Genomic DNA, 57671 nt, shown 5'->3' with positions numbered 1-57671 from the left:
GCGCTCGGCTCGCGGCGGGCCAGCGGCACGAGGTCGTCGCCGTAGCGCTTGCCGCCGCCCGGGCCGCCGCGGCGCGCGTTCAGCGCACGCGACTGCGTGCCGCCGCGCGAGTTGACGTCGCCCGGCGATTGCCGCCAGTCCACCAGCTCGGCCGGGATCTCCTGCAGGAACCGGCTCGGCATCGCCACCGAGATCTCGCCGAACTGCGCGCGGGTCATGGCCAGCGACAGATACAGGCGCTTGCGCGCGCGTGTGAGTCCCACGTAGAACAGACGCCGCTCCTCCTGCGGACCGCCCGGCTCCCCCGCCGAGATGCGATGCGGGATGAGGTCCTCCTCGACGCCGGTGACGAACACCGAGTCGTACTCGAGGCCCTTGGCGGTGTGCATCGTCATGAGCGACACCGTGCCCGACGCGTCGTCGAGGTCGTCGGCATCCGACACCAGCGCGACCTCGGCGAGGAAGTCGACGAGCGTCCCCTCGGGGTTGTTGCGTGCGAACTCGCGCGTCACGGCGACGAGCTCGTCGAGGTTCTCGAGCCGCGCCTCGTCCTGCGGATCCCTGCTGGCACGCAGCGCGTCGTTGTAGCCGGACTTGTTCAAGAGCAGATGCAACCCCTCGGCGACGGCCGTCGGCGGGACCAGTTCGCCCGAGGCCGGGAGCATCAGCTCGCTCGCCTCGGCCAGCACGGCGTCCAGGTGCGCGATGGCCTTCTGGATCTTGGGGCCGACGCCCAGCGCTGAGGAGTTCGCCAGCGCATCGCGGAACGTGATCTGCTCCTGCTCGGCGTACCGCGAGATCGTCTCGATCGTGACGTCGCCGATGCCGCGGCGCGGGCGGTTGATGATGCGGCGCATCGCCATCTCGTCGGCCGGATTCGACACCGCGATGAGGTAGGCGAGGGCGTCCTTGATCTCGGCGCGCTCGTAGAACTTCGTGCCGCCCATGATCTTGTACGGCACCGCCGAGCGGATGAAGATCTCCTCCAGCGCACGCGACTGCGAGTTCGTGCGGTAGAACACGGCCATCTGGCTGTAGTCGACGCCCGCCTTGCGAAGCGTCTCGACCTCGTCCGCGACGAACTGGGCCTCGTCGTGCTGCGAGTAGCCGGTGAAGCCGACGATCTTCTCGCCCGCGCCCACGTCGGTCCACAGCTTCTTGTCCTTGCGGTCGAAGTTGTTGCCGATGACGGCGTTGGCAGCCGACAGGATGTTCTGCGTGGACCGGTAGTTCTGCTCGAGGAGCACGACCTTCGCGCCGGGGAAGTCGCGCTCGAACTCGGTGATGTTGCGGATGTCGGCGCCGCGGAAGGCGTAGATCGACTGGTCCGAATCGCCCACGACGGTCAGTGACGCCGCATCGCCGGCATCCGGCTCGGGCTCGGGCTCGAAGATCATCATTCCGCCGCCGCCCGAGATCGGCTCGGCATCCGCCCCGACCGGCTTGGTGAGCTCGCGGATCAGCGCGTACTGGGCGTGGTTGGTGTCCTGGTACTCGTCGACGAGGATGTGGCGGAATCGGCGCCGGTAGACGTCGGCGACCTTCGGGAACGCCCGGAACAGGTACACCGTCTGAGCGATGAGGTCGTCGAAGTCGAACGCGTTCGCCCGCTGCAGCTCGCGCTGGTAGTCGGCGAAGACGCCCGCGAACACGCGCTCGGCGGGGTCGTTCATGTTCGCGTCCCGCGCGTAGGACTCGGCATCCGTCAACTCGTTCTTGAGCTTCGAGATGCGGCTCTGCGTCGCGGCGGGCGTGAGGCCGAAGGCATCCGCCTCGTGCTCCTTCACGAGCCGCTTGATGAGCGCGCGCGAGTCGCCGGAGTCGTAGATGGTGAACGACTTCGTGAAGCCGAACTGCTCGGCCTCGCGCCGCAGGATCCGCACGCACGCGGAGTGGAAGGTCGAGATCCACATGCCCTGCGCCCGGTCGCCGATGAGCTGCGCGACGCGCTCGCGCATCTCGCCGGCGGCCTTGTTCGTGAAGGTGATCGCGAGGATCTGGCTGGGCCAGGCGTCCTTCGTCCGCAGCAGCGACGCGACGCGGCGCGTGAGGACGCTGGTCTTGCCGGAGCCTGCGCCCGCGACGATCAGCAGCGCCTGGCCGCGATAGGTCACGGCCTCGCGCTGCGGAGGGTTGAGGCCGGCGAGGAGGTCTTCGTCGGGTCGCACGGCACCCGGCTGGGGCCCGCGGTCGCCGCCGACGATGAGGGGCGAAGAAGCGTCGGTCATGGCCCGTCAAGTCTAGGTCGGGATGCCGACACCCGCGCGGAGCGCCCACGCCCACGCGCGAACGTCGGAATTCGCGGCGAATGTCGGAGCCTCCGGACCGGATCCCTCCGACATTGGCGTGATTCTCCGACGTTCGGAGCCACGCCCGTCCCAGCTTGCGCACGGCATCCGGCTGAGAGAATCGTCCCGTGCGCATCCTCCTCAACATCATCTGGTTCGTGCTGGCGGGCTTCTGGATGTTCCTCGGCTACATGCTCGCGGGCGTCCTGCTGCTGATCCCGATCATCACGATCCCGTGGGCGATCGCGTCCTTCCGCAACGGCGTCTACGCGCTGTGGCCGTTCGGCCGCACGATCATCGACAAGCCGGGCGCGGGTGTCGGCTCGTTCCTCGGCAACGTCATCTGGGTGATCCTGGCCGGCTGGTGGCTCGCGCTCGAGCACATCCTCACCGGCATCCTGCTGTGCATCACGATCATCGGCATCCCGCTCGGCATCGCCAGCTTCAAGATGGTGCCGATCTCGCTCATGCCCCTCGGCAAGGAGATCGTCCCGACCGACGACCCCCGCGCCGTCATGGCCTGATCCCGCGGGGTCGCCGCGCGTACGCTCGGAGCATGTCCGTGACGACGCGCCGCATGCAGGACCTCACCGTCCACGACCACACGCTCACCGTCCCGCTGGTGTGGGGCGACCCCGCCGACACCCGCACGATCGACATCCACGCCGCGGTCGTCAGCCGCGACGGCGGCGAGAGCCTGCCCCTCCTGGTGTTCCTGCAGGGCGGACCCGGGCACGAGGCGCCGCGCCCGTTCCACTCCCCCGTCGGCCCCTCGTGGCTCGACGCGGCGCTGGAGCACTACCGCGTCGTCATGCTCGATCAGCGCGGCACCGGCCTGTCGACACCCGTGGGCGACGCCGACCTCGAGCGCGGCACCGACGCGCTCGTCGAATACCTCACGCACCTGCGCGCCGACGCGATCGTGCGCGACTGCGAGGCGGTGCGCGAGCACCTGGGCGCCGCCACCTGGAGCGTGCTGGGCCAGTCGTTCGGCGGCTTCACGACGCTTGCGTACCTGACGACGGATGCCGCCTCGCTCGAGCACGTCTTCATCACGGGGGGCCTCAGCGCTGTGGGCCGGCACCCCGACGACGTCTACGCCCTCACCTACGACAAGATGCGCGACGCCTCGGAGCGCTACTACCGCCGGTTCCCCGGCCACCGCGACGCGATGCGCCGCGTCATCGACCTCGCCGTCGACGGCGAGCTGATCCTGCCCACCGGCGAGGTCGCGTCGGTGTCGCGCGTGCGGTCGCTCGGCTTCCTGCTGGGGTCGAACGACGGCTGGCAGACGCTGTGGGGGCTGCTCGAGCGCGATCCGTCGTCGAACGCCTTCCGCCATGACTTCGCCGCCGCGATGGGCTACGACGTGCGCAATCCGCTCTACTACGTGCTCCACGAGTCCAGTTACGCCGACGGCCATGCGACGGGCTGGTCGGCCGAGCGCACCGAGCCCGCCGACTTCGTCGACGACCTCACGCTCCTGACCGGCGAGCACGTGCGGCGGGAATGGCTCGAGACGGTTCCCGGCCTCCGCCGCTGGCGCGACGTCGCGCTGGCACTCGCCGACCACGAGTGGCCGATGCTCTACGACGCCGGCGCGATCGCGGCCTCGGGGGCGCGCGGCGCCGCCGCGGTGTACGTCCACGACGTCTACGTGCCGCTGGAGTTCTCGCTCGAGACGGCGCGGCTGCTCCCCGGCGTCACGCCGTGGATCACGAGCGAGCACGAGCACAACGGCCTCCGCGCCGGCAGCGTGCTGCCGCACCTCATCGACCTCGCGCACGGCCGCCGCGTGCGCTGACGCCCTACGGCAGCCGGTGCGCGGCGTGCCGGACCGCGGCGAGCGCCGGGTCGAGCGACTCCAGCTTGGCGCCGGCGCGCGCGTGCGCGTCGGCCAGCAGCTCGTCGTACACCAGCACGGGCTCGCCGGCGCGTCCGGCCAGCGCCCGCGCCTGCTCGAGCGTGTGCGCGAACACGAGCGCGTCGCGGTGGTCGCCGAGCGAGCCGTGGATGTCGTCGCCGGCCTCGGCGAGCTCGTCGACCTCGGCGCCGAACAGCTCGGGCGCAGCGTCCCGCACCGCCTCGGCGAGGTAGCGAAGGCGCCGGCCCGCCTTGCGCACGGCGTGGTACGAGGCGATCGTGCCGTCGACCCGACCGGCGGCGTCACGCACGCGCCGGGCTTCGCGGCGCAGAGCCTCGGCGAGCGCATCGCGAGCTCGGGCGGCGGGGTCGACGAGGAGCGGATGCCGTGCGAACTCGGCGAGCAGACGCGTTCGCTCGACGGCGCGAGGCGTCTCCGCGAGCTCGACCAGCCGCGCGTGATCGCGCCGGTACTCCTCGCGCCGGGCGTCGACGAGGCGCCGCCAGACCTGGGGATCTTCGACGCCGAGATCGGTCAGAGCCTCCTCCGCGACGTCGGCGAGCACTTCGATGTCGCGCACCAGCCCGAGCTGCCCGCCCCACGCGCCGTATTCGACGCGCAGCCGCTGCGCGGCGACCTCGTCGATCAGCGGGCGCAGTCCCGCGAGGATGCTGCGCAGGCGCCGCACCCGCACCCGGTGCTGGTGAACGCCGTCGGGCTCGTCGGCGATCGCGGCGGCTTCGGTCTCGGCGACCGCGCCGGCGGCCTGACGCACCATCGTCGTCAGCACCTCGCCCGCGGTCGGACCGTGACCCATGGACCTCAGCATAGGAGGCCGGGAACGCGCGCCTCAGAGCACAAGGACCCGTGGGACGCCGACCCGCGGGATCAGCCGGCGTCGACCGGCAGCCACGCCTCGATCGCGTCGATCACCTCGGGGGCGTCGGGCTTGACCTGCGGCGAGAACCGCTTGACCTCGCCACCCGGGCTCACCAGGAACTTCTCGAAGTTCCACGTGATGCGACCGGACTTCCCGGCGACGTCAGGGGTGCCGGTGAGCTCCTTGTAGAGCGGGTGCGCGTGGCGTCCGTTCAGCTTGACCTTCTCGGTCATGGGGAAGGTCACACCCCACGTCGTCGAGCAGTAGTCCGCGACGGCGTCCTCGGTGGACAGCTCCTGGAGGAACTGGTTGCTCGGGAAGCCGATGACGGTGAAGCCCCGCTCGCCGTACATCTTCTGCAGCTCCTCGAGCTGCTCGTACTGCGGGCTCAGGCCGCACCGCGAGGCGACGTTGACGACGAGGGCGAGGCGGCCGTCGGCGATCTCGCCGAACGTGGTCTCCTCGCCGCGGATGGTGGTGACGGCGATGTCGGTGAGCTGGGTCATGTCAGTCCTCGGTCGTGTCGGGGGCGGAGGGGATGGGCCGCGACGCGAGCGCCTCGGCGGTGGCACCGCGGGCGTCGTACGCCCGCACGGTCGTGCGGAGGGAGTGGAGGGATGCGACGAGCGTCTCGGCATCCGCCCGCGTGATCTGCATGGCGTCGGTGACGCAGCGCTCCAGGTGTCCGAGCTCGGCGCGGATGTCGAGGCTGCGCTCGGTCGGGGTGACCCGCACCGCGCGCCGGTCCGCGGCGTCGTGCTCGCGGCGGACGAGGCCCGCGCGCTCCATGCGGCCCAGCAGCCCCGAGACGCTGCTCGGGTCGAGACACAGCTCGTCGGCGAGGACGCCGGGAGCCACCTCGCCGCGCTCCCACACGATCGCGAGCACGAGCAGCTGCTGGTAGGTCAGCCCCCACGGCGCCAGCAGCTCACGGTAGAGCCCCAGCGTGGTCTGCAGCGACGAATAGAGGGCGAAGCAGACCGAGGACTCGAGCGTGGCACTCTGCGTCGTCGGCATGTGGCTATATTTGCATGCCAATCATTGGGATGCAAGGTATCTGCCGGACATCGAAGCCGCGCGGGAGCGCGCGCCCCTACTTGCTCCGCGGCCGCACGAGCGCGACGATCGCACCGACCGCGAAGAGCAGCACTCCGACGGTCGCCGCCACCCACGGCGTCGGCTGGGGGATGGCGAACGGCGACGCGGGGCCGAAGCCTGCTCCCGCCACCAGCGCGGCCGTCACCGCCAGGCCCGCGCCGGCTCCGGCCGCCACGGTCGCCCACGCGCGGCGAAGGCCGAGCTGCTCGACGAGCGACCACGCGCCGGCCACGAGGATCCAGCCGAACGCGCCCAGCGAGACCGCCGACGCCAGGATGCGCAGCGTCGTAGACGCGGCGAGCGCGCCCCACATCGCGGCGGGACCGGCGATCGACAGGGCGATGAGCACGAGGGTGCTGTGCAGCACGATGCCGCCGCCGAGCGCGACGATGACCGGCCACGGCGACTCCCTGCCGACCAGCAGCCGCACCACGAGCGCGAACACGAGCCACCCGGCGACGACGGCCGCGAGTTCCGCCCAGGCCGTGAACGACGCCTGCAGCAGGCGCGTGCCGACCAGCAGGCCCACGGGAACCGTGAGCATGAGGACCCGATCGAACGGCAGCACGCCCAGCGCCGACTCGCGGGCCCGCCACGGGCGCGTCGCCGCGATCCACGTGGCGCGCGCCGCCGCGGCGCCGGGACGGCGCACGAGGCTCGTGCGCGCCGAGAGCATGCCGATCACGAGCCAGGCCAGCGCGAGAGCGAGCAGCCCGCGTGAGAGCCAGGTCAGCAGATCCTGGGGCCCGCCGATGTCCGACCGGAACCGCAGCAGACCCTCGAAGGCGATGGCGAGCGCCGCGCCGACCACGAGCAGCCCCACCGCGATGGCCACGGCGATCCAGCCCCGACGCTCCGGTTCCGTGCGCTCGGGGCTCGCCATGGGCTCAGCCTAGTGCGACCCGCGATCACGGCCGGAAGAAGGCCACCGCGAGGTCGGGGTGATCGACGAAGACGCCGTCGACCTCGGCGTCGCGGATCACCGCCCACTCCGCTTCGTAGTCGCCGTGCGCGGCCGGTCCCCCGGGCCCGCGCACGCTGCGCACGAGGAACCGGTTCTCGGGACGGCACGTCCACGTGAACACCAGCAGGCCGCGCTCGTGCGCATCGGCGACCACGCGTGAGGGTCCCGTGATGCGGCCCAGCTTGTCGGGGGCGAGGATCATCCGCTTGTTCACGCTGATACCGTCCACGCGACCGACCAGTCCGTCGAGCCCCGCGGGCCGCGCCGTCGCGCGATACGTGGGGGCGTCGGCGCCGTGCGCGGCGACCAGATCGGCGGGGCGCCCCGACGCCTCGAGCAGGTAGATGTAGACGGCGCTGATGCCGCGGGACTGCAGCTCGTCCAGCACAGTGCACTCGAAGGACTCGATCGTGAGCGGATGCCGCCCCGACGCCCACCCGGCCGCGCGCAGCTCCGCCGCGACGAGGGCGGCCATGTCGAAGCCCGCCGAGGCGAGGAATGTCGGATGCTTCAGTTCGAGCACGACGCCGATCTCGCGCTCGCGCGTCCTCGAGGCGCTCTCGACCATCGCGAGCAGATCGCGCAGTCGCAGCAGGGGCTCCTGGTCGTCCTGTTCGGCGCTGCGGGGGCGGATGCGGGGCAGGCGCTCCCGGCAGCGCAGGGTCGACAGCTCGTCCCACGTGAAGTCCTCGGCGAACCAGCCGGTGATCAGCTCGCCGTCCACCGCCTTGGCCGTCCGCCGGTCGGCGAACTCGGGACGGTCGGCGACATCCGTCGTGCCCGAGATCTCGTTCTCATGCCGCACGACGAGCACGCCGTCGCGCGAGACGACGACATCCGGCTCCACGGCGTCCACCCCCGACGCGAAGGCGAGAGCGTACGACGAGGGCGAGTGCTCGGGCCGATAGCCGGGTGCACCCCGGTGGCCGATCACGAGCGGGGTCCGGCGCGGCACTCGCCCAGGCTAGCCGCGGACACCGCGGCCGCGGGGGTCGCGGCACACGCTCATAGCGGCCTCACAGCCCGCGATCGCCGTCCTGTCGCCGCGTTCGGATATCGTGGACCGACAGCAACAGCGCTGTGAGACCCCCCGACTTTGGAGTGTGAGAGCAGTGGCCCTCAACAACCCCGCGTTCAACAACCCGGCGTTCCAGGACCAGCGAGCAGTTCAGACCTATCCCGGCGGCGCCCAGGCGGCGAACCTCGGGACCCCGGCCCAGGCGAGCACCGCCCGCTACGCGGCCACGGATGCCGCGGCCCAGGCGAACCTCGAGGGCATGTACGCCGCCCCGCCGGCCGGCGCCCGCGAGACCGACCGGATGACGGTCGAGGACACCGTGTGGAAGACCGCCGGCCTCTTCGCCGTGCTGCTGGTGACCGCGGTCGCCGGCTGGATGTGGACGATGGCCCCGGTCGCCTCGACCGGCACCGTCTCGGCGCTGCCGTGGATCATCGGCGCGCTCGGCGGCTTCATCCTGTCGATGGTCGTCATCTTCACGTCGCGCAAGAAGGTGCGCCCCGCGCTGATCTTCGGCTACGCGGCCTTCGAGGGCCTGTTCGTCGGCGGCATCTCGGCGTTCTTCGAGCTTCTGTACCCCGGCATCGTCATCCAGGCGACGCTCGGCACGTTCGCGGTGGTCGGCGTGACGCTGGCGCTGTTCGCCAGCGGCAAGGTCCGCGCCTCCAAGCGCGCCACGAAGATCTTCATGGTCGCGATGGTCGGCTACCTCGTGTTCAGCCTCGTCAACGTCGGCCTGATGTTCTTCGGCGTCACCGACTCGGCGTTCGGCCTGCGCAGCGACGTGCAGATCATGGGCATCCCGCTCGGTCTCATCATCGGCGTGCTGGTGGTCATCATGGCCGCGTACTCGCTCGTGCTCGACTTCGACATGATCCAGCAGGGCGTGCGCAACGGCGCTCCCCGCCAGTACGGCTGGCTCGGCGGCTTCGGCATCATGGTCACCGTCGTGTGGCTGTACATCGAGATCCTGCGCATCATCGCCATCGTGCGCAGCAACTGACGCTTCGCATCGCGAAGGGGGTCGTCCGTCCGGACGGCCCCCTTCGTCGTCTCTGCCCGGCGTGCGCGGCCCGCGCGCAATCCTCCGTATAGTGGCGGGCATGGCCGCGCCCCGAACGATCCCGCTCACGGGACCGGTCATCATCCGGATCGTCACCGCGCTGGCCCTCGCCCTGGCTCTCGCACTCGGTCTCGTCGCCGCCGCGGTACCCGCGGCCGCCGCCGTCCCCGCCTCCACCACCCCCGAACCGACCCCCACGCCGGGTTCCACGGTGCGCGGCGAGTGCGCCGTGCCCGTCCCCGACGAGTACTCCGCCCGCGTCGAGTGCGGCGAGCTGCTCGTCCTCCAGCGGCGCGGTGTGGATCCCGAGGACGAGAGGCTCATGTCGCTGCCGTACGCGGTGATCTCGAGCACGTCGGCGGAACCGGCCGCCGATCCTCTCGTCGTCCCGACGACGGGCGGGCTCGGGGCCGACAGCCTCAGCGCGCTGGAGTACTTCCTCACCGACGGCGCGTGGGCGACCGCCTCACGCGACGTCATCCTCATCGAGCAGCGGGGCGACCTGCTCGCCGAGCCGTCGCTGGACTGCCCCGAGGTGAGCGTCGAGAACCTCACCGTCGACGGCGTGTATCTGACCGGCACGGCACGGGTCGAGCAGCGGCAGTCCCTCCTCGCGCAGTGCCGCGAGCGCCTGATCGCCGACGGCGTGGACCTCGGCGCCTACGCGACCAGGGCCGCCGTGTCCGACCTCGCCGCCCTGCGGTCGGCGCTCGGCTACGAGACATGGAACCTCTACGGGGTCGGCTACGGGTCGCGGCTCGCGCTGACGGTCATGCGCGGCGAGGTTCAGGGGCTGCGCTCCGTGATCCTCGACGGCCCGTATCCGCTGCAGCGCGACATCGCCGCGAACGCGCCCGCATCGCTCGCCGAGGCGGTGGGCCGGCTCGTGTTCACGTGCGAGGCGGATGCCGCGTGCGCGGAGCGCTACCCCGACCTCGGCGCGATGATCCAGAGCGTGCTCGCCACCGCCGCCGACACACCCTACGAACTCGTCGTCGATGCGCCGTCCGGCGAGGCGATCCGCCTCGAGCTCGACGACACGGCCCTCGCCCGCGGACTCGTGCGGAGTCTGGCGGACGCGAGCCTCGTGCCGACCCTCCCGTTCGTGATCGACCAGCTCGCACGCGGAAACGCGGATGCGGCCGTGCCGCTGGCGCAGCAGCTCGTCGACGCCGATGGCCAGGGCTCCGAGGGCCTGCTGCTGTCGCAGCAGTGCGCCGAGGTGCTGCCCTTCACCGACCAGGCCGCCGTCGACGAGGCATACGCCGCCGACCCGATCGCTGCGCATCTGGGCGGATCCGATCTCTTCGCCGACTGCGCGACGTGGGATGTCGCCGCGCTCGGCGAGCGCGAGTCCGAGGCGGTGGAGAGTGAGATCCCGACCCTGGTGACCGTCGGCGGCTTCGACCCGCTCACGCCGTTCCCCGCCGGAGAGGCGACCGTCCGAACGCTGTCCGCAGGCACGCTGTCGCTGTTCAGCCGCCTGTCGCACGGCGCGGTGTGGCAGAGCGATGTGAACGACTGCGCCGCGGTCGTCGCCGCCCAGTTCCTGGACAACCCCGGTGCCGATCCCGAGGCTTCGTGCATCCAGGAGCAGCCCGCCGTCGTGTACGCCACGACCGCGTCGATCGACCCGACGTCGGCTCTGTACCGCCTCGAGCGCGACCTCGTGCAGCAGCGCGAGGTGCTGCCGATCGCCCTGCTCGCGATCACGCTGCTGCTCATGATCGGCACCCTCGTGTACGGCATCGTCGTCGCACTCGGCCGGCGCGTGCGGCTGCGCGGCGACATCCCGGCGGGAGCGGTCATGGCAGCCGTGACGGCGTCGGCGTTCAACCTCGCGTATGCGGTCGGTCTCGCCCTGGTGTTCGCTCTGTCCGATCCGATGACCCGTGCGCTGGGGATCCCCGCCGCGGCGTGGCCGATGCTGCTCCTGCCGTTCGCCGGGATCGTGATGGCGATCCTGCTCGTGGTGCTGCTCGTGCGCGCGTGGGTGCAGGACGACGGCACCCTCGCCCACCGCATCGTCCTGTCGGTGTCGGCGGCGGGGTCGCTCGGGTTCACCGTCTGGCTCCTGGCGCACGGCCTGCTGATGCTGTAGCGCCACCCTGGCCGCGACGCGGATCGGCGGCTAGCGTGGCCGAATGGCCCCCTCCCGCTCCGAGGCGCAGGTCATCGAGGTGGCCGGCCACGACGTGCGCATCTCGAGCCCCGCGAAGCCGGTGTTCCCCGCGGCGGGGATCACCAAGCTCGATCTGGTGCGCTACTACATCGCCGTCGCCGACGGCGCCCTGCGCGGCGCAGGCGGACGCCCGATGGTGCTCAAGCGGTTCCCGAAGGGCATCGACGCCGAGCCGTTCTTCCAGAAGCGGGTTCCCGAGAACCATCCCGCGTTCGTCGACACCGCGACGCTCCACTACGCCCGCGGCACCTCGGCCGAGGAGGCGGTGATCCGCGACGCCGCAGGCCTGGCGTGGATCGTGAACCTCGGCTGCCTCGATCTGAACCCGCACCCCGTGCGCGCGGAGGATCTCGACCATCCCGACGAGCTGCGCATCGACCTCGATCCCATGCCCGGCGTCGACTGGTCGCAGATCGTCGACACCGCGTTCGTCGCCCGCGATGTGCTGGACGACGCCGGCCTCACCGGCTGGCCGAAGACGAGCGGATCGCGCGGGCTCCACATCCTGGTGCGCATCGCGCCGCTGTGGGACTTCCGGCAGGTGCGCCTGGCCGCCGAGGCGCTCGCCCGCGAGGTCGAGCACCGCGCGCCGGGGCTCGCGACGGCCCGGTGGTGGAAGGAGGAGCGCGGCGAGAGCGTGTTCGTCGACTTCAACCAGAACGCCAAGGACCGCACCGTCGCGTCGGCCTATTCGGTGCGCCCGCTGCCCGATGCGCGCGTGTCGACGCCGCTGTCGTGGGACGAGGTGCGCGAGCGCCGGCCGGAGGAGTTCACCGTCGCCTCCGTCCTGGAGCGGTTCGCCGCGATCGGGGACCCCCATGCCGGCATCGACGGCGCGGCCGGCACGCTCGACGGCCTGCTGGACCTGGCCGAGCGGCTCGGCCCGGCGGAGAAGCCGCCCCGACGGTCCTCCGCCGACGGCCGGCGCGCCTCGGCGATGCCGCTCATCGAGGTCGCGCGGACGAAGACGAAGCCCGAAGCGCTCGCGGCCCTGGACGTGTGGAGATCACGGCACCCGGATGCCGCCGCCGCGCTGCATCCGGCGGACGTGCTCGTGGACGGCATGCGCGGGTCGAGTTCGCTGTGGTACAGCGTGCGCGTCAACCTGCAGCACGTGCGCGAGGGCGACCGCCCGCCGCAGGAGCCGCTGATCGCCGACTACGACCGGTGGGCGGGGCGGACGTGGCCTTCCTCCCCGGACTGACCGCCGCTCAGGACTCGGCGCGCCGGCTGGGCCGGGTCGCCGCCGCGGCGAGGGCGGCGATGAGGGCGGGCCGCACGGCGTCCGCTTCGAGTGTGCGGGCGGCTGTCCGCGCGGCGGTCGCGAGCTCCGCGCGGCGGGGCTCGTCCTGCAGCAGGGCGATCACGGCGTCCGCCACGGCGTCCGCGTCGCCGACGGGCACCACGGCCCCCGCATCTCCGATCGTCTCGCGCGGGCCGTACCGGGCGTCGGTGGCGACGACGGCGACCCCGCGGGCGAGGGCCTCGGCGATCGACAGGCCCTGACCCTCGAAGTCCGACGTCGAGACGAACACGGCGGCGGTGTCGAGGATCGCGTCGCGCTCGAGGGTCGCTCCCCGCAGCGACACGTTCGAGGCGAGACCGAGCGTGTCGATGAGCTCCTGCAGCTGGGCGCGCAGCGGGCCGTCGCCGTAGACGTCGAGTCGCGCATCGGGCACGGCCTCGACCACGCGCTGGAATGCCCGGATCGCGACGTCGACCCGCTTCTGCGGGGCGAGCCGGTTGACCATCACGACCAGCCGCCCATCACGGGATGCCGGCTCCGGCGGCTCGGAGCCCAGCTCGATGCCGTTGGGCACGACCGCGAACGTGCCGGGGTCGCCGTACCGGGCGATGACCTCGTCGCGCTGGGCCGCCGTGGGCCACAGCACGGCATCGAAGCGGTCGGCGACGGCGAGCCAACGCCCCCACAGGCCCTCGATGGCGGCATCCGGGTCGTCGTACGGGGCCGGCAGATGCGAGTTGTGCACGGTGTGCACGAGGCGCACATCGGGATCCGCCCAGTCGACGAGCATCTCGCCGATCTGCCGCGCCTCGCACACCAGCACGACCAGTCGTGCGGGGTCACCCGCGCGCTCGCGCGCCTGACGCACGACGAACTCGAGCCAGGCGCGATACAGCCCGCGGAACCCCGCGATCACGCCCGCGCCGTGCACGACCACCGCGGCGTCGGTGAGGTGCCAGTCCGGATCGCGGACCACCGGCAGCGACACGAGCGGGCGGCCCTCGGCATCCGGGATCTCGCGGTACTCCACGCCCGGCGTCGCCTCGCCCGGCCGGGCGGCGTTCCGCAGCCAGGAGGGGTCGGCGACGGCGTCGTCGAACAGGTTCGCGAACGCGTCGACCGACCGCGCCTGACCGCGTGCGACGAACTCGCGGCGGTGCTCGGCGTGGGCCGCGGGGGTCCCGGCGTCGACCGTCAGCAGCACCGGGTCGGCGCCGCTGTCCGCGAGCAGCCGGGCGCGCGCGAGCGACGCGATCGTGAACCCGCCGTCGAGTCCCGGGATGAGCCGGCTCGACAGCATCAGGTACTCGGCGTCGGGCAGCTCCGTCACGCCGTCTCCCCTGCCCGGGTCACTCCCACTCGATGGTCCCCGGCGGCTTCGACGTGACATCGAGCACGACGCGGTTGACCTCGCGGACCTCGTTCGTGATGCGGTTCGAGATGCGCGACAGCACGTCGTACGGCAGGCGCGTCCAGTCGGCGGTCATGGCGTCCTCGCTCGAGACGGGACGCAGCACGATCGGGTGCCCGTAGGTGCGGCCGTCGCCCTGCACGCCCACCGAGCGGACGTCGGCGAGCAGCACGACGGGGCACTGCCAGATCTCGCCGTCCAGCCCCGCCTTGGTCAGCTCCTCGCGGGCGATGGCGTCGGCGTCCTGCAGAATCGCGAGACGGTCAGCGGTGACCTCGCCCACGATCCGGATGCCGAGGCCGGGGCCCGGAAACGGCTGGCGGCCGACGATGACCTCGGGAAGACCCAGTTCGCGGCCGATCGCGCGCACCTCGTCCTTGAAGAGGGTCCGCAGCGGCTCGACGAGCTCGAACTGAAGGTCTTCGGGGAGTCCGCCGACGTTGTGGTGGCTCTTGATGTTCGCGGTGCCGGAGCCCCCGCCGGACTCGACGACGTCGGGGTACAGCGTCCCCTGCACGAGGAAGCGGATGGGCTGGCCGTCGGCCTCGGCCTCGGCGACGAGCTCGGCCTCGGCCTGCTCGAACGTGCGGATGAACTCGCGACCGATGACCTTGCGCTTGTGCTCGGGGTCGCTGATCCCGGCGAGCGCCGTGAGGAAGCGCTCGCGGGCGTCGACGGTGACCAGGCGCACGCCGGTCGACGCGACGTAGTCCTGCTCGACCTGCTCGCGCTCGCCCTTCCGCAGCAGTCCGTGGTCGACGAAGATGCAGACCAGCTGGTCGCCGACGGCCTTGTGCACGAGCGCCGCCGCGACGGCGGAGTCGACGCCGCCGGAGAGGCCGCAGATGACGCGGCCGGTGCCGATCTGCTCCTGGATGCGTGCCACCTGCTCGGCGATGACGTTGCCGCTGTTCCAGTCGGCGGGAAGGCCCGCCGCCTTCAGCAGGAAGTTCTCGATGATCCGCTGACCGTGGTCGGAGTGCTTGACCTCGGGGTGCCACTGCACGCCGTACATCCTGCGGGCGTCGTTGCCGAACGCCGCGACCGGCGTCGCGCCGGTGCGGGCGAGCACCTCGAAGCCCGCCGGCGCGTGCGACACCTGGTCGCCATGGCTCATCCACACGTTCTGCTCCACCGGCTGACCGGCGAACAGGACGCTCTCGTCATGGACGATGCTCGCGTCGGTGGCGCCGTATTCGCGCAGGCCCGTGTTGGCGACCTCGCCGCCGAGCGCCTGCGCCATCACCTGGAAGCCGTAGCAGATGCCCAGCGTGGGCACGTTCAGGTCGAACACGCCGGAGTCGAGCTTGGGCGCACCCTCTTCGTAGACCGACGACGGTCCGCCCGAGAGGATGATGCCGATCGGGTTCTTCTCGGCGATCTCGGCGGCGGATGCCGTGTGCGGCACGATCTCGCTGTACACGCCGGCTTCGCGCACGCGCCGTGCGATGAGCTGGGCGTACTGGGCGCCGAAGTCGACGACGAGGACGGGGCGCTGGCTGATCTCGGTCTGCTGGGTCACCGCTTGTTCTCCGTCGGGATCTCGTGGGTGAGGGACGAGCGCTCGGCTCGTGTGTGGAGCTCTTCGTCCTCGCGCTGCTGCAGGTACGCCTTGACCTCGCGGCCCACGATCGCCTCCATGAAGAACGACAGCAGCGGCACGATGCCGCCCGAGGCGAGCATAGCCAGGCGCAGGAAGTTCCACCGCATGAGGCTCCACACGCGGAAGCACGCGAACAGGTACACGACATAGAACCAGCCGTGGGCGACGAGGATGCCCAGCGACAGGTTGAACCCGTCGCCGGTGGACTCCAGGCCCTCGGGGCCTTCGACGACAGGGGCGAACCACAGGAACCCGCCGGAGCCGCCCAGGAAGAGCTCGTAGCCGAGCCCGTACTTGGCGATCATCTCGGCCACGAGGAGCAGCAGCATCGTGCCCGTGATGACGGACGCGACCTGGTAGAACTTCAGGGCTCCGCGGATCGCCGGGAACGAGGCGAGCTTGGGGGCGCGGGGCATGGCCTCCAGTCTAGTCGGCCGTTCCCGACCCGCCCGCCGGGGAGTCGCCGGCGCCCGATGCCGCGGCCGCGGCATCCGCCTTCATGTCCTCGAGGTCCTCGACCTCGCGCTCCCACTGGTCGCGCGCGAGGCGGTACCAGAGGTAGAACGCGAACCCGGCGAAGATGGCCCACTCGGCGGCGTAGAAGATGTTCAGCCAATTCACCGCGCCGGACTCGTCGGGCGGCGGCGACGAGATCGCCTCGAGGTCGCCCCACGGCTCGTCCGCGACGAGGTACGCGCGGTACACCGACAGGTCCTCGACGTCGTTCCACTGGCCCAGCAGCATCGCCGGCGACATGCGGTCCATCGCCCACGGATCGCCGTCGCGCGGCGGCAGCGACGGGCCCTCGTCGGACACGAGGCGTCCGGTGAGCTCGGCGGGAGCGTCGAGGTCGCGGCCGGCGATGTCGTCTTCGAGATCGGATGCCGCCTGCTGCGCGGCCTCGAGGGTGGGCGCCCAGCCGATCGCGACGGCGAGCGAGACCGGGGCGTCGCCCTGGTCGAAACCGCCCTCGCCGTCCCACAGCCGGAGCTGGCCGGTGACCCAGTACCCCTCGGCGCCGTCGTTGAAGCGCGATCCGACGACGAGGAAGTCGGTGTCGATCCACCAGCCGCTCACCGAGACCTTCTGGCCGACGAGCGGCTCGGGCAGATACGCGCCGGGCTCGAGGATGTCTTCGATCGGCTCGACCTGCTCGGTCGCCCCCGGCGGCAGCGGGTCGGTCGTGATCGCGCGCGCGAGCTGCCACTGGCCGAGCCAGGCGAACACGCCCGCCACGACCAGGCACAGCAGCAGCAGCGCGATCCAGCGCGGCCGGATCATGACCTCCCGCAGCGTCGGCGGGAAGACCTCGTCGTCGGGAAGCTCGGGGGCCGCGTCCGTCATCGTGTGGCGTACGGGGCCACCACGACCTCGACCCGCTGGAACTCCTTGAGATCGGAGTAGCCGGTGGTGGCCATGGACTTCCGCAGGGCGCCGATGAGGTTGGCGGTGCCGTCGGCGACCGGAGCGGGGCCGTACAGCACCGATTCCAGCGTGCCCACCTGGTCGACGGTCACGCGGCGTCCGCGCGGCAGCTTCGCGTGGTGCGACTCGGGGCCCCAGTGGTGGCCCCGGCCGGGCGCGTCGGTGGCGCGGGCGAGCGCGACGCCGAGCATGACGGCATCCGCCCCCATCGCGAGCGCTTTGACGATGTCGCCGGAGGTGCCCACGCCCCCGTCGGCGATGACGTGCACGTAGCGGCCGCCCGACTCATCGAGGTAGTCGCGGCGCGCGCCGGCGACGTCGGCGACGGCGGTGGCCATGGGCATGTGGACGCCGAGGGTCGCGCGCGTGGTCGAAGCCGCTCCCCCGCCGAAGCCGACGAGGACGCCGGCCGCGCCGGTGCGCATGAGGTGCAGGGCCGCGGTGTACGTCGCGGCGCCGCCGACGATGACCGGGACGTCGAGGTCGTAGATGAACTTCTTGAGGTTCAGCGGCTGCTCCACGCTCGAGACGTGCTCGGCCGAGACCGTGGTGCCGCGGATGACGAACAGGTCGACGCCGGCGGCCACGACGGTCTCGTACAGCTGCTGCGTCCGCTGCGGCGTGAGGGAGCCGGCGACGGTGACGCCGGCCGCGCGGATCTCGGCGATGCGGTCACGCACGAGCTCGGGCTTGATGGGCTCGGCGTACAGCTCCTGCATGCGGCGCGTGGCCCCGGCATCCGGGAGCGACGCGATCTCCTCGAGCAGCGGCTCCGGGTCGTCGTACCGGGTCCACAGGCCCTCGAGGTCCAGGACGCCGAGTCCGCCGAGCTTGCCGAGCATGATGGCGGTCGCGGGGCTCACGACGGAGTCCATCGGGGCGCCCAGCACCGGGATGTCGAACTGGAAGGCGTCGATCGACCACGCTGTCGAGACGTCCTCGGGGTTGCGGGTGCGCCGGGAGGGCACGACCGCGATGTCGTCGAACGTGTAGGCGCGGCGGGCGCGCTTGGCGCGGCCGAGTTCGATCTCCATGGTCACGGCCCCAGCCTACCGTCCGGGCTCGCCCGCCTCCGGAGGCATACGGCATCCGCCCTCCATCGGCGAGGGCACATCTTCTCGCCGAGTGCACACGCTGTCGACCGTCACGAGCCTGTGCACTCGGCGAGAGCACAGGGAGTGGGCGGCGGGAGCGCATCGACACCCGGACCGCACGGTGGCAGGATCGCCAGCGGGGGCGGGTGATGCCATGAGCGGCTTCTTCACACGGACCGGCGCGCGATTGGGCGTCTGGCTGTACCGGCGCACGAACGGGCGTGCGATGAACGGCGGCGGCCCGCCGCGCGTGCTGCTGCTGACGACGCCCGGACGACGCTCGGGCGAGCCCCGGCCGACGTGCGTGGCGTCGCTGCGCGACGGCGACGCGTTCGTGGTGTGGGGCACCGGCGCCGGCTCGCCGCGCGACCCGGACTGGTTCAAGAACCTGCGCGCGGCCGGCGAGACGACCGTGCAGGCCGGCGACCGCGCGTTCCGCGCCCGCGTGCGCGAGCTGACGGGGCCCGAGCGCGACGCGCAGTGGGCCAGGATCGTCGACCACGTCCCCGGGGTCCAGGGATACGCCGTGAAGTCCGGCCGGACGATCCCGGTCGCGGTGCTCACGCCGCTCGATGTCTGAGGCCCGGGCCGGCGGCGGCATCCGCTCCCCTGGCGACCGACGCCGTTGCCGAACGTCGGAGAATCGGGCGAAAGTCGGAGCATGTCGACCGGATCCTCCGACGAAGGGCGGATTCTCCGACGCTCGGAGCACAGGTACGTCAGCATTCCGTAACCGGCGCGCGGCGCATCCGCCTGTCAGGCTGGTCGCGTGAGCGGGAGCGACGAGAGAGCGGATGCCGGGGGCACGACGTCGCCGCCGCGTTCGCCCGCGGACTCCGAGGCCGCGACCGCCGAGGACGGCGATCGCGCGCGGTCGCGCGCCGGGCTGATCGGCGTCATCGTCACGGTGCTGCTGATCGCGGCATCCGTCATCATCCCGGCCGCGACCGGATGGAACGTCCGGGCGGGGCACTTCCCGCCGCTGCACGCGATCTGGGACCCGGGCATCGGGCCCGGGACGCCGGCCGCGATCCTGCTGGCCGTCCTCACCGTGATCTACGCGCCGCGCGCGGCGGGCTGGTCGTGGCGCCGCCTGCTGTGGGTCGTGTACGGCTGGGGCGTCGCGTGGATGCTGGCGCTCGGGCTCATCGACGGCTGGTACGGCATCGGCGGCATCCTCGACGAGAAGACGGAGTACCTGCGGACCGCGCGGATCGTGGTGGCCGACGTCCCCGCGTTCCTGCGCGGTTTCATCGAACGGATCCCGATCGACGCCGAGGACAACTGGGCCGTGCACGTGGCCGGACACCCGCCGGGCGCGACGCTCTTCTTCGTCGGCCTCGTCGCGATCGGGCTGGGCGGCGCCATCGCCGCCGGGATCGTGATCACGCTCATCGCGGGCACGACCGCGATCGCCGTGCTGCAGACGACGCGGCTCCTGGGCTCCGAGCAGCTGGCGCGGCGCGCCGCCCCGTTCCTGACCGTGGGGCCGGCGGCCATCTGGATGTGCGTGTCGGCGGATGCGATGTTCGCGGCGGTCGCGGCGTGGGCGACGTTCGCGCTGGCCGTCGCGGCGACGACGCGGCGCACCGGGGCCATGATCGCGGGGTCGCTCGGCGCCGGCCTGCTCTACGGGTACTGCGTCATGATGTCGTACGGCCTGCCGCTGCTGGCCGTCCTGGCGCTCACCGTGCTGTGGCTGGCCCGCTCATGGCGCCCGATCCCGTGGGTCGCCGTCGCCGGGCTCGCCGTCGTCGGGGTGTTCGCGGTGTTCGGCTTCGCCTGGTGGGAGGCCTTCCCCGTGCTGCGCGAGCGCTACTGGGCGGGCATCGCCAGCGACCGCCCCGGGGCGTACTGGACGTGGGCCGACCTGGCGGCGGTCGCCGTGAGCGCGGGGCCGTGGGTCGGCGCCGGCATCGGGGCTGCGGTGGTCGACGGCATCCGCCCCACCGCCCAGCCCCGCGGGCGCCGCGCCGTCGCGCTGCTGGCCCTCGCAGGGGTCGCGATGTGCCTGCTCGCGACGGCGTCGCAGATGAGCCGCGCCGAAGTGGAGCGCATCTGGCTGCCGTTCGTGCCGTGGATGCTCGTCGGAACGGCGCTGCTGCCGGTGCGGTGGCAGCGAGCGGGCCTGATCGTGCAGCTGGCGAGCGCGCTCGTCGTGCTGCACCTGGTGTTCACGCGGTGGTGATCGCCGCCGCTCAGCGCTTGTAGTTGGGCGCCTCGACGACGATCTGCACGTCGTGCGGGTGGGACTCCTTGAGCCCGGCCGACGTGATGCGCACGAACTTGCCCTTTCTCTTCAGCTCATCGACCGTGCGGGCGCCGACGTAGAACATCGACTGACGCAGGCCGCCGACCAGCTGATACGCGACCGCCGACACCGGGCCGCGGTAGGCGACCTGACCCTCGATGCCCTCGGGGATCAGCTTGTCGTCGTTGGGGACGTCGGCCTGGAAGTAGCGGTCCTTCGAGTACGACGTCTTCTTGCCGCGCGTCTGCAGCGCGCCCAGCGACCCCATGCCGCGGTAGAGCTTGAACTGCTTGCCGCCCTGGAACACGACCTCGCCCGGCGACTCGTCCGTGCCGGCCAGGAGCGATCCGAGCATCACCGAGTCGGCGCCGGCGACGAGGGCCTTGGCGATGTCGCCGGAGTACTGCAGCCCGCCGTCGGCGATCACCGGGATGCCGGCCTCGCGCGCCGCGAGCGACGCCTCGTAGATCGCGGTGACCTGGGGTACGCCCACGCCCGCGACGATGCGCGTCGTGCAGATGGAGCCCGGTCCGACGCCGACCTTGACGGCGTCGACGCCCGCGTCGATGAGCGACTGGGCGCCCTCGCGCGTGGCGACGTTGCCGCCGATGACGTCGATGTGCGCGAACGACGGGTCGGCCTTGATGCGGCGGACCATGTCGATGACGCCCGCGGACTGGCCGTTGGCGGTGTCGACGACGACGACGTCCACGCCCGCGTCGCGCAGGGCCTCGGCGCGCTCCCAGGCGTCGCCGAAGAAGCCGATCGCAGCGCCCACGCGCAGGCGCCCGTGCTCGTCCTTGGTCGCGAGCGGGTACTTCTCGCTCTTGTCGAAGTCCTTGATCGTGATGAGGCCGGCGAGCTTGCCCTCGTCGTCGATGAGGGGGAGCTTCTCGACGCGGTGCTCGGCGAACAGCGCGATGACCTCGTTGGCGCCTATGCCGACCTTGCCGGTGACGAGGCCGTCGCTGGTCATGACGTCCTTGACGAGCGTCGTCTGGCGCTCGAAGCCCGAGACGAACCGCATGTCGCGGTTGGTGACGATGCCGACCAGCCGCCCGTCCTCGTCGATGACCGGGAGGCCCGAGATGCGGTACTGCGCGCACAGGCCGTCGACCTCTTCGATCGTGGCGTCCGGCGTCGTCGTGATCGGGTCGGTGATCATGCCCGACTCGCTGCGCTTGACGCGATCGACCATCTTCGCCTGGTCGGCGATCGACAGATTGCGGTGGATGATCCCGATGCCGCCCTCGCGCGCGATCGCGATGGCCAGGCGCGTCTCGGTGACGGTGTCCATCGCCGCCGAGATGAGCGGCGTCGCGACGGTGATGCGTCGCGTGACGTGCGACGACGTGTCGGCCTCGCTCGGGATGACGTCGGTGTGCCCCGGCAGAAGGAGGACGTCGTCGTAGGTCAGACCGACGAAGCCGAAGGGATCGTGCTGCTCCATGGATTCTCCTGCGCCCGCGTTTCGCGTTCATCGGGCGGCGTGCTCGAGGTGGACGACGACGGCCGGCGCGCAGAATGCGCCGACATCAGATTCTAATCGTCCGGGGACCCCTTTTGTTCCCGCGCGCGAGGCCCCGGTCGCTCTGTCGGGCGGCGCATTCCGATCCGGTCACGGCGTCTGGGAGTTTCCTGGGCGAAACACCGCCGACACATTACGCTCGTACCGTCGATCATCACGGCCGATGCGACCCGAGCCTCGGCGCGCGTGGTGCCGGACTGGGAGGTTTCGTGAGTCCTACGACTGAGGTCGCATCGCCCTGGCGGCGTGCGCGAACGGTCTCCGCACTCGTGGCGTTGTTCCTGATGCTCCTGGGCGTGTTCGCGGCGTCGGCTCCGGCCTTCGCCGCCGAGGGCGACCCCTATCGCATCAGCGGCAACGTCCAGCTCGACGGGGAGCCGCTGGAGGGCGTCGCGCTCACCATCGACGGCCCCGGCGGGCTGCAGGAGGTCGTCACCGACGAGAACGGCCAGTGGGTCGTGTTCGTGCCCGAGCGCGGCGAGGAATACGTCGTCACGCTCGACGAGAACACGCTGCCCGAGGGCATCGCGGTCGTCGATGAGGCGGACGACACGCCCAACGTCAAGGAAGTCGAGATGAGCCAGGGCGGTCGCGTCACGGTGAACTTCTTCATCGGCGAGGGCGAGCGCAACGTGACGAGCTTCTTCGACCAGCTCGTGCAGCGCGTGGTCCAGGGCATCAGCTTCGGACTGATGCTGGCGCTTGCGGCGGTCGGTCTGACGCTCGTCTACGGGACGACCGGCATCTCCAACTTCGCGCACGGCGAGATGGTGACCTTCGGGGCGATAGCCGGGTTCCTCCTGGTCGGCACGTCGGCCGCGGCTCTGCCGTGGTGGCTCGGCTATCCGATCGCGGTGGTCCTCGGCGCGGTGCTGGGCTTCGTCATGGACTGGGGTCTGTGGCGCCCGCTGCGCAAGAGGCGGGTCGGCATCGTCCAGCTCATGATCGTCAGCATCGGGCTCTCGCTCGCGATGCGCTACATCTTCCAGTTCTTCATCGGCGGCGGAACGCTCCAGCTGCCCGGCGCCTCGGCGCAGAAGATCCCGCTGTTCGGCGCGGTGCAGATGAGCGTGATCGACCTGGCGTCGATCGGCATCTCGATCGCCGTCATCGTCGCGTTCGCCTTCTGGCTCACCAAGTCCCGCATCGGCAAGGCGACGCGCGCGATCTCGGACAACCCGTCGCTGGCTGCGGCATCGGGCATCGACGTCGATTTCGTCGTCCGCGTCGTGTGGATCCTCGCGAGCGCCCTCGCCGCGCTCGCGGGCATCCTCTACGCGTACTACCGCCCCGGCATCCGCTGGGACATGGGCGCGCAGCTGCTGCTGCTGATGTTCGCCGCGGTCGTGCTCGGCGGCCTCGGCACCGCCTACGGCGCGCTCATCGGAGCGCTCATCGTCGGCGTCGTGGTCGAGGCGTCGAGCCTGTGGATCCCGGCGGACCTGAAGTTCGCCAGCGGACTGTTCATCCTCATCGTGATCCTGCTGTTCCGACCACAGGGCATCCTCGGTCGACGCGAGAGAATAGGTTAAGGGCGGATCAATGGACTGGCTTCAGATTCTCTCCAACTCGGCATCCTCGATCCTGAGTCCCGCCACCATCGGCTACGCGCTGGCCGCTCTCGGCCTGGCGATGCACTTCGGCTACGGCGGCCTGATCAACATGGGCATCGCCGGCTTCATGGCCATCGGCGCCTACGGCTACGCGATCTCGATCCTGACCTTCAACCTGCCGTGGTGGCTCGCCGCGATCATCGGCCTCGCCGCCGCAGCGGTGTTCGCGCTGATCCTCGGCATCCCGACCCTGCGACTGCGGGGCGATTACCTCGCCATCGTGACGATCGCGGCGGCCGAAGTCGTGCGCCTGCTGTTCCTCACCACGGCCTTCGACGACGTGACCGGCTCGGCCGACGGGCTCAGCGGGTACCACAACAGCTTCCGCGCCTCGAACCCGATCCCGGACGGGACCTACGGGTTCGGCCCCTGGACCTACAACGAGACCCAGTGGTGGGTGCGCATCATGGGCCTGGTCACGCTCGCGCTGGCCGTCCTCATGGTGTGGATGCTCACCAAGAGCCCGTGGGGACGCGCGCTGAAGGGCATCCGCGAGGACGAGGACGCGGTGCGCTCCCTGGGCAAGAACGTGTTCTCGTACAAGATGCAGACCCTCGTGCTCGGCGGCGTGCTCGCCGCGGCGGGCGGCATCGTCTACGCGCTGCCGGCGGCCATCAGCCCCGGCGTGTACGTGACGTCGCTGACGTTCTTCGTGTGGACGGCGCTTCTGCTCGGCGGTGCGGCGACGGTCTTCGGACCGCTGCTCGGCTCGCTGATCTTCTGGGTGCTGCAGACGTTCCTGTCGAACGTCCTCCCGGCGATGGCGTCGGCGGGGCTGCTGTTCGGCATGTCGGCGATCCAGGCGGCGACGCTGCGGTTCATCCTCGTGGGTGCCGCGCTGATGCTGCTGGTGATCTTCATGCCGCAGGGTCTCCTCGGAAACAAGAAGGAGCTGACCTTTGTCAAGTGATGCGAACGACGGCGCTCCCACCGAGCCCGCGACCATGACGTCGCCCACCCCGCGTCCGAAGACGACCGGCCTGCACAAGGGCGAGGCAGGGCCCGGCTGCGAGAAGGTCGACCCGATCATCATCGCCGACGGCGTCCGCCGCTCGTTCGGCGGCGTGCACGCGGTCGACGTCGATCACCTCGAGGTCCCCCGCGGCGCCATCACGGCGCTCATCGGCCCGAACGGTGCCGGCAAGACCACGCTGTTCAACCTGCTCACCGGCTTCGACAAGCCGAACGAGGGCACCTGGAGCTTCGACGGGCACGACCTGCACGGCGTCCCCGCCTACAAGGTGTCTCGCATGGGGCTGGTGCGCACGTTCCAGCTCACCAAGGCGCTGGGACTGCTCACGGTGCTCGAGAACATGAAGCTCGGCGCCAAGAACCAGACCGGCGAGAAGTTCTGGCTGAGCCTGTTCCCGCCGCTGTGGCGCAAGCAGGAGGCCGCGCTCGAAGAGCGGGCGATGGGGATCCTCCAGAAGTTCAAACTCGACGCCAAGTCGGCCGACTTCGCCGCCAGCCTCTCGGGCGGGCAGCGCAAGCTCCTCGAGATGGCCCGGTCGCTCATGACCGACCCGACGCTCGTCATGCTCGACGAGCCGATGGCGGGCGTGAACCCGGCGCTGACGCAGTCGCTGCTCGATCACATCCTCGACCTGAAGGACGAGGGCATGACGGTGCTGTTCGTCGAGCACGACATGCACATGGTCCGCCACATCGCCGACTGGGTCGTCGTCATGGCCGAGGGCCGCATCGTCGCCGAGGGCGACCCGCACTCGGTCATGAAGGACCCCGCCGTCATCGACGCGTACCTCGGCGCCCACCAGGACGTCGACCTCGGCGTCGTGACAGGCCGCATCGAGGTCGTCGACGGCGAGTCCGGCATGACCGCGGCCGAGATCGAAGCCGAGGCGGATGCCGAACTCGAGGCCGAAGAGAAGCAGGAGGACTCGAAGTGACCACCGACACAGGCACCCCGGTCGTCGTCATCGACGAGGTCCACGCCGGCTACCTGCCGGGCGTCAACATCCTCAACGGCTGCAATCTCGTCGCGAACCAGGGCGAGCTGATCGGCATCATCGGGCCGAACGGCGCCGGCAAGTCGACCCTCCTGAAGGCGATCTTCGGGCAGGTGAACATCCGCGAGGGATCGGTCTCGCTCGAGGGCGAGGACATCACGGGGCTCAAGGCGAACAAGCTGGTCGCGCGCGGGGTCGGCTTCATCCCGCAGACGAACAACGTGTTCCCGAGCCTCACGATCGAAGAGAACCTCCAGATGGGGCTGTACCAGAACCCGAAGGTCTACGACGAGCGGCTCGAGTTCGTCACCGGCATCTTCGGCGAGCTGAAGAAGCGCCTCAAGCAGCGCGCCGGCTCGCTGTCGGGCGGTGAGCGCCAGATGGTCGCGATGAGCCGCGCGCTCATGATGGACCCCAAGGTGCTGCTGCTCGACGAGCCGTCGGCGGGCCTGTCGCCGGTGCGTCAGGACGAGGCGTTCATCCGTGTCTCCGAGATCAACAAGGCGGGCGTGACCTGCATCATGGTCGAGCAGAACGCACGCCGCTGCCTGCAGATCTGCGACCGCGGCTACGTGCTCGACCAGGGCCGCGACGCCTACACGGGCACCGGCCGCGACCTGCTGAACGACCCCAAGGTCACCGAGCTGTACCTGGGCACGCTCGGCGCCTGATCCGAAACGCCACGACGGGGGCGGATGCTGCGCGACGCGGCATCCGCCCCCGTCGTCGTGTCCGGTGTGAGCGCGGCACCGGGGCTGCGGCGTCGCCGCGGTGCGGTCGCGTCAACCATGTCTCCGCACAGCGCAGAGGGCCCCGGATCCGAAGATCCGGGGCCCTCGTGACTGTCAGTGACGATCAGCCGGCGTAGGCCACGTAGTTGTTGTCGTCGCCGTACTCGTAGATGCCGATCGACGCCTCGGTCGGGTCGCCGACCTCGTCGAACGTGATCGGACCCGAGATGCCGTCGTAGTCCGCGACGCCACCGGAGAGGATGATGTCGGCGCACGCGGCGAAGTCGGTGCACTTCTCCCCGTCGCCCGAGCCACCCGAGACCTCGATGAGCTTCTCGGCGATGTCACCGGCGTCGGTCGAGCCGGCAGCCAGGCTGGCCAGCGCGAGCAGGATCACGGCGTCGAAGGACTCTGCGGCGTAGCTGTACTCGGTCAGGGGCTCGTCGCCCTCCGCCTCCAAGTACGCGTCGAGGTCGCTCGTGAAGGCGCCGAGCGTGTCGATCGACAGGCCGGGCAGCGTGCCCTTCGAACCGGTGAGCGAGCCCTCGGCGAGGTCGTCGCCGAAGTTCTTCAGGTTGCCGTCCACGAAGTACAGCTTGTCGGCCGGGATCTGGCCGAGCAGGCTCGGGAGGATCGTCGAGACCTCGTCGAACGTGATCAGCGCGATCGCGTCGGGGTCGGCCGCGAGGACCTCGGAGACCTGCGCGTCGAACGTGGTGTCGCCCGTGTTGTAGGTGGGCGCCGCCACGACCTCGCCGCCGGCGGCCTCGAAGGACTCGGTGACGTACTTGGCCAGGCCGGTGCCGTACGAGTCGTTCAGCACGATCATGCCGAGGGTCTGGTTGCCGTCCTCGGCGATCAGGTTGCCGAGCACGTCGCCCTGCAGGACGTCCGAGGGAGCGGTGCGGAAGTACAGGCCGTCGTCCTCGTACGTGGTGAACGCGTCAGACGTGTTCGCCGGCGAGAACTGGATGACGCCGGCGCCGACCAGCTGGTCGATGAACTGCAGCGACACACCGGAGGATGCGGCGCCGATGACGGCCGAGACGTCCTCGCCGAGCAGACGCGGGATCTCGGTCTCGTAGGCCTTGTTGTCGGTGTCACCCGAGTCGCCGTAGACGACGTCGAGCGTGAGACCGGTCTCCTCCGACACCGCGTTGACGAGCGACGTGGCGTAGGCGACACCCGCCTCCTCGGGCGGGCCGAGGAATGCGAGGTTTCCGGTCTGGGGGAGGGCCGTGCCGATGGTGAGGCTGAGCTCCTCGGCGGGGCCGGCGTCGGTGGTGCCCTCGTCGGTCGTGGACGCGCATCCGGCCAGGACGAGCGCGCTCACGCCGACCGCGGCGATGCCGCCGAGGACCTTGCCAGTGCGCGAACGTGTGAAGACGTTCATGTTGCTCCTTGCTGTGATTGAGGACGGCAGGCTTCGGGCGCGCCGTCGCAGGTTGAATCAACCTAACCGTGCGCGGGTCTCGTGGGTGTTGCTGTTCGTTAACGATGTGTAACGCGACCGAATCGTTACTTTCGCGACACCCAGTCCCAACGCCTCCTCGCCCCGCCGACGGAATACTCCGGCGGGGCGTAGAGTTGGATCGGAGGTACCCCCACGGGGTATCCGACGAAAGGTGGACGATGACCGAGAAGATCCAGTACCAGGTGACCGGGATGACCTGCGGGCACTGCGAGCACGCCGTGCGCAGCGAGGTGTCGCAGATCGCCGGCGTCACGAGCGTCGACGTCAGCGCGCAGACCGGCATGCTGGTCGTGGAGTCCTCGGCTCCCCTCGCCGACGCCGACGTCGTCGCCGCCGTGGACGAGGCAGGCTACGAGGCGGCGCGGGCCTGATGAGCACCGTGTCCGGCGCGCCCGCGAGCGATCAGGCGGGGGCACGGATCGAGCTCGAGATCGGCGGCATGACGTGCGCGTCGTGCGCCGCCCGCATCGAGAAGAAGCTCAATCGGATGCCGGGCGTCGCGGCATCCGTCAACTACGCCACCGAGAAGGCGGTCGTCGACGCGGCGGCCGACGTCTCCCCCGGCGACCTCATCGCCGAGGTCGAGAAGACCGGGTACACCGCCGTCCTCCCCGCTCCCCCCGAGCCCGAGGAGCGGGCCGACGAGCCCGAGGACCGTGAGCTCGCGTCGCTGCGCCGGCGCGTCATCGGCTCGGCGGTCCTCGCCGCGCCCGTGATCCTGCTCGCGATGATCCCCGCGCTGCAGTTCACGTACTGGCAGTGGGCGTCCCTCGCTCTCGCCGCGCCCGTCGCCGTGTGGGGCGCGTGGCCGTTCCACCGGGCCGCGTGGATCAACCTGCGCCACGGTGCCGCGACGATGGACACGCTCATCTCGATGGGTGTCACGGCGGCCTTCCTATGGTCGCTGTACGCGCTGTTCCTCGGCGACGCCGGGATGCCCGGCATGACGCACGGCTTCGAGTGGACCGTCCAGCCGTCGGACGGCGCCTCGAACATCTACCTGGAGGTCGCCGCCGGCGTGACCACCTTCGTGCTCGCGGGACGCTATTTCGAGCTTCGCTCCAAGCGCCGCGCGGGCGCCGCCCTGCGCGCCCTGCTCGACCTCGGCGCGAAGGATGCCGCGGTGCTGCGCGGGGGCCGCGAGGTGAGGGTGCCGATCGCGCAGCTCGCCGTCGGCGACGAGTTCGTCGTGCGACCCGGAGAGAAGATCGCCACCGACGGCGTCGTCGTCTCGGGCTCGAGCGCCGTCGACGCGTCGATGGTCACCGGCGAGTCCGTGCCGGTCGAGGCGGTCCCCGGCGATGCGGTCGTCGGCGCCACCGTCAACGCCGGAGGCCGGCTCGTCGTGCGCGCCACGCGCGTCGGCGATGACACGCAGCTGGCGCAGATGGCCCGCCTGGTCGAGCAGGCGCAGTCGGGCAAGGCCGCGGTGCAGCGACTCGCCGACCGCATCTCGGCGGTGTTCGTGCCGATCGTGATCGGCATCGCGCTGGTGACGCTCGCCGTCTGGCTGCTGCTCGGATTCCCCGCGGCCGGCGCGTTCACCGCGGCCGTCGCGGTCCTCATCATCGCGTGCCCGTGCGCGCTCGGCCTGGCGACGCCCATCGCGCTGCTGGTCGGCACCGGCACGGGGGCGCGCATGGGCATCCTCATCCGCGGACCCGAGGTGCTCGAGTCCACGCGCCGCGTCGACACCGTCGTGCTCGACAAGACCGGCACCGTGACCACCGGGCGCATGGCGCTGGTCGAGACGATCCCCGCCGATGGCATCGCCCCGGACGAGCTGCTGCGCGTCGCGGGTGCCCTCGAGCACGCCTCGGAGCACCCGATCGCACGCGCGATCGCCGACGCGGCCACGGCCGACGGCGGCGCGGCGGACGCCGCGGTGGCGCCGGGCACCGGGACGATGCTCCTCGGCAGCAGCATCCCCGTCGGCCCTCCCCCGGCGCCGCGGGGCCTGCCCGCCGTCGAGTCCTTCCAGTCGGTGGCCGGATTCGGCGTCTCGGGTGTCGTCGAGGGCCGCGCCGCCGTCGTCGGCCGCCGCGCGCTGCTGGCCGAGTTCGCGATCGAGCTGCCCGAGGCCGTCGAGCGCGCCGCGTCCGCCGCCGAGGCCCAGGGTCGCACCGTCGTGTTCGTCGCCTGGGACGGCACCGCCGCGGGCGCCCTCGTGGTCGCCGATCAGGTGAAGCCGACCAGCCGCGAGGCCGTCGCCCAGCTGCGCGCACTCGGGCTCGAGCCGATCCTGCTGACCGGCGACAACGACGCCGTGGCGCGGGCGGTCGCGAGCGACGTCGGCATCGACCGCGTGCGCGCGGAGGTGCTCCCGGCCGACAAGGTCGCCGTCGTGCAGGAGCTGCAGGCCGCCGGCCGGGTCGTCGCGATGGTCGGCGACGGCGTCAACGACGCCGCTGCGCTCGCGCAGGCCGACCTGGGCCTGTCGATGGGGACCGGGACGGATGCCGCGATCGAGGCCTCCGACATCACCCTCGTCCGCGGCGATCTGCGCAGCGCCGCCGACGCCGTTCGACTCTCGCGGGCGACGCTCGGTACGATCCGTGTGAACCTCTTCTGGGCGTTCGCGTACAACGTGGCGGCGATCCCGCTGGCGGCCCTCGGGCTGCTCAACCCCATGATCGCCGGCGCGGCGATGGCATTCTCGAGCGTCTTCGTCGTCGGAAACAGCCTGCGGCTGCGGAGTTTCCGCTCCCGCACCTCACCCCTCCAGGAGCAGTCATGACCACCGACGCCACCCCTCCCGTGGATGCGGTCGAGGACGACGAGCCGAGCATCACGCCGTCCGAGCCGTATCCGCACGACGAGGGGCACGCCCACCACGGGTACATCTCGGACAAGGCGCGCTACGTCAACCGCCTCAAGCGCATCGAGGGTCAGGCGCGCGGCATCCGCACGATGGTCGAGGACGAGAAGTACTGCATCGACATCCTCACCCAGATCTCGGCGATGACGAGCGCCCTCGAGGCCGTGGCGCTGGGGCTGCTCGACGACCACCTGCGCCACTGCGTCGTCGACGCGGCGCGCGCCGGCGGCGCCGAGGCCGACGCCAAGATCACCGAGGCGTCGGAGGCGATCGCGCGCCTCGTGCGGTAGTCCGGCCCCCGTTCGTCGGAGAATCCGCGCTTCGTCGAAGGATGCAGCACCGAATCGTCCTGCCCAGACGCGAATCTCCTGCGTTCTGAAGGCGTCGCCGGCGCCTCAGGTCAGGTCGGCGACGTCCGACACCCCGCCCCGCGACCGGCGGGCCGCCACCAGCGAGTCGGCCGTCAGCACGATCAGCGACAGCCAGACGAGGCTGAAGCCGATCCAGCGCTCCAGCGGCATCGGCTCGCCGAGGATCCAGGCGCCGATGATGAACTGCATGATCGGCGCGATGAACTGCAGCAGCCCGATGAGCGTGAGCGGCGCGCGGCGTGCACCGGCGGCGAAGAAGAGCAGCGGCGTGGCGGTCATGACGCCCGCCATCAGCAGCAGCGCGGTGTGCCAGCCGCTCACGGTGCCGATCGCGAGCCCCGTGGTCAGCGCGACGATGACGAGCTCGGCGATGGCGATCGGCGCCAGCCACATCGACTCGAGCGTGAGGCCGCTGATGGCGTCGACCGACGGCCCGATCTGCTTCTTGACCAGGCTGTACAGCCCGAACGAGGTCGCGAGGGTGAGCGCGATCCACGGGAACGATCCGTAGCCGACGATGATGACGACGACCGCGAGGCCCGCGATCCCGATCGCGACCCACTGCGCGCGGCGCAGGCGCTCGCGCAGGACGAGCACGCCGATCAGCACGGTGAAGATCGGGTTGATGAAGTAACCCATGCTGGTCTCGATCACGTGCCCGGTCAGCGTCGCGATCAGGAACACCTGCCAGTTGACGTAGATGAGCACCCCTGCCACCGCCGTCCACAGCAGCAGGCGCCGCTGTCGCATGATCGCTCGCAGCGACCGCCACGTCCGCGTGACGGTGAGCAGCACCACGCAGAACACCAGCGACAGCAGGATGCGCCAGGCCACGATCTCCCACGGGCCGGCGGGCGCCAGCAGCAGGAAGTACAGGGGCAGGAAGCCCCACAGCAGGTACGCCGTGAACGCGTACACGCCGCCGATCGCGCGCTCGCGGGCGGCGTCGGGCGCGGATGCGGGAGCCGCGGCATCCGGGACGACGATGCCCGCGGTGGCGGCGGCCGCCTCTCCCAGTTCGGCGCCGTCGCCGGCGGGTTCGGGGCTCGAGTGCGTCACCGATCCAGCCTAGTGTCGGTGCGCGTCACCGGCTCCGGGCCACCGAGACCGGCGTGGCCCGCGCTCCTCAGCCCGGAAACGACGGAAGGGCCGGATGCCGAAGCGTCCGACCCTTCCGCTACGCGGAGCGCGCGTCTCAGCGGACGACGACCGCGAGGACGTCGCGAGCCGACAGGACGAGGAACTCGTCACCGCCGAACTTGACCTCGGTCCCGCCGTACTTGCTGTAGATGACGCGGTCGCCGACAGCGACGTCGAGCGGGATGCGGTTGCCGTTGTCGTCGATGCGGCCCGGGCCGACCGCCACGACCTCGCCCTCCTGGGGCTTCTCCTTGGCGGTGTCGGGGATGACCAGACCGCTGGACGTGGTCTGCTCGGCCTCGACCTGCTTGATGACGATGCGGTCCTCGAGCGGCTTGATGGAAACCGACACGGTCTACCTCTTCTTTCCTTGAGACTGAAGACTCATTAGCACCCGCATGCTGAGAGTGCTAACGAGCAGTCTAGGCAAGGCACTGGCACTCGTGCAACGTGAGTGCCAGTCCATGACGACGGCAGCCCGCAGCCTGTCTCGTCAGCCGCACGAACTCACCACGGTGTACCCGCCGGATGCCGCCGCCTGCAGCGACGTCACGGTCGCATCGCCCTGCCCCAAGTACGCCTGGGTCACCACGGCGTAGTAGGGGTTGTAGGGGTTCACGCCGTACGAGATCGCGCGCCCCGCGGCCTTGTGCTCGGCGTTGGTGGCCGTGATGCAGTCCGTCGGGGTCGGGGTCGGGGTCGGCGTCGCGGTGGGCGTGGGCGTGGGTGTGGGCGTCGCCGTCGCGGTCGGGGTCGGCGTCGGGGTCGGCGTCGGGGTCGCCGTCGCCGTGGGGGTCGGGGTCGGAGTGGGCGTGGGGGTCGGGGTCGGAGTGGGCGTGGGCACCGTGCGGTCGACGCGGCGGTTGTTGTCGAAGAAGAAGCCCGTGACGTACGCCGGGTAGTCGATGCTGTTCGCCGAGATGTACGAGCCGCCCGAGCCCGCGCCCGCGGGCCAGTTGTGGCCCAGGTTCGTGTTCTGGATGACCGAGACACGGGCACCTTCGGCGTCCGAGTACAGCGTGCCCGAACCCGCGGTGTTGTTGCCGGCGAGTCCCGACAGCGAGAACGTCGACGTGGTGCCGGCGCCGTAGATGCCCGCCATGATCTGGCCGTTGAGCGTGTTGTAGCCCGGCGCGACGGTGCCGTCGTTGCTGCCGTAGATGATCGACGTCACCTGGGTGTCGAACGCGTCGGACGCCGACCCGGCGAACGACGTGCACGTCGAGGTCCCCTGCGCCTTGCTCACCGCGACGCTGCCGATCTGACCCGACGTCGTCCCGACGGTGGGACCGGCGTTGATGCCGATGCCGGCGAACACGTCGGGCGCGAGGCACCCCATCACCATGGTCTCGCCGCCGCCCGAGGACAGCCCCGAGATGTAGGTCTGGTCGGCGTCGATGCCGAGCGCCGACCGCGCCTGCAGCGTCGACGCGAGGTCGAGCAGGTTGTCGTCGTGACGCGAGGGAGCCGTGCGCGAGTGGCTTGTGTCGTAGTAGTCCCAGCATCCGAAGATGACGCCGCCGTTCGGCGCGTCGGGCAGCGCCACGACCATGCCGTACTCGTCGGCGGTCGCGGCCCAGTTGCCGGCCGTCTGCATGTCGGAGGCCGTCTGCGCACACCCGTGGAGACCGATCATGAGCGCGCGCCCCGCGGCGAGCGCGGGGTCGGTGATCGGGGTGTACAGGCGCACGCTCATGCCGGCGATCGTCTCGGTGGTCCAGGTTCCGGTCGTCGTGCCGCCGCCGGTGTCGCCGCCCCCGCCGGTGTCGCCGTTGGTGCAGCCGGGGAGCGTCTCGAAGCCGGGCGGGCAGATGATCGCCTGCGCCGCGGGCGCGACGCCGACCAGGCCGACGACCGCGAGGACGGCGGCGATGCCGCCCGCGATCAGGCACGAGCGGGGTGGGGTGGGACGGGAGGAGGTGGAGCGGGACGTGGATCGCGAACGGTATGAGGGCATCAGTGCTCCTTCGATCGCCCCGCCGTCGCCCCCGGCACCATTGCTCAGGGCATCCGGGCGGGAGCTGCGCGCGGCATCCGCATCGATTCCGCGCGGCGCGCCGCCACGGGCGCAGGTCCGACACTAGATGAAACCTGATTCATGCACCAGGGGTTGATCGGACATCTCCGTCCGGTCCTGCGGCGGACCTAGGCTGGTCGGATGGACATGGCCGAGCTGACCGCGCTGCTCACGCCCGAGGGCCTGCGGCTTCTCGATGCCCTGGACCCCGTCGAGACGTCCGCCGACGTCGCCCGCGTCGTGTCGCGGCTGCGCAAGGACGGGCACTCCCCCGACCTCGTCTCCGCGGTGGTCGGTCAGGCGCGGCTGCGCGCCCGTGCCGGCGAGAAGTTCGGCGAGTTCGCCCAGCGCATGCTGTTCACGCGCGCCGGCCTCGAGCAGGCCACGCGGCTGGGCGTCGCCGCTCGGCACGCGGCGCGGTTCCGGGATGCCGGTATCGCGCGCGTCGCCGACCTCGGGTGCGGCATCGGCGGCGACGCGATGGGGTTCGCCGCGCTCGGGCTTACCGTCGACGCCGTCGACGCCGACGAGATCACAGCCGCCATCGCCGCCTACAACCTCGCGCCGTTCGGCTCGGACGTCCGCGTGCGCCACGCGACGGCGCAGGAGTTCGCGGCATCCGCGTTCCCCGGGGGCGGCGACCCCCGAACGTCGGAGAATCCAACGAACGTCGGAGGATCGGGCGCGGATGCTCCGACGAACGTGGGAATCTCCGACGCGACGGGGGCGGATGCCGCGGCCGCAGCGCCCGAGGCGGTCTGGCTCGACCCGGCACGCCGCACGGCGGGGCACCGCGAGACCAAGCGCACCGCCCCCGAGGACTGGTCGCCGAGCCTGGACTGGACGTTCGACCTGGCCGGGCGCGTCCCGGCGGGCATCAAGCTCGGGCCGGGACTCGACCGCGACCTCATCCCGGACGGCTTCGAGGCGCAGTGGGTCAGCGCCGACGGCTCGACGATCGAGCTGGTGCTCTGGTCGGGCTCTCTCGCGCGGCCGGGCGTCGCGCGGGCGGCGCTCGTGATCCGCGGCGACGCGGCGGCCGAGATCACCGCCGGCGCCGACGCCGAGGACGAACCGACGCGCGAGCTCGGCGCGTACCTGCACGAGCCCGACGGCGCGGTCATCCGCGCGCGGCTCATCGGCGACGTCGCCCGGACGCTCGAGGCGGGCATGCTCGACGAGCACATCGCCTACCTCACCTCGGATGCCGCGCTCACGAGTCCCTTCGTGCAGTCGTTCCGCGTGCGCGAGGTCCTGCCCGCCGACACCAAGGGCCTCGCCTCGGCGCTGCGCGCACGCGACATCGGGCGCCTCGAGATCAAGAAGCGCGGCGTCGACGTCGATCCGGCCGCGCTGCGGACGAAGCTCAAGCTGCGGGGCGAGGCATCCGCGACCCTCTTCCTCACCCGCATCGGCAGCAAGCGCACGGCGATCCTCGCCGACCGGCTCCCCGCCGCCTGAGCGCGCCCGCCGTCAGCCGAACAGATTCGCCTGCGACGCGGCGAACCACAGCCAGCCGGCGCTGTAGATGAGCGACGCCGTGCCGAGCACGACCGCCCACCCCGCGAGGGCGCGGTTCTCGGTCGGGCGGCGCAGCGCGAGGATGCCGGAGGCGACGCCGACCAGCCCGATGGGGAAGCCCCAGCCCACGAACATCGACACGGCCAGCCCCAGCACGGCGAACATCAGCGCCCACCCGGCGAGCCCGCGCTGGGGGCCCGCCTGCGGCGTCTGCGCCCAGTTCGTGGCGGTGTCCGGCTCGGGGCCGGTGCGCACGGTCACGTCGACCGGAGCCGTCGGCAGACGCGAGAAGCCGCCGCGATGCTGGCCGGGCAGGCGCGACGTGTCGGCGCGGGAGTCGACGTCCGCCGACGTCGGCCCCGTCATCCATTCCGACGTCACCGGGACCGCGGTCGGGTACAGCCAGCCGCCCTCCGCCGGGGAGTCGGCGGTGTCGGGCGCGGACTCCGTCGCCGGGGCGGCTGCTCCGACGACGGGCGCCGACGGCTCGGAGCCTGCGGGCGCTGCGGGCTCGGTCGCTGCGGGCGTCACGGCCTGCGGCGCCTCGGGCGCCGCAGGCTCGTGCGAGCCTGCCGGCGCGTCGGCGGAGTCCGGGGCGTTCGCGAGGGGCGCGGCCGGACCGGCGGCGTCCGGAGGGGTCGCAGCGTCAGGGCTCACGGCGTCCGTGCGCGCCGACGCCGCCTCCCCGGACGCGTCAGGCACAGCCGTCTCGTCCACGCCGCCCTCGTCGGGCTTCGTCGGGCGTCCCGCGTCCACTCCCCCGGTCATGCGGCATCCTCTGCGTCGGCCGCGACCTGGATCTCGGTCACGGGCAGGGTCGAGTCGGCGCCGAACTGCAGCGTCGACGGCATCCGCCCCGACATGATGAGCTCGGAGGCGAGGGCGGCGATCATGGCCCCGTTGTCGGTGCACAGGGACAGCGGCGGGATGCGCACGGTGACCCCCTGCTCGGCCGCACGCTCGAGCGCGACATCGCGCAGGCGCCTGTTGGCGATGACACCGCCGCCCAGCAGCAGCCGCGGCACGTCGTAGTCGCGGCACGCCGCGAGCGCCTTGGTCACGAGGACGTCGACGACGGCCTCGCGGAAGGACGCCGCGACATCGGCGACCGGGATCTCCGCGCCCGCCGCCTCGCGCTGCTCGACCCACCGCGCGACGGCCGTCTTCAGGCCCGAGAACGAGAAGTCGTAGCGGTGCTTCGCCATGTCGGAGGCGCGCGACAGCCCGCGCGGGAAGCGGATCGCGTCCGGATCGCCCGTCGCCGCCGCGCGGTCGATCTCGGGACCGCCGGGGTACGGAAGCCCCAGCAGCCGCGCGACCTTGTCGAACGCCTCGCCGGCGGCGTCGTCCATCGTCTCGCCGAGCATCTCGACGTCGCCGGTGAGATCGCGCACGAGCAGCAGCGACGTGTGCCCGCCGCTCACGAGCAGTGCGACGGTGGGGTACTCCAGCGGCGGCGCCTCGGCGTCGAGGATGTCGGCGGCGATGTGGCCGACCAGATGGTTCACGGCGTACAGCGGCTTGCCGAGCGAGACCGCGAGCGACTTCGCGGCGCCGACGCCGACCATGAGAGCGCCGGCGAGGCCGGGCCCGCTCGTGACGGCGACGGCGTCGACGTCGGCGAGGGCGACACCCGACTCGGCGAGCGCCGTCTCGAGCGCGGGCTGCAGGGCCTCGAGGTGGGCGCGGGCGGCGACCTCGGGCACGACGCCGCCGTAGCGGGCGTGCTCGTCCATCGAACTGGCGATGGTGTTGCTCAGGAGCGTGCGGCCGCGCACGATCCCGATGCCGGTCTCGTCGCAGCTCGTCTCGATCCCGAGGACCAGCGGCTCAGCGCTGTTCACGTGCACGCTCCCGCCTCGTTCGCGGCAGCACGCTCGCGCACGCCCGCAACGTCGGAGAAACCGTCCTCCGTCGGAGCATCCGAGCCGGATCCTCCGACGTTCACGCGATCCTCCGACGTTCGTGTGCCGGTGGGGGCGGGCACGGCGGCGGGCGCGGATGCGGCGGACACGGCATCCGGACCGCGCGCGGCGAGCCAGCCGGCGACGTCCAGGCGCATGACGATCGCGTCGACGCCGTCGGGCTGGTAGTACTTCGGGCGACGGCCGAGTTCCTGGAATCCCTCGGACGCGTACAGCGCCTGCGCGACCGGGTTGTCGGCGCGCACCTCGAGGAACACCTCGCGCACGCGGCGGCGGGCGGCTTCGGTCAGGAGCGTCCGCAGCAGCGCGCGACCGCGCCCACGACCGCGAGCGGATGCGGCGAGCGCGATGGTCTGCACGTCGGCGTCCCGGCTGCCGTGGACGGCCCGCAGGCCGGCGTAGCCGACGAGGTGTCCGGCCTCCTCGACCACCACGTACCAGCCGTGCGGCGACAGGATCTCCTCGCGCATCATGGCGTCGGACCAGGCGTCGGTCGGGAACGACGCACGCTCGAGCGCCATGATCGCGCCGAGGTCGTCGAGGGTCGCGCGGCGCGTCGTCATGCGCTCACCCGCTTCGGTCCGTGGGACGGCGTGACATCCGGCGACCGCAGGTACAGGGCGTCGTCGGGGCCGACGGCGCGATCGGCGGCCACGGCGCGGCCTGCGGCGAGCGCGAGCATCGCGGCGGGGATGCGGTCGGCGTCGCGGCGCAGGACGCGGTCGGCGGTCAGCCGCGCGTCGAGGTCCTCGCGCGGGATGAGCGCGGGCTCGGCGAGACGGACCGGCAGCCCGTCCTCGTCGAGGCCCCGGTACACGGTGTACGCGAACTCGCGCCGGCGGGCGTCGGTGCATACGGCGAACGGCTCGTCGGCCGTCTCCTCCCAGCCGCCGGTGAGCGCGTCGTGGAGCAGCAGCTCGAGGGCGACGGCGTCGTGACTGACGACGGGGATGAACGGGATGCCGCGGCCGAGCGCGAACGTGCGGGCGGCGGCGATGCCCACCCGCAGCCCCGTGAAGGGACCCGGGCCCATGCCGGCCGCGACGTGGGTGATGTCGGTCGGTCCGGCGCCCGCCTCGGCGAGCACGCGCTCCAGCAGCGAGCCGATCACTTCGGCGTGCCCGCGCGGATCCGCGCTGTTCAGCTGGGCCCGGACCAGGCCGTCGGGGTCGACGACGGCCACGGTGGTGCCGAGGGACGTGTCGATGCCGAGAATCACGCCTACCAGGGTAATCCGGGGCCCCTGGACGACCCCCGTGGTACCGGTGCCACCCGGTCGGACGTCGCGAGATCGTTACGAAGGCGGACACGGATGCCGAGGGGCGCGGCTCCTGCGAACCGCGGCATCCCGGGAATCGGCTACGGCCGGCGCGAGATCGTCACGAGGCGGGGGGCGGCGGCATCCAGCTCCGACTCGCGGCCGGTCGTGCCGCACGCGGTGTCGACGCCGTGGCCGTGCCATTCGCGGTCGAGCTCGATCTCCCACCAGGTGTCGCGGAGGTGGTCGACCATCCCCCGGCCCCACTCGACGATCGTCACCGATCCCTCGACGTCGATGTCGAGGTCCTCGAGTTCGAGCGCCGAGCCGATGCGGTACGCGTCCACATGAACGAGCGGGGCGCCCCCGACGAGGGACGGATGCGTGCGGGCGAGCACGAATGTGGGGCTCTGTACGGGCCCGCGCACGCCGAGGCCCTCGCCGATGCCTCGGGTCAGCGTCGTCTTGCCGGCGCCGAGCGGCCCGGTGAGCACGACCAGGTCGCCGGCGCGCAGCATCCCGCCGATGGTGCGGCCGAGCTCCTCCATGGCGTCGGGCGACCCGATCTCGCGCGTGCCGACCAGCTCATCGATGCCCGTCACGCCGACACCTGCCGGCGGTGCACCCGTGGGCCGATGCGCGTGACGATCTCGTAGTTGATGGTGCCGGCGGCGTCCGCCCACTCGTCGGCGGACGGGACGCCGAGCGTCGGGTCGCCGAACAGCACCGCCTCGTCGCCCACCGCCACCGGATGGTCGCCGACGTCGACGACGAACTGGTCCATCGCGATGCGCCCCGCCACCGTGAACCGCCGTCCGCCGATGGTCACGGGACCCCACGAGGACGCCTGCCGCGGCACGCCGTCGGCATAGCCCAGGGGGACGAGCGCGAGCGTCGTCTCGCGCTCGGTGCGGTGCGTGTAGCCGTACGACACGCCCTGCCCGGCCGGCACGCGGCGCACCGCCACGACCGGTGCGCGCAGCGTCATCGCGGGCCGCAGGCCCAGGTCGGCGCTGGTCTTGTCGGCGAACGGCGACAGCCCGTACATGCCGATGCCGACGCGCACGCAGCCGAGGCGAGCCTCGGGCAGCGCGATCGCGGCGTGCGTCGCGGCGATGTGCCACAGGCGCGGCGTGAGGCCGACGGATGCCGCCACGCCCAGCCCCTCTTTGAACACCGTCAGCGCCTGCCGGTCGTCGGCCTCCGTGGTGTTCGACAGGTGGCTGAACACGCCGACGACCCTGATCTTGCCGATGCGCTCGAGCCGCGCCGCCTCGGAGAGCACGACCTGCCAGTCGCCGGGCGCGATGCCGTTGCGGCCGAGGCCGGTCTCGAGCTTGAGGTGGACCACGACCGGCCGGTCGACGGATGCCGCCGCGGCGGCGGCCATGAGCTGGTCGGCGCTCGAGACGCCGAGCTCGATCCCGTGCGCCGCGGCCTCGGCGAAGGACGCGCCCGGCGCGTGCAGCCACGACAGGATCGGCGCATCGATGCCCGCGCGGCGCAGCGCCAGCGCCTCGGTCACGTCGGCGACGCCGAGCCGCGCGGCTCCCCCGTCGAGGGCGGCCGCGGCCGAGCGGGCCGCGCCGTGGCCGTAGCCGTCGGCCTTGACGACGGCGATGACCTCGGCGTCGGTGAGCCGCCGGAGGTGCCGGATGTTGGCGGCGATGGCTCCGACGTCGACGGTCGCCTCGCGCAGGATCCCGGGCGGCATGAGCGTCATGCGGGCGCTCCGGCGGGTCGGTCGGCGGGCGCTGCGGCATCCGCGGCTTCCGCGACGACGTACGCGGTGGCGAAGCCGCCGTCGTGCGACATCGACAGGTGCAGGCCCGTGATGCCGCGCTCGTCGACGACGGAGGCCGTGGACCCCGTGAGTGTGAACCACGGTCGTCCCGATGCCTCGGGAGTGATCTCGATCTCGGTCCAGTGCAGGCCTTCGGAGCCGCCGAGCGCCTTGATGAGCGCCTCCTTGGCGGCGTAGCGGGCCGCGAGCGAGCGGGGCCTGAGTTCGCGTTCGGCGGGCGAGAACAGCCGCTCGAGCAGGCGCGGCGTGCGGGCGATCACGTTCTCGAAGCGCGCGATGTCGACCAGGTCGATGCCGATGCCGACGATCACGCGCAACTCCTTCCGGCCGCGGCCCGGCGAATCTGCCCGTGCGTGCGCGGCATCCGCCACACTATCGCGCCCCGCATGGCGCCGACCGCGTGACGGAACTCAGGCAGGGCCGGTCCGACACGCCCCGGGCCACGGCGCGTCGCCGCGGTCAGCCTGAGTTCGTGCACGCCGCGCCGGCGGTCGGGCCCGGTGGGGTCGCCCCGAGCGGCCCGGGCGCGCGGAGGCGCCCGCTACTCGACCGTGACGGACTTCGCGAGGTTGCGGGGCTGATCGACATCCAGCCCCTTCGCCGTGGCGAGCCCCATCGCGAAGATGTGCAGCGGCACGACCGCCAGCAGCGGCTCGAACATCGCGCCCGCGAGCGGGACGCGAAGCACCTCGTCCGAGATCGGGAGGACGGCGGCATCCCCCTCTTCGGCGATCGCGATGACGCGGGCGCCGCGGGCGTGGATCTCGCGGATGTTCGACACGACCTTGGAGTGCATCACCGGCGCTTCGCGCGGCGAGGGCACGATCACGAACACCGGCTGCCCGGGTTCGATCAGCGCGATGGGCCCGTGCTTGAGCTCGCCGGCGGCGAAGCCCTCGGCGTGGATGTAGCTGATCTCCTTGAGCTTGAGCGCGCCCTCGAGGGCGATCGGGTACCCGACGTGGCGCCCGAGGAACAGCACCGAGCGGGTGTCGGCCATCCAGTGCGCGAACTGCTCGATGTGCTCCTGCTCGGTGTCGAGGATGTGCTGGATCTTCTCCGGGATCGCCTCGAGCTCGAGCAGGTGCTGGGCCACCTCGGTGCGCGACAGCTTGCCGCGCACGAGCGCGATATGCAGCGCCAGCAGGTACTGCGCGGCGATCTGCGCGACGAACGCCTTGGTCGAGGCGACGGCGACCTCGGGGCCGGCGTGCGTGTAGACGATCGCGTCGGACTCGCGCGGGATCGTCGCGCCCTGCGTGTTGCAGATCGACAGCGTCTTGGCGCCGCGCTCCCGCGCGTACTTGACCGCCATGAGCGTGTCCATCGTCTCGCCGGACTGGCTGATCGAGATGACGAGCGTGTCGGGTCCGATGACGGGGTCGCGGTAGTGGAACTCATGTGCGAGGTCCACGTCGACGGGCACGCGCGCCCACGTCTCGAGGGCGTACTTGCCGACCATGCCGGCGTAGGCGGCGGTTCCGGCGGCGATGATGACGATGCGCGAGACCTCGCGGAACAGGTCGTCGAGGCCGTCCAGCTCGGGGATCGCGACGACCCCGTCGCGGATGCGGCCGCGCAGCGTGTTGGCGACGGCCTCGGGCTCCTCGGAGACCTCCTTGGCCATGAAGCTGGACCAGCCGCCCTTCTCGGCGGCGGACGCGTCCCACGTCACCTCGAACGGCTCGACCTCGACCGGGTGGCCGGTGAAGTCGGTGACGGTGACGCCTTCGGGGGTGATGGCGACGATCTCGTCCTGGCCGATGGCGAGGGCGCTCCGGGTGTGCTCGACGAACGCCGCGACATCCGACCCGAGGAAGTTCTCGCCCTCGCCGAGGCCGATCACCAGGGGCGAGTTCCGGCGCGCGCCGACGACGAGGCCCGGGTGGTCCTCGTGCACCGCGAGCAGCGTGAACGCACCCTCGAGGCGTGCCACGGTCGCGCGGAAGGCGGCGACCAGAGCGCCCCCGTTCGCCTCGTACTCGCGGCCGAGGAGCACCGCGGCGACCTCGGTGTCGGTCTCGCTGCGGAAGGTGTGGCCCTCGCTGACGAGTTCGGCCTTGAGCGCGGCGTAGTTCTCGACGATGCCGTTGTGGATGACGGCGAGCTTGTCGTCGTCGGCCAGGTGCGGGTGCGCGTTGGCGTCGGTGGGGCCGCCGTGCGTGGCCCAGCGGGTGTGGCCGATGCCGGTGGTGCCGTCGCTCATGGGATGGGCCGACAGATCGTCGCGCAGCACGGTCAGCTTGCCGGCGCGCTTGCGCATCCCGAGGTGCCCGCCCTCGTCGATGACGGCGATGCCGGCGGAGTCGTACCCGCGGTACTCGAGCCGCGACAGACCCGCGATCAGAATGGCCTGGCTGTCGCGCGGGCCCACGTATCCGACGATTCCACACATGGGATACATGGTAGGCGGGCGGGTATGCGAGGGGTCCGAACGAATCGGCGGGGCGGATGCCGCCCCGCGCGAAGCCGGCTCAGAGCTTGCGCAGCAGCACGCGCTCCACGGTGTGGTCGGCGGCCTTCTGGAGCACCAGGTTCGCGCGGTGGCGCGTGGGCAGGACGTTCTCGCGCAGGTTCGGCAGGTTGATGTCGTTCCAGAACCCGAGGGCCCGCTCGACGGCCTCGTCGTCGGTCAGCTGCGCGTAGACGTTGAAGAACGAGTTCGGGTTCGTGAACGCTCCGCGACGCAGCGCCAGGAAGCGCTCGACGAACCACTGCGTGATGTGGTCGGCGTCGGCGTCGACGTAGATCGAGAAGTCGAACAGGTCGCTGACGGCGACGTCGTTGGGGGCCGGCGGCGGCTGCAGCACGTTCAGCCCCTCGACGATGACGACGTCGGGGCGGCGCACCGTGACGTGCGCGTCGGGCACGATGTCGTACCGCATGTGCGAGTAGAACGGCGCGCGCACCTCGGGGTGACCGCTCTTGACCTCGGTGAGGAACTCCACGAGTGCGCGGCGGTCGTACGACTCGGGGAAGCCCTTGCGCGTCATCAGCCCGCGGCGCTCGAGCTCGGCGTTCGGGTAGAGGAACCCGTCGGTGGTGACCAGCTCGACGCGCGGCGTGCCGGGCCAGCGGCTCATGAGCTCGCGCAGCAGACGCGCGATGGTGGACTTGCCCACGGCGACGGAGCCGGCGACGCCCACGACGAACGGCGTCGGGGCCTCGGTGTCGCCGAGGAAGTCGCTGGTGTCGTCGCCGAGCCGCTTGGTGGACTCGGCGTACAGCGACAGCAGCCGCGACAGCGGCAGGTAGACCTGGCTCACCTCGGCGATGTCCAGGCGGTCGCCGATGCCGCGGATCTGAATGATCTCGGTCTCGGTCAGCGGCTGCGCCATGCCCGCGGCCAGGCGCGCCCACTCCGCGCGGTCGATCTCGCGGTAGAGCGAGAGCGCGGGGGCTGCGACGGTCGTGTCTTCGGCGGCCATTGGGCCAATCGTAGTGCCGGATGCCTCGCACGCGCGCCGCGTGTGGACGCCGGCGACCGCGGCTCGGGACCCTCCCGCGGACAGACGACGGCCCCCGGAGGATGTCCGGGGGCCGGCCTGTTCAGGAACGCGCGAACAGCTTGGCGAAGAAGCCGCTCGAGGGCTCCTTCTCGTGCTGGCCGTCGCACCACTGCGACGCGGGGACGCCGCGCTTGACGCTGGCGATGTGCTGGCCGCAGCCGGCCCAGGTGGTCTTCCCGCACTTCTTGCAGGTCGCAGCACGGCACATAGGTGAACTCCTCGTTCGTTGGTTGACGCTTGCGTGACACTATACCCCCCGGGGTATCCCGCGTCCAATCGGCCTCGTGTGATGTGCGCCGGGTATCATCGCCGCGCACGACACCGAGACCGGGAGGACGCGTGCCCCGCACCCGACGCCGCCGCATCGCGATCGCCGTCGTCTCGGCGTGCCTCGGCCTCGCGGCGCTCGTGGTGATCGCCGGCCTGCCCCTTTACGTCTTCCCCCCGCCCGCCGAGATCGAGCGCTCCGATCTCGTCCAGGTCCTGGGCCCCGCCCTGGACGACCGCATCGAGATGGCCGAGCAGCTCGTCGCGGACGGCTATGCCGACCGCATCCTGGTGTCGGTGCCCCCCGAGGGCGAGCCGGCCTCCGACCCCGAATGGTGCAACGACCCCCTGTTCACGTGCCAGGTCCCCGACCCGTACACGACGGACGGCGAGACCGTCATGCTCGAGCGGTTCGCGCGCGAACACGGGGTCACGAGCACGATCGTGCTGACCGAGACGGGACACGTCGCGCGCGCCCGGTACATCTACTCCACGTGCTACCCGGGCGATGCGACGGTGGTCGAAGTCCCCGCGGACCGCACGGCGCAGTGGCTGGTGTGGACCTACGCGTATCAGACCGGCGCGTTCGTCAAGGCGTTCCTCACCGGGTGCGCGCCCACACCGGACCCGTGAGCCCACTACGCTGATCACGTGCGTCTGGGAGTCCTCGACATCGGCTCGAACACCGTCCACCTGCTCATCGCGAACGCGCGGCCCGGGGGTCGGCCCCTCGCGACCACCAGCAACCGGACCGTCCTGCGCCTCATGCGATATGTCGGCTCCGACGGGTCCATCAGCGAAGAGGGCATCGTCGCGCTCGAAGACGCCGTGCGGCAGGCCCGCAAGACGGCCGCCGACGAGCAGGTCGACGAGCTCCTCGCGACCGCGACGTCCGCGGTGCGCGAGGCGACGAACGGCGAAGTGGTCATCGCGCGCATCGAGGCCGCTCTCGGCCAGCCGCTGCAGGTGCTCGGCGGCGAGGCCGAGGCGCGCTACACCTTCCTCGCGATCCGGCGCTGGTTCGGCTGGTCGGCCGGTCAGATCCTGATGTTCGACATCGGCGGAGGATCGCTCGAGATCGCGGCGGGCGGCGACGAACTGCCGGATGCCGCCGAGTCGGTGCCGCTGGGCGCGGGGCGCATGACGATCGAGTTCCTGCCCGACGACCCGCCGACCGAGGACGAGATCGACGCCCTCAAGAGCCACGCCATGAAGGTGCTCAAGCCGGTCGCCGAGCGGTTCGGCGAGCTCGACCGCCCCGATCACGTGGTGGGATCGTCGAAGGCGATCCGCTCCCTCGCGAAGCTCGCCGGCTATCCCGTGCCGGGCTGGTCGGGCATCGAGCGGATGGTGCTGCCGCGCCAAGCGCTGAAGTCGTGGATCCCCCGACTGGCGCGCATTCCCGCCGAGGCCCGGCAGGAGCTGCCCGGCATCACCGCCGACCGGACGTTCCAGATCGTCGCCGGCGCGGTCGTGCTCGAGCGGGCGATGAAGGCGATGGACATCGACGAGCTCGAGGTGTCGCCGTGGGCTCTGCGCGAGGGCGTCATGCTGCGCTACATCGAGTCCATGGCGTGGGGCTGATTCCGCGCTGCCCGCACGCGGCGGAGGCGATGCTCAGTCGTATCCGAGCGTGACGATCGCCTCGGTGACCGGAGGATTCTCCACGGGAGTCATGGTCGGGTAGCCGAGCGGCAACGCGCTCTGAGTCGGGTTCGGTCCTGCGGTGTTCACGGCACCAGTCTACCTTCTGTGGTCTGACCACACAACGCACGTCGCGTCCTCGTGGAAGCGGTACCCATTCTCGTCGCCTCCCCGGCGATGCGCCAAGCCGACGCGCCCGTGCTGGAGATCCCGAGAGACGCGGTGCCGCATGGCGTGAGTGTCGCGGCACAGGGTGTTCGCCTTCGGCACTGGACGTCCGCGCCGTATCGCACCAGACTGGGGCGCAATATGGGGAAGCGCGCTGCGCGAGGCCGTCCCGACGAAGAGGTCGGCCGAGGCGTGGCCGAGGGGGCGACGCCGTCTGTGGCCGGCGTTCCGGGGGTTGTCCGTGACTGAACAGAACTCCGTCCCGGCGGCTGGGGCCGCCGCGACGACCGACCGATCCGACCGCATCCTGCCGGTGACGCGCTGGGTGGCGATCATCATCGTGCCGTTCCTGGTGGCCGCGGCGTTCCTGCTCTTCGTGTTCCCGAATCAGTCGGGCGAGCTGTTCGCGTGGCAGATCGACCCACCACTGTCGGCCTACATGCTCGCCTCGGCATACGTCGGCGGCATCTGGTTCTTCGGGCGTGCCGGCGCCGCGCGCAAGTGGCACCGTCTCGCGCCGGGGTACCCGGCCGTGACGGTGTTCGCGGGTGCACTGCTGGTCGCGACGCTCATCCACCTCGACAGGTTCTCGCAGAACCTCTCGTTCTACACGTGGATCACGCTATACGCGACGACGCCCTTCATCGTCGCCGCACTCTGGTGGGTGCAGCGCCGCTACGCCGATCCGCGGCCGGACACCCCCGAGACGTACGTACCGGCGTGGGTGCGGTGGGCGGTCGCCGTGATCGGCACGGGGGCGCTGCTGTTCGGCGCCTCGATGTGGGTCGCGGCCGACGCGATCATCCCGCACTGGGCGTGGGACCTCACGCCGCTCACGGCGAAGGTCACCGGCGCCGTGCTGGCGCTGACCGCGGTCGTCGGCTACGGGATGCTGGCCGACGCGCGCTGGAGCTCGTTCCGCATCCTCTTCCAGGCGCAGCTGGTGAGTCTCGCAGCGATCATCGTGTCGATGTTCCTCGGCGCGGACGCGCTGTACCCGGACCGCCCGATGACGTGGGCGTTCATCGCGCTCATCGCCGCGGCGTCCGTCCTCTACCTCGGCCTGACCGTGTGGATGGAGCGCCGCCTGCGCGCCGGCTGAGCTCCATTCCGGGTGACTTCCCAGCGAGAGGACACACGCGCGGCGGTCATGCCCCCTATGCTCGGACGGAACAAGGGGAGTATTCCCTCGCGGTGAGCGCGTCACGACGGGTCCGACGACGGATCCCGCGCCGCCGGTCCGGCTGCGGCCGTGGCGGAAGAGACCTTGGCGAAGCCGTTCGCCGACGTCTCTGGAGCAGCCGTGGACATCACTCCCCTCGTGTGGATCATCACGATCGCCATCACGATCGCCTTCTTCGTGTTCGAGTTCTACGCGCACGTGCGAAAGCCGCACGAGCCGTCGATCGGCGAATCGGCGCGGTGGTCGGCGTTCTACATCGCCCTCGCCCTGCTGTTCGGCGTCGGCATCGGGCTGGTTTCGGGATGGGACTACGGCGGCGAGTACTTCGCCGGGTACCTGACCGAGAAGGCGCTGTCAGTGGACAACCTGTTCGTCTTCCTACTGGTGATGACCGCGTTCGCCGTGCCGAAGATGTACCAGCAGAAGGTGCTGATGATCGGCATCGTGATCGCGCTCGTGATGCGCGGCGCGTTCATCGCGGTGGGCGCGGCGCTCATCGCGAACTTCTCGTGGGTGTTCTACCTGTTCGGCGCGCTGCTGCTGGTGCTGGCGTACCGGCAGGCATTCGCCGACCACGGCGGCGATCCCACCGACAATCGGCTGATGCGGTTCGCGCGCCGGCACCTGCCGCTGTCGGACGAGTACGACGGCGACCGCCTCTTCACGGTACGGGGCGGCCGGCGCCTGGTCACCCCGATGCTGCTGACGATCATCGCGATCGGGTTCGTCGACCTGGTGTTCGCGGTGGATTCGATCCCGGCGATCTACGGCCTCACCGAAGAGGCGTACATCGTCTTCACCGCGAACGCGTTCGCGCTGATGGGCCTGCGCCAGCTGTACTTCCTGATCGGAGGCCTGCTCGAGCGGATGGTCTACCTGGGGCAGGGCCTCGCGGTGATCCTCGCGTTCATCGGCGTGAAGCTGCTCATCCACGCCCTCCACGTCAACGAGCTGCCGTTCATCAACGGCGGCGAGCCCGTGAAGTGGCTGCCCGAGATCCCGATCTGGTTCTCGCTGCTGTTCATCGCGGCCACGATCACCGTGGCGACGGTCGCGAGCCTGGCAAAGACCCGCCGCGACCGCGCACGGGCCCTCGAACGCACGCAGCGATGAGGGCGGATGCCCAGCTGCGCGGCGGGTGGCGCCGCTACGCCAGCGCGAGTTCCAGCTGAACGACCTCGGCGAGACGGTCGGCGTGGCGCTGGGCGTCCTCGGCGGAGGCCGCCTCGACCATGACGCGCACGACCGGCTCGGTGCCGGACGCGCGCAGCAGCACGCGCCCGGTGTCGCCGAGCTCGGCCTCGGCGGCGGCCACGGCCTCGAGCACGGCCGGATGCTTCACGCCCTCCCGGTCGACGCCCTTCACGTTCACGAGCACCTGCGGATACACCGTCATGACCGACGCGAGCTCGGCCAGGGTCCGGCCGGTGCGCGCCATCTCGGCCACGACGTGCAGTCCCGTGAGCAGGCCGTCGCCGGTGGTGGCGTACTCGCTCATGATGACGTGGCCCGACTGCTCGCCGCCGAGCGAGAAGCCGCCTTCGTTCATGCGCTCGAGCACATAGCGGTCACCCACCGCCGTCTGCTCGACGCGGATGCCCTGCTCTGCCATCGCGCGGTGCAGGCCCAGGTTGCTCATGACGGTGGCGACGAGAGTGTCGTCCTTCAGCGCGCCGCGCTGCTTCATCGACACCGCGAGGATCGCCATGATCTGGTCGCCGTCCACGACGTTGCCGTCCGCGTCCACGGCGAGGCAACGGTCGGCGTCGCCGTCGTGCGCGATGCCGACGTCGGCGCCGTGCTTCACGACCGCGGCGGCGAGCCCGTCGAGGTGGGTCGAGCCGACGCCGTCGTTGATGTTGAGGCCGTCCGGATCGGCGCCGATGACGGTGACCTTCGCGCCGGCGTCCTTGAACGTCTCGGGCGACACGCCGGAGGCGGCGCCGTGCGCGCAGTCGAGCACGACGTGCAGGCCGTCGAGGCGGTTCGGCAGCGACGCGAGCAGGTGGACGACGTAGCGGTCCTCGGCGTCGGCGAAGCGGCGGATGCGGCCGACGCCGGCGCCGGTGGGCTGCCACTTCTCGCCGTCCATGGCGCGCTCGATGCGGTCCTCGACGATGTCGGGCAGCTTCACGCCGCCACGGGCGAAGATCTTGATGCCGTTGTCGGGTGCGGGGTTGTGCGAGGCCGAGACCATGACGCCGAAGTCGGCGTCCATGTCGGCGATGAGGAACGCCGCGGCCGGGGTCGGCAGGACCCCGGCGTCATACACGTCGACGCCCGACGAGGCGAGGCCGGCTTCGACCGCTGCCGAGAGGAACTCGCCCGAGACGCGGGGGTCGCGGGCCACGACGGCGGTGATGCGCTTGCCTGCCGCCCGGCGGGCGTCGGCGGAGCGGCCCTGGCCCAGGACGACGGCGGTCGCCTGGGCCAGGGACAGAGCGAGGTCGGCGGTGAGGGGGCCGTTGGCCAGTCCCCTCACGCCGTCCGTGCCGAAAAGCGGCATCGGATCGCGCCTCGCTTTAGCGCTTCGAGTACTGAGGCGCCTTGCGGGCCTTCTTGAGACCGGCCTTCTTGCGCTCCTTGACGCGAGCGTCGCGCGAGAGGAAGCCGGCCTTCTTGAGGGTCGGGCGGTTGTGCTCGGCGTCGATCTCGTTCAGCGCGCGGGCGATGCCCAGGCGCAGGGCGCCGGCCTGACCCGAGGGGCCGCCACCCTGGATGCGCGCGACGACGTCGTACGCACCGGTGAGGTTCAGCAGCGTGAACGGGTCGGTGATGAGCTGCTGGTGCAGCTTGTTCGGGAAGTAGTCCTCGAACGCACGACCGTTGATGGTGATGGTGCCGGAGCCCGGGATCAGGCGGACGCGAGCGATGGCCTCCTTGCGGCGGCCGACCGCGGCGCCGGGAACCGAGAGCACGGGGCGCTCGGCCGCGACGGCCTCCTGGTCGACAGGGGTCTCGGTCGAGAAGTTCTGCGGGGTTTCGTTGTTCGCCACGAGTGTGTCCTTATCTGGGCGGCGCTTACTGGGCGACCTGGTCGAAGGTGTACGTCTTGGGCTGCTGAGCGGCGTGCGGGTGCTCGGCACCGGCGTAGACCTTGAGCTTCGACAGCTGCTGACGGCCCAGCGTGTTCTTGGGGAGCATGCCGCGGACGGCCTTCTCCACCGCGCGGACGGGGTTCTTCTCGAGGAGCTCCTCGTACGAGACGGCCTTCAGACCGCCCGGGTAGCCCGAGTGGCGGTAGGCCATTTTCTTCTGGAGCTTCTGGCCGGTCAGGGCGACCTTGTCGGCGTTGACGATGATGACGAAGTCGCCCATGTCGACGTGGGGAGCGAAGGTCGGCTTGTGCTTGCCGCGGAGGATGGCGGCCGCGTGCGAGGCGAGGCGTCCGAGGACGACGTCGGTCGCGTCGATGACAAGCCACTCGCGCTGGGCTTCGCCAGTCTTGGGGGTGTAAGTGCGCGTCACAGTAGTGCTGCTTTCTTGATTCGAACGGAGAGGTTCGTGAATCCCACTCCGGGGTGGTTCTGCGAGCCGAAGGCCGCCGAACCCGCCAGTGGAGGGCTCACGTTCGCGGTGCCGCGCCAGCGGGACACAGGCACCAAAGAGTCAGTCTACGTCATTTCGGATGCCGCGCCAAAACGACAGGATCCGCCCGGCTCCTAGCCTGCGTCGGCGTCGGCGTCGGCGGTCGGCGGGTTCGTCGGGTCGGGCGTCGGGTAGTCCCACGGCACGAGCCACGGCTGCTCGACCTTGATGCGCTCCTCCTCGTCGCGCAGCGCCGTCACCGCCGCGGCGTACTCCCGGAGCTGCGTCGTGGCGCGCTTGCCGTCCTTCTGCCCGGCGACGACGGCTTCTGCGGCGGCGATGACCGCGTCCCGGTACGTCTGGTCGGGAAGACCGTTCTCCTCCGCGATCGTGGCCGCCGTGGCGGGCAGGCTGGATCCGAGCGCCCCGAACGTCTCGCCGACCGCCGCTCCCGCCTCGTCGAGCGCGGCCGCGGACACCTCGGTGTTCGTCGTCAGGGACTCGAGGTTGACCAGATGCGCCCGCGCGATGTCGGTCGCCGCCTCGAGCGATTCGAGGTCGCTTTCGTCCACCTCACCGCGCTCGTAGGGGTCCGGGGCGGCGGCGACCCCGGCGTCGAGGAGAGCACGGAGGTCGTCGACCGACGACTCCGCATCCGACCTCAGGTCCTCGTCGCTCATCCCCTCCACGGCGGTCACGGCCGCCTCTGCCGCGTCGACCGTCCCGAGCGCCTGCGCGTGCAGCTCGTCATACGCCGCGATGGACGCGTCGAGATCGTCGCTCGCCGCGGGGATCTGCGCTTCGATGCGCTCGAGACCGGCGAGGGACTCGGCGACGCGGTTGTTGTGGCCGATGATGTTCGCCACGACGACCGCGCCGACGGCGATCACGGCGACGATGATGATCGAGAAGGTGATGCCCCACTCGCGGGCCCGCCACCGGCGCCCGCCGAAGCGGGTCCGCGCGGGAACGAAGACCGGCTCGCCCGGCCGCGTGGGCGCCGCCGTGTCGTCGACCTTGCCCGACCGCTCGCCGCGCCCGCGGGTGCGTCCGGCAGGCTGTGCCGGCGCATCGGGAGCAGCCGCGGGGGCGGCTGCAGCGGGGGCGGCTGCAGCGAGGGCGGATGCAGCGAGGCCGGATGCCGCGGACGCCTCCTGCTCGGAGGTCGCGGGAGCGTCGGTCTCGGGAGGCGCGGGGGCCGTGGCAGCGGGCGAGGCGGGAGTCTCGGGCGCCGGCGCGGCAGGTGCCGCGGCGTCGCGCGGGCCGGTTTCCTCAGCCTCGGGCTGCACCGGCGTCGCAGCGGTCGCGCTGTGCCACAGCCATGAGATCCCGCTCTTGCGGGGAGCGACGTCGGAGTCCTCGGCGGCGACGGTCGGCACGGCGCCGGTGTCCAGCGAGAGATTCCCGAAGAGTTCGTCGAGCTCGTCCAGCGCGGATCGGCGGCCGGCGCCGGTCTCGGGCGCCGACGAAGCCGGGTCGGAGTCGTCGACGGACGATGCGTCGGGCTCGGCGGGGTGTTCGGGCTGGGGTGCCGGTGCCGATTCGACCGGCTCGGAGGGCGGAGCGACCTCACCGGGAGAGACCGTCTCGGCGGTGCCGAGCTCGTCGGCCTGATCGTCGGGGAGCGGCGCCGCGGCGACCGCGATCGGCGCTGCGGCCGGCGACGACTCCGGGGCGGGGTCCGCGGGCAGGCCGGCTGCCGGCGTCTCCTCGGTCGCGGCGAGCTCCTCGGGAACCGGCGCCGCTCCGGCATCCGCCTCCGGCGTCGGCGACGCTTCAGCCGAACCCGGCTCGGGCTCGCGCGCCGCAGGCTCGGATGCCGCGGGCTCGTCTCTCTCGAGCGCAGCAGCGCCAGGGCCGGCAGCCTCGGGCTCCGCGGCCTTCGCCTCCGGCTCGGGCTCAGGCTCCGGCTCCGGCTCCGGCTCCGGCTCCGGCGGAGGCTCCTCGAACAGCGCGGTCAGCGCGTCGACGGAGTCGTCGAGCTCGCGGACGCCCCCCTCCGCGGCCGGCTCCGCGGGGGCGGCCGCGAACAGCGCGTCGAGGTCGTCGACGCCCGCTCTGCGCGCGGCGGCCGGCGCCTCGTCGCCCGCGAACAGCGCCGACAGACCGTCGTCGACGGCGCGGCCCGTGCTCGACTCGCCGGGCGCGCTGCGTCCGAAGAAGTCGGCCAGCATGCGCGCACGGTCGTCGGCGGCGTCACCCGCCGGTGCGCCGCGTGCTGCCCCGCGGGGGGCCGAGTCGCCGTCTGTGCCTCGAGGATTGCCCATGATCCGTGCGCCCGCCGGTTGAGGTCGCGAGCGCGGCCAGTGTACACGCGCGCGAAGACCCGATTCTGAGCGTCCCCCGGTCCTGTGGGCGCCGGAACGCAAGCCCCGGGGCCGCCCTGCCGATGTCGGCGGCCGCGTCGTACCCTTTAACCCTCTCGGCCGGAGAAGGGGATCCGGCACACGTGGGAACGTCCAAGCGCTACGCGCAGCACTACGACGGCCTCATGCGCGAGCGCCTCGACGAGGTGCGGATCCCCCCGTGCACGCTCCCCCACCACGCGTTCGGCCCCGACGACATCCGCTGGGCGAAGCCGTCCGAGAAGCAGTCGGTGTGGGCGTGGATCTCGTGGCCGCACAAGCCCGCCGAGCGCCTCGCCGCCCGCGCGATCGGCTGGAACGACCGCGTCGTCATCGTGGAGTGGGACGACCGCACGGGCACCCGCAACACCGTCGTGTGGCGCAACGCGGTGACGCTGCGCACGGCGGGCACGGATGCCGATCCGCGCGCCCCGCGCGAGCGCTGAGTCCGGTGCGCGCCGCACCGGCTTCGGGCGATTCGCCGGCATCGGGCGATGTCGCTACGGTGATCGGACAGCCGCCGCCCGCACAGATGAGACCGGCGCGTCGATCCGCCGAGACCCCCAGCGAACGGAGCCCGCATGCTGAGCACGTACGACTACCTGCGCCTCCTGCCGAAGGCGGAGCTGCACTGCCACTTCGTCTCCACGATGCGGGTGAGCACCCTCGTCGAGCTCGCCGCAGCGCACGACGTCGCCCTGAAGACCGACGACCTCGACGCGCTGCTCGACTACGAGGGCCTCCCCGACTTCCTGGACGTGTTCAATGCGGCGCACCTGGCGCTCACGACCGGCGACGAGATCGCCCGCGTCGCCTACGAGGGCGTGGAGGATGCCGTGCGCGACGGCAACCTCCGATACCGCGAGTACTTCATCAACCCCGACAACTTCGCTCCGCGCGGCATCGACTACGCGAGCCTCATCGATGCCGTCACCGACGGCCTCGTCCAGGCCGAGCGCGACTACGGTGTGGGCTTCCGCATCGTCGCCGCGATCAACCGGTCGCTGCCGGCGGCCACCGCTGTGCGCATGGTCGAGACGGTGATCGCGCATCCGCGCGATTGCGTCGTCGGCATCGGCATGGACGATCTGACGCCCGAGCTGACCGAGGACCCGCTGCGGTTCCGCGAGGCGTACGAGCTGGCCACGCGGCACGGGCTGAAGACATCGGCCCACGTCGGCGAGACGATGAACGCGTCGCCGTGGAACGTGGTCGACGCGCTCGAGACGCTGGGCGTCGATCGGATCGACCACGGCTACCGCGTCGTCGACGACGCGGACGCCCTCGCCCGCGCCGCGGCATCCGGCATCCCCTTCACGTGCACGCCGCACTCGACGCGCATGCTGTCGGGCTGGGAGTTCGACCCGTCGCACCGGATCGCGCAGATGGTGCGCGCGGGGCTGCCGGTGACCCTCGCGACCGACGACGCGGTCTTCTTCAAGACCGACATCGGCCGCGAGTACACCGACGCTCTTCCGGGCATGGGCATGGACGACGCCCAGGCAGCGCGCATCGCGCGCGCCGGCTTCGAAGCGGCATGGTGCGACCCCGCGCAGCGCGACCGCATGCTCGCCGAGGCGGACGCGCAGATCCTCGCGCTGTCGGCGCTGCGGTAGAGGTCAGCGGACCCAGAAGTCCGCGTGCGCAGCGATCGCCTCGTCCCAGATGGCCGGACCGGCGACCGTGATGGCGCGCTGACCGGCGTTGAGGACGGCGGCGCTGGAGAGCGCCATGGTCGGGTTCTCCTCATGGTCGCCCGTGAGCACGGCGAGCTGGGCCTCGGTCATCGCCCACACGACGCGGCCGATGCCGGACCAGTAGATCGCCCCGGAGCACATCGCGCACGGCTCGCAGCTCGTGTAGAGGGAGTATCCGGCGAGCGCCTCGGTCCCGAAGACCTTGAACGCGAGCCGGGCGAGGTTCGTCTCGGCGTGGGCGGTGCAGTCGTTGTCGGTGTTGACCGAGTTCTCGGCGACCAGCACGACCTCCCCCGCTGGGTCGGCCAGCACCGCGCCGAAGGGATGGTTGCCGTGCGCGACCGCACTGCGGCCGACGTCGATCGCCCGTCGCAGCAGCATGCGATCGAGTTCCGTGATCGCCGGGTCCTCGGCCACGGCGGTGGGATCGGTCATGTCTTCTCTCCTGGGATCGATTCGCGGCGGGCGCCCTCACGCGAGCGCTCCGGGCAGTGTTCGCGGGTCGTCGATGCACGAGAACACTACGTGGCGGCTCGCCGCGGGCAACGACGCGGAAACGGACCTTTTACGCGCTTGTTACATGCCTCCGCCACACGATGATCCCTCGATAAATCCCCGGTCAGATTTGAATAACACATCCCGTTCATCGGTGAATCGCGTCCGCATTGGTACACACACGTTCAGCTACGTTTCTGAGCCATGCGGTGTCTCCATCCCGGTGCCGGCCGCTGATCACCCAGCCCGAAGAGGAACCATGACCGACTCGTCCAGCCTGGCGCTCGAGCACCTGCCCGGTGGCTCCGCGCCCCTGTACGAGCGGATCGCCGACGAGGTGCGCCGGCGAGTCGACGCGGGCATCTGGAGCCGCGGCCACCGGCTGCGGTCCGAGGCCGAGATCGCCGCCGATCTCCAGGTCGCCCGCGGCACGATCCGCCGTGCGATCGCGCTGCTGGTCGAGTCGGGTCACCTCGTGCAGCGCCAGGGCGTCGGCACGTTCGTAGCGGGCCGCGAGGGGCTTCGCGTCCCCGGCCGCTTCGAGTCGCTCGGCCAGCGCATGGAGCGCAACGGCGTCGACCACGAGACCGTCGAACTGGGCCGCGACGTCGTCGATGCACCCCAGCCATCGGGCGCCCCGGTGCGGTCGCTGCGCGTTCGCCGCCTGCGCCTGCTCGACGGCGTCCCGATGTCGGTGCTCGTCAATCAGATCCCGCTCGACATCGCGCCCGGGATCGAACAGGTGGATCTCGTGACGATGTCGCTGTACACGCTGCTCGAGAAGTCGTTCCACGTGGCGATCGAGCACAGCGAGCTGACCTTCGGCGCCATCGCCGCCGACGCCGAGCTCGCGGCACTGCTCGACGTGCCGGTCGGTGCGCCCCTCACGCACCTGGTCCAGTCCACCTACGGCCCCGGCGACGTCCGCATCGACGACGCCGAGACCTGGATCCGCCCGGATCGGCACCAGCCCACCGTTTCGCTCTGGAGGACCAACTCATGAGCATCCGCCTCCTGACGACGTGTGCCCCGGCGCGCGACCTGACCGAAAGGACCCCATGAGCGTCGAATCCGAACCCCGCCCCACATTCGGCGACGCCGTCGGGCGCTTCCTGGCGGACGGGCCGAAGCGCATGCTCATCGGCGGCGAGTGGATCCCGGCCTCCGCCGGTGAGACCTTCAGCACGGTCGACCCCGCCACAGGCAGCCCGCTCGCCGAGGTGGCGCGCGCCCGCTCGGAGGACGTCGACCGCGCCGTGCGCTCGGCACGCGAGGCGTTCGAGTCGGATGCGTGGCGGAACATGTTCCCGGCCGACCGCGCGAAGCTGCTGTGGCGGGTCGCCGACCTGCTCGAGCGCGACCTCGAGGAGTTCGCCGAGCTGGAGTCCCTCGACCAGGGCAAGAACTGGCGCACATCGCGCCTGGGCGAGATCCCAGCGGCGATCAGCCAGTTCCGGTACTTCTCGGGCTGGGCCACCAAGATCCTCGGGTCGACGGTTCCGACGTCGCTGAGCCGCACCCCGGCCGGCAAAGAGGTGTTCGCCTACACGCGCCGCGAGCCGGTGGGTGTGGTGGGCGCGATCGTGCCGTGGAACTCGCCGCTGCTGATGGCCGCGATGAAGCTCGCGCCGGCGCTCGCGGCCGGCTGCACCGTGGTGCTCAAGCCCGCCGAGAACACGCCGCTCACGGCGATCCGCTTCGGCGACCTGCTCATCGAAGCGGGGATGCCGCCGGGAGTCGTGAACATCGTCACCGGGTACGGCGGCGAAGCCGGACAGGCGCTCGCCGAGCATCCGGGGGTCGCGAAGATCTCGTTCACGGGCTCGACCGCGGTGGGCAAGAAGCTCGTGCAGACCGCCTCCGGCGATCTCAAGCGGCTCACGCTCGAGCTCGGCGGCAAGTCGCCGTCGATCATCATGCCCGACGCCGATCTGTCGCAGGCGGTACCCGGGGTCAGCCGCGGCATCTTCGACAACGGCGGCCAGGTGTGCATCGCGAGCTCGCGCATCTACGCCCACCGGGACGTGTACGAACAGGTCGTCGAGGGCATGTCCGCGTTCGCCCGGGGCCTCAAGCTCGGCCACGGACTGGACCCGTCCAGCGACCTCGGCCCGCTGGTGAGCCAGGTGCAGGCCGACCGCGTCGCGAGCTTCATCGACGAGGGCCGCGCCGACGGCGTGGAGGTCGTCACCGGCGGTGCGCGGTCGGGGGCGATCGGCACGTTCTACGAGCCGACGGTCCTCACCGGTGTCCGCGAGGACATGCGCCTCATGCGCGAGGA

General features: G+C 71.4%; 54 protein-coding genes (2 of these 54 running past the window's edge). 23 read left to right on the top strand and 31 right to left on the bottom strand.

The genetic code is table 11. The features are described from left to right. Positions 1–2228 carry the 5' portion of an ATP-dependent helicase gene (locus HD594_RS07375; protein ID WP_184750322.1) on the bottom strand. It extends 217 nt beyond the left edge of the window, so 2228 of the gene's 2445 nt are visible here — the first part of the coding sequence; the start codon lies at positions 2226–2228; its stop codon lies beyond the left edge, outside the window. A gap of 188 nt (positions 2229–2416) precedes the next feature. Between HD594_RS07375 and HD594_RS07370 the strand changes: the two genes are divergently transcribed. After that, positions 2417–2812 (top strand): YccF domain-containing protein, encoded by a 396-nt coding sequence (locus HD594_RS07370; RefSeq protein WP_184750321.1) that lies wholly within the window; start codon positions 2417–2419, stop codon positions 2810–2812. Positions 2813–2844: 32 nt separating this feature from the next. Beyond that, on the top strand, positions 2845–4092 hold the full coding sequence (locus HD594_RS07365; protein ID WP_184750320.1) for an alpha/beta fold hydrolase: 1248 nt from the start codon (positions 2845–2847) through the stop codon (positions 4090–4092). A 4-nt stretch (positions 4093–4096) separates the two neighbouring features. On the opposite strand, the gene HD594_RS07360 is transcribed toward HD594_RS07365, so the two are convergent. The 5 genes from HD594_RS07360 to HD594_RS07340 form a co-directional block, all read right to left on the bottom strand. Further along, positions 4097–4969, bottom strand: a complete 873-nt coding sequence (locus tag HD594_RS07360) for a CHAD domain-containing protein (RefSeq protein ID WP_184750319.1) — start codon at positions 4967–4969, stop codon at positions 4097–4099. Positions 4970–5040: 71 nt separating this feature from the next. Further along, a complete protein-coding gene (locus HD594_RS07355) occupies positions 5041–5538 on the bottom strand; it encodes a glutathione peroxidase (RefSeq protein ID WP_184750318.1) in 498 nt (165 codons plus the stop codon). 1 nt (position 5539) lies between these two features. Further along, positions 5540–6049, bottom strand: coding sequence for a MarR family winged helix-turn-helix transcriptional regulator (locus HD594_RS07350; RefSeq protein WP_184750317.1), 510 nt, complete (start codon positions 6047–6049; stop codon positions 5540–5542). Positions 6050–6125: 76 nt separating this feature from the next. After that, positions 6126–7013, bottom strand: a complete 888-nt coding sequence (locus HD594_RS07345) for a hypothetical protein (protein ID WP_184750316.1) — start codon at positions 7011–7013, stop codon at positions 6126–6128. Positions 7014–7038: 25 nt separating this feature from the next. Further along, on the bottom strand, positions 7039–8049 hold the full coding sequence (locus HD594_RS07340; protein ID WP_184750315.1) for a glycerophosphodiester phosphodiesterase family protein: 1011 nt from the start codon (positions 8047–8049) through the stop codon (positions 7039–7041). Positions 8050–8206: 157 nt separating this feature from the next. Between HD594_RS07340 and HD594_RS07335 the strand changes: the two genes are divergently transcribed. From HD594_RS07335 to ligD, 3 genes are all read left to right on the top strand, one after another. After that, positions 8207–9115: a Bax inhibitor-1/YccA family protein gene (locus tag HD594_RS07335; protein WP_184752657.1), complete on the top strand. Its 909-nt coding sequence runs from the start codon at positions 8207–8209 to the stop codon at positions 9113–9115. A gap of 100 nt (positions 9116–9215) precedes the next feature. Next, the gene (locus HD594_RS07330) at positions 9216–11276 is read left to right on the top strand and encodes an alpha/beta hydrolase (RefSeq protein WP_184750314.1); all 2061 of its coding nucleotides are present in this window, start codon (positions 9216–9218) and stop codon (positions 11274–11276) included. A 43-nt stretch (positions 11277–11319) separates the two neighbouring features. After that, positions 11320–12561: a non-homologous end-joining DNA ligase gene (gene ligD, locus HD594_RS07325; protein ID WP_184750313.1), complete on the top strand. Its 1242-nt coding sequence runs from the start codon at positions 11320–11322 to the stop codon at positions 12559–12561. Between the two features lie 7 nt (positions 12562–12568). On the opposite strand, the gene HD594_RS07320 is transcribed toward ligD, so the two are convergent. The 5 genes from HD594_RS07320 to HD594_RS07300 are packed head-to-tail and all read right to left on the bottom strand — an operon-like array spanning position 12569 to position 18076. After that, positions 12569–13933 carry a glycosyltransferase gene (locus HD594_RS07320; RefSeq protein ID WP_184750312.1) on the bottom strand — a complete coding sequence of 455 codons (1365 nt, stop codon included), beginning with the start codon at positions 13931–13933 and terminating at the stop codon, positions 12569–12571. 19 nt (positions 13934–13952) lie between these two features. After that, positions 13953–15536 carry a glutamine-hydrolyzing GMP synthase gene (gene guaA / locus HD594_RS07315; protein ID WP_184750311.1) on the bottom strand — a complete coding sequence of 528 codons (1584 nt, stop codon included), beginning with the start codon at positions 15534–15536 and terminating at the stop codon, positions 13953–13955. After that, the gene (locus HD594_RS07310) at positions 15533–16033 is read right to left on the bottom strand and encodes a DUF3817 domain-containing protein (protein ID WP_184750310.1); all 501 of its coding nucleotides are present in this window, start codon (positions 16031–16033) and stop codon (positions 15533–15535) included. Before HD594_RS07310 ends, guaA begins: the two co-directional genes overlap by 4 nt. Before the next feature lie 10 nt (positions 16034–16043). Continuing rightward, complete coding sequence (locus tag HD594_RS07305) at positions 16044–16961, bottom strand: SURF1 family cytochrome oxidase biogenesis protein (protein WP_246413916.1); 918 nt, start codon at positions 16959–16961, stop codon at positions 16044–16046. After that, entirely contained in the window at positions 16958–18076 is a 1119-nt protein-coding gene (locus tag HD594_RS07300) for a GuaB3 family IMP dehydrogenase-related protein (protein ID WP_184752653.1), read from the bottom strand. The genes HD594_RS07305 and HD594_RS07300 overlap by 4 nt, the downstream gene beginning before the upstream one ends. 214 nt (positions 18077–18290) lie before the next feature. Between HD594_RS07300 and HD594_RS07295 the strand changes: the two genes are divergently transcribed. Continuing rightward, positions 18291–18716: a nitroreductase/quinone reductase family protein gene (locus HD594_RS07295; RefSeq protein ID WP_184750309.1), complete on the top strand. Its 426-nt coding sequence runs from the start codon at positions 18291–18293 to the stop codon at positions 18714–18716. 189 nt (positions 18717–18905) lie between these two features. Next, complete coding sequence (locus tag HD594_RS07290; RefSeq protein WP_184750308.1) at positions 18906–20324, top strand: hypothetical protein; 1419 nt, start codon at positions 18906–18908, stop codon at positions 20322–20324. Between the two features lie 10 nt (positions 20325–20334). Here HD594_RS07290 and guaB read toward each other — a convergent pair whose 3' ends face one another. Next, on the bottom strand, positions 20335–21837 hold the full coding sequence (gene guaB, locus HD594_RS07285; protein ID WP_184750307.1) for an IMP dehydrogenase: 1503 nt from the start codon (positions 21835–21837) through the stop codon (positions 20335–20337). A gap of 362 nt (positions 21838–22199) precedes the next feature. Between guaB and HD594_RS07280 the strand changes: the two genes are divergently transcribed. Genes HD594_RS07280 through HD594_RS07265 form a run of 4 tightly spaced genes read left to right on the top strand, consistent with a single transcriptional unit; the run spans position 22200 to position 26166 of the window. Next, entirely contained in the window at positions 22200–23447 is a 1248-nt protein-coding gene (locus HD594_RS07280) for a branched-chain amino acid ABC transporter permease (protein WP_184752651.1), read from the top strand. A gap of 10 nt (positions 23448–23457) precedes the next feature. Further along, positions 23458–24438, top strand: a complete 981-nt coding sequence (locus tag HD594_RS07275; protein ID WP_184750306.1) for a branched-chain amino acid ABC transporter permease — start codon at positions 23458–23460, stop codon at positions 24436–24438. 34 nt (positions 24439–24472) lie between these two features. Further along, positions 24473–25435, top strand: coding sequence for an ABC transporter ATP-binding protein (locus tag HD594_RS07270; RefSeq protein WP_184752649.1), 963 nt, complete (start codon positions 24473–24475; stop codon positions 25433–25435). Further along, positions 25432–26166 (top strand): ABC transporter ATP-binding protein, encoded by a 735-nt coding sequence (locus HD594_RS07265; RefSeq protein ID WP_184750305.1) that lies wholly within the window; start codon positions 25432–25434, stop codon positions 26164–26166. The genes HD594_RS07270 and HD594_RS07265 overlap by 4 nt, the downstream gene beginning before the upstream one ends. A gap of 184 nt (positions 26167–26350) precedes the next feature. On the opposite strand, the gene HD594_RS07260 is transcribed toward HD594_RS07265, so the two are convergent. Continuing rightward, entirely contained in the window at positions 26351–27619 is a 1269-nt protein-coding gene (locus HD594_RS07260; protein ID WP_184750304.1) for an ABC transporter substrate-binding protein, read from the bottom strand. Between the two features lie 239 nt (positions 27620–27858). Here HD594_RS07260 and HD594_RS07255 point away from each other — a divergent pair, with 239 nt between their 5' ends. The 3 genes from HD594_RS07255 to HD594_RS07245 are packed head-to-tail and all read left to right on the top strand — an operon-like array spanning position 27859 to position 30808. Beyond that, the gene (locus HD594_RS07255) at positions 27859–28071 is read left to right on the top strand and encodes a heavy-metal-associated domain-containing protein (RefSeq protein ID WP_184750303.1); all 213 of its coding nucleotides are present in this window, start codon (positions 27859–27861) and stop codon (positions 28069–28071) included. Continuing rightward, a complete protein-coding gene (locus HD594_RS07250) occupies positions 28071–30437 on the top strand; it encodes a heavy metal translocating P-type ATPase (RefSeq protein ID WP_184750302.1) in 2367 nt (788 codons plus the stop codon). The genes HD594_RS07255 and HD594_RS07250 overlap by 1 nt, the downstream gene beginning before the upstream one ends. Next, positions 30434–30808: a metal-sensitive transcriptional regulator gene (locus tag HD594_RS07245; RefSeq protein WP_184750301.1), complete on the top strand. Its 375-nt coding sequence runs from the start codon at positions 30434–30436 to the stop codon at positions 30806–30808. The genes HD594_RS07250 and HD594_RS07245 overlap by 4 nt, the downstream gene beginning before the upstream one ends. 105 nt (positions 30809–30913) lie before the next feature. Here HD594_RS07245 and rarD read toward each other — a convergent pair whose 3' ends face one another. The 3 genes from rarD to HD594_RS07230 form a co-directional block, all read right to left on the bottom strand. Further along, a complete protein-coding gene (rarD, locus tag HD594_RS07240) occupies positions 30914–31876 on the bottom strand; it encodes an EamA family transporter RarD (protein ID WP_184752647.1) in 963 nt (320 codons plus the stop codon). Between the two features lie 208 nt (positions 31877–32084). Beyond that, complete coding sequence (gene groES / locus HD594_RS07235) at positions 32085–32381, bottom strand: co-chaperone GroES (RefSeq protein ID WP_045275440.1); 297 nt, start codon at positions 32379–32381, stop codon at positions 32085–32087. A 141-nt stretch (positions 32382–32522) separates the two neighbouring features. Further along, the gene (locus HD594_RS07230; RefSeq protein ID WP_246413914.1) at positions 32523–33986 is read right to left on the bottom strand and encodes an extracellular catalytic domain type 1 short-chain-length polyhydroxyalkanoate depolymerase; all 1464 of its coding nucleotides are present in this window, start codon (positions 33984–33986) and stop codon (positions 32523–32525) included. A gap of 201 nt (positions 33987–34187) precedes the next feature. On the opposite strand from HD594_RS07230, the gene HD594_RS07225 reads away from it, so the two are divergent. Continuing rightward, positions 34188–35507, top strand: a complete 1320-nt coding sequence (locus HD594_RS07225; RefSeq protein WP_184750300.1) for a class I SAM-dependent methyltransferase — start codon at positions 34188–34190, stop codon at positions 35505–35507. A gap of 12 nt (positions 35508–35519) precedes the next feature. On the opposite strand, the gene HD594_RS07220 is transcribed toward HD594_RS07225, so the two are convergent. From HD594_RS07220 to HD594_RS07175, 10 genes are all read right to left on the bottom strand, one after another. Then, positions 35520–36335 carry a hypothetical protein gene (locus HD594_RS07220; RefSeq protein ID WP_184750299.1) on the bottom strand — a complete coding sequence of 272 codons (816 nt, stop codon included), beginning with the start codon at positions 36333–36335 and terminating at the stop codon, positions 35520–35522. After that, positions 36332–37411, bottom strand: a complete 1080-nt coding sequence (gene tsaD, locus HD594_RS07215) for a tRNA (adenosine(37)-N6)-threonylcarbamoyltransferase complex transferase subunit TsaD (RefSeq protein ID WP_184752643.1) — start codon at positions 37409–37411, stop codon at positions 36332–36334. The genes HD594_RS07220 and tsaD overlap by 4 nt, the downstream gene beginning before the upstream one ends. Then, positions 37408–38055: a ribosomal protein S18-alanine N-acetyltransferase gene (gene rimI / locus HD594_RS07210; protein WP_246413910.1), complete on the bottom strand. Its 648-nt coding sequence runs from the start codon at positions 38053–38055 to the stop codon at positions 37408–37410. The genes tsaD and rimI overlap by 4 nt, the downstream gene beginning before the upstream one ends. Continuing rightward, on the bottom strand, positions 38052–38711 hold the full coding sequence (tsaB, locus tag HD594_RS07205; protein WP_184750298.1) for a tRNA (adenosine(37)-N6)-threonylcarbamoyltransferase complex dimerization subunit type 1 TsaB: 660 nt from the start codon (positions 38709–38711) through the stop codon (positions 38052–38054). The genes rimI and tsaB overlap by 4 nt, the downstream gene beginning before the upstream one ends. 140 nt (positions 38712–38851) lie before the next feature. Beyond that, entirely contained in the window at positions 38852–39298 is a 447-nt protein-coding gene (gene tsaE / locus HD594_RS07200; RefSeq protein ID WP_184752641.1) for a tRNA (adenosine(37)-N6)-threonylcarbamoyltransferase complex ATPase subunit type 1 TsaE, read from the bottom strand. A gap of 50 nt (positions 39299–39348) precedes the next feature. Next, positions 39349–40464, bottom strand: a complete 1116-nt coding sequence (gene alr, locus HD594_RS07195; RefSeq protein WP_373877189.1) for an alanine racemase — start codon at positions 40462–40464, stop codon at positions 39349–39351. A 5-nt stretch (positions 40465–40469) separates the two neighbouring features. Continuing rightward, positions 40470–40865 carry a holo-ACP synthase gene (locus HD594_RS07190; protein ID WP_184750296.1) on the bottom strand — a complete coding sequence of 132 codons (396 nt, stop codon included), beginning with the start codon at positions 40863–40865 and terminating at the stop codon, positions 40470–40472. A 230-nt stretch (positions 40866–41095) separates the two neighbouring features. Continuing rightward, positions 41096–42949 carry a glutamine--fructose-6-phosphate transaminase (isomerizing) gene (gene glmS, locus HD594_RS07185; protein WP_184750295.1) on the bottom strand — a complete coding sequence of 618 codons (1854 nt, stop codon included), beginning with the start codon at positions 42947–42949 and terminating at the stop codon, positions 41096–41098. A 79-nt stretch (positions 42950–43028) separates the two neighbouring features. After that, the gene (gene coaA, locus HD594_RS07180) at positions 43029–43982 is read right to left on the bottom strand and encodes a type I pantothenate kinase (RefSeq protein WP_184750294.1); all 954 of its coding nucleotides are present in this window, start codon (positions 43980–43982) and stop codon (positions 43029–43031) included. A 121-nt stretch (positions 43983–44103) separates the two neighbouring features. Next, on the bottom strand, positions 44104–44271 hold the full coding sequence (locus HD594_RS07175; protein WP_184750293.1) for a hypothetical protein: 168 nt from the start codon (positions 44269–44271) through the stop codon (positions 44104–44106). A 131-nt stretch (positions 44272–44402) separates the two neighbouring features. Here HD594_RS07175 and HD594_RS07170 point away from each other — a divergent pair, with 131 nt between their 5' ends. The 4 genes from HD594_RS07170 to HD594_RS07155 all read left to right on the top strand — a co-directional run bounded on the left by HD594_RS07170 (position 44403) and on the right by HD594_RS07155 (position 48438). Then, positions 44403–44963 (top strand): YdcF family protein, encoded by a 561-nt coding sequence (locus tag HD594_RS07170; RefSeq protein WP_184750292.1) that lies wholly within the window; start codon positions 44403–44405, stop codon positions 44961–44963. An 18-nt stretch (positions 44964–44981) separates the two neighbouring features. Further along, the gene (locus HD594_RS07165) at positions 44982–45914 is read left to right on the top strand and encodes a Ppx/GppA phosphatase family protein (protein ID WP_184750291.1); all 933 of its coding nucleotides are present in this window, start codon (positions 44982–44984) and stop codon (positions 45912–45914) included. 469 nt (positions 45915–46383) lie between these two features. After that, a complete protein-coding gene (locus HD594_RS07160) occupies positions 46384–47244 on the top strand; it encodes a hypothetical protein (protein WP_184750290.1) in 861 nt (286 codons plus the stop codon). Positions 47245–47445: 201 nt separating this feature from the next. After that, positions 47446–48438 (top strand): TerC family protein, encoded by a 993-nt coding sequence (locus HD594_RS07155; protein ID WP_184750289.1) that lies wholly within the window; start codon positions 47446–47448, stop codon positions 48436–48438. Between the two features lie 34 nt (positions 48439–48472). On the opposite strand, the gene glmM is transcribed toward HD594_RS07155, so the two are convergent. The 4 genes from glmM to HD594_RS07135 form a co-directional block, all read right to left on the bottom strand. Continuing rightward, positions 48473–49831 (bottom strand): phosphoglucosamine mutase, encoded by a 1359-nt coding sequence (glmM, locus tag HD594_RS07150; protein ID WP_184750288.1) that lies wholly within the window; start codon positions 49829–49831, stop codon positions 48473–48475. A gap of 16 nt (positions 49832–49847) precedes the next feature. Beyond that, positions 49848–50321: a 30S ribosomal protein S9 gene (gene rpsI / locus HD594_RS07145; protein WP_184750287.1), complete on the bottom strand. Its 474-nt coding sequence runs from the start codon at positions 50319–50321 to the stop codon at positions 49848–49850. A 25-nt stretch (positions 50322–50346) separates the two neighbouring features. After that, complete coding sequence (rplM, locus tag HD594_RS07140) at positions 50347–50793, bottom strand: 50S ribosomal protein L13 (protein ID WP_184750286.1); 447 nt, start codon at positions 50791–50793, stop codon at positions 50347–50349. Positions 50794–50987: 194 nt separating this feature from the next. Further along, positions 50988–53027, bottom strand: a complete 2040-nt coding sequence (locus HD594_RS07135; protein WP_184750285.1) for a hypothetical protein — start codon at positions 53025–53027, stop codon at positions 50988–50990. 275 nt (positions 53028–53302) lie between these two features. On the opposite strand from HD594_RS07135, the gene HD594_RS07130 reads away from it, so the two are divergent. Together HD594_RS07130 and add are read left to right on the top strand one after the other, a co-directional pair. Continuing rightward, positions 53303–53644 (top strand): hypothetical protein, encoded by a 342-nt coding sequence (locus HD594_RS07130; protein ID WP_184750284.1) that lies wholly within the window; start codon positions 53303–53305, stop codon positions 53642–53644. A gap of 135 nt (positions 53645–53779) precedes the next feature. Continuing rightward, entirely contained in the window at positions 53780–54814 is a 1035-nt protein-coding gene (add, locus tag HD594_RS07125; protein ID WP_184750283.1) for an adenosine deaminase, read from the top strand. A gap of 3 nt (positions 54815–54817) precedes the next feature. Here the strand turns inward: add and HD594_RS07120 are convergent, their stop codons facing one another. Beyond that, positions 54818–55330, bottom strand: coding sequence for a nucleoside deaminase (locus HD594_RS07120; RefSeq protein WP_184750282.1), 513 nt, complete (start codon positions 55328–55330; stop codon positions 54818–54820). Positions 55331–55649: 319 nt separating this feature from the next. On the opposite strand from HD594_RS07120, the gene HD594_RS07115 reads away from it, so the two are divergent. Next, entirely contained in the window at positions 55650–56393 is a 744-nt protein-coding gene (locus HD594_RS07115) for a GntR family transcriptional regulator (protein ID WP_184750281.1), read from the top strand. 55 nt (positions 56394–56448) lie between these two features. After that, positions 56449–57671: the 5' portion of an aldehyde dehydrogenase family protein gene (locus HD594_RS07110; protein WP_221446573.1), read on the top strand. Its footprint extends 292 nt past the window's final position; 1223 of the gene's 1515 nt are visible here — the first part of the coding sequence; it begins with the start codon at positions 56449–56451; the stop codon falls past the right edge of the window.

Source organism: Microbacterium thalassium, from assembly GCF_014208045.1.
In the GTDB taxonomy this organism is placed as follows: domain Bacteria; phylum Actinomycetota; class Actinomycetes; order Actinomycetales; family Microbacteriaceae; genus Microbacterium; species Microbacterium thalassium.
Note: the sequence above shows the minus strand (reverse complement) of the source record. Positions and strands in the feature narration are given on the sequence as shown.

Coding starts and splice junctions, on each gene's coding strand:
- HD594_RS07355 (WP_184750318.1), bottom strand. CDS start 5,538: ATGACCCAGCTCACCGACATCGCCGTCACCACCATCCGCGGCGAGGAG.
- HD594_RS07260 (WP_184750304.1), bottom strand. CDS start 27,619: ATGAACGTCTTCACACGTTCGCGCACTGGCAAGGTCCTCGGCGGCATC.
- HD594_RS07360 (WP_184750319.1), bottom strand. CDS start 4,969: ATGGGTCACGGTCCGACCGCGGGCGAGGTGCTGACGACGATGGTGCGT.
- HD594_RS07330 (WP_184750314.1), top strand. CDS start 9,216: ATGGCCGCGCCCCGAACGATCCCGCTCACGGGACCGGTCATCATCCGG.
- coaA (WP_184750294.1), bottom strand. CDS start 43,982: ATGGCCGCCGAAGACACGACCGTCGCAGCCCCCGCGCTCTCGCTCTAC.
- HD594_RS07365 (WP_184750320.1), top strand. CDS start 2,845: ATGTCCGTGACGACGCGCCGCATGCAGGACCTCACCGTCCACGACCAC.
- HD594_RS07115 (WP_184750281.1), top strand. CDS start 55,650: ATGACCGACTCGTCCAGCCTGGCGCTCGAGCACCTGCCCGGTGGCTCC.
- HD594_RS07255 (WP_184750303.1), top strand. CDS start 27,859: ATGACCGAGAAGATCCAGTACCAGGTGACCGGGATGACCTGCGGGCAC.
- HD594_RS07250 (WP_184750302.1), top strand. CDS start 28,071: ATGAGCACCGTGTCCGGCGCGCCCGCGAGCGATCAGGCGGGGGCACGG.
- HD594_RS07345 (WP_184750316.1), bottom strand. CDS start 7,013: ATGGCGAGCCCCGAGCGCACGGAACCGGAGCGTCGGGGCTGGATCGCC.
- HD594_RS07120 (WP_184750282.1), bottom strand. CDS start 55,330: ATGACCGATCCCACCGCCGTGGCCGAGGACCCGGCGATCACGGAACTC.
- HD594_RS07280 (WP_184752651.1), top strand. CDS start 22,200: ATGCTCCTGGGCGTGTTCGCGGCGTCGGCTCCGGCCTTCGCCGCCGAG.
- HD594_RS07245 (WP_184750301.1), top strand. CDS start 30,434: ATGACCACCGACGCCACCCCTCCCGTGGATGCGGTCGAGGACGACGAG.
- HD594_RS07230 (WP_246413914.1), bottom strand. CDS start 33,986: ATGCCCTCATACCGTTCGCGATCCACGTCCCGCTCCACCTCCTCCCGT.
- tsaE (WP_184752641.1), bottom strand. CDS start 39,298: ATGGAGGAGCTCGGCCGCACCATCGGCGGGATGCTGCGCGCCGGCGAC.
- rimI (WP_246413910.1), bottom strand. CDS start 38,055: ATGACGACGCGCCGCGCGACCCTCGACGACCTCGGCGCGATCATGGCG.
- HD594_RS07300 (WP_184752653.1), bottom strand. CDS start 18,076: ATGGAGATCGAACTCGGCCGCGCCAAGCGCGCCCGCCGCGCCTACACG.
- HD594_RS07275 (WP_184750306.1), top strand. CDS start 23,458: ATGGACTGGCTTCAGATTCTCTCCAACTCGGCATCCTCGATCCTGAGT.
- guaB (WP_184750307.1), bottom strand. CDS start 21,837: ATGGAGCAGCACGATCCCTTCGGCTTCGTCGGTCTGACCTACGACGAC.
- HD594_RS07305 (WP_246413916.1), bottom strand. CDS start 16,961: ATGACGGACGCGGCCCCCGAGCTTCCCGACGACGAGGTCTTCCCGCCG.
- HD594_RS07295 (WP_184750309.1), top strand. CDS start 18,291: ATGAGCGGCTTCTTCACACGGACCGGCGCGCGATTGGGCGTCTGGCTG.
- HD594_RS07225 (WP_184750300.1), top strand. CDS start 34,188: ATGGACATGGCCGAGCTGACCGCGCTGCTCACGCCCGAGGGCCTGCGG.
- HD594_RS07270 (WP_184752649.1), top strand. CDS start 24,473: ATGACGTCGCCCACCCCGCGTCCGAAGACGACCGGCCTGCACAAGGGC.
- HD594_RS07135 (WP_184750285.1), bottom strand. CDS start 53,027: ATGCTGGCCGACTTCTTCGGACGCAGCGCGCCCGGCGAGTCGAGCACG.
- ligD (WP_184750313.1), top strand. CDS start 11,320: ATGGCCCCCTCCCGCTCCGAGGCGCAGGTCATCGAGGTGGCCGGCCAC.
- HD594_RS07350 (WP_184750317.1), bottom strand. CDS start 6,049: ATGCCGACGACGCAGAGTGCCACGCTCGAGTCCTCGGTCTGCTTCGCC.
- HD594_RS07175 (WP_184750293.1), bottom strand. CDS start 44,271: ATGTGCCGTGCTGCGACCTGCAAGAAGTGCGGGAAGACCACCTGGGCC.
- glmS (WP_184750295.1), bottom strand. CDS start 42,949: ATGTGTGGAATCGTCGGATACGTGGGCCCGCGCGACAGCCAGGCCATT.
- add (WP_184750283.1), top strand. CDS start 53,780: ATGCTGAGCACGTACGACTACCTGCGCCTCCTGCCGAAGGCGGAGCTG.
- HD594_RS07310 (WP_184750310.1), bottom strand. CDS start 16,033: ATGCCCCGCGCCCCCAAGCTCGCCTCGTTCCCGGCGATCCGCGGAGCC.
- alr (WP_373877189.1), bottom strand. CDS start 40,464: ATGCCGCCCGGGATCCTGCGCGAGGCGACCGTCGACGTCGGAGCCATC.
- HD594_RS07220 (WP_184750299.1), bottom strand. CDS start 36,335: ATGACCGGGGGAGTGGACGCGGGACGCCCGACGAAGCCCGACGAGGGC.
- glmM (WP_184750288.1), bottom strand. CDS start 49,831: ATGCCGCTTTTCGGCACGGACGGCGTGAGGGGACTGGCCAACGGCCCC.